The sequence below is a fragment of the Desulfurococcus sp. genome, assembly GCF_038881575.1.
Taxonomy (GTDB): domain Archaea; phylum Thermoproteota; class Thermoprotei_A; order Sulfolobales; family Desulfurococcaceae; genus Desulfurococcus.
In genome coordinates, this window is sequence record NZ_JAVZPN010000006.1 from 57,672 (window position 1) to 115,342 (window position 57,671).

Genomic DNA, 57,671 nt, shown 5'->3' on the forward strand with positions numbered 1-57,671 from the left:
CCTGGTGAAGACTATGTAAAAGTCAGGGTTGGCGGGGAAACATGGATTCTAGCCAAGCAGAGACTTGAAGCAGTGATGCGTGAAGCCGGTGTAAAGGAATACCAGGTCGTAGAGGAGGTGAAGGGGTATCAGTTGGTCGGGTTAAGATATAGTCACCCACTCACCGATATTGTGCCTCTACAGGAGAAGCTGAGGGAACACCATGTAGTATTGCCGGCCCCGGAGTTCGTGACAATGTATGAGGGTACAGGGTTAGTGCATGCTGCGCCAGGTCATGGTTTCGAGGACTTCATTGTAGCTAGGAGGAATAATATTGAGTTTGTTGCAAGTCCGATCGATGATGAGGGCAGGTTTACTAGTGAGGCGGGTAAATATACGGGTCTCCATGCTAGGGAAGCTAATAGCGTGATAATAGAGGATCTAAGGGCTAGAAACGCGCTTGTAAACGCGTCAACCATAGTGCACAAGTATCCTGTGTGCTGGAGGTGTAAGACACCGGTTGTCATGAGGGCTACGAGGCAATGGGTGATTAAAGTATCCAAGCTGAAGGAGAAGTTGAGAGATGAAGTGAATGGTGTTAAATGGATCCCTGAGTGGGCTCGGAGCAGGATAGAATCCATGATTGATAACCTGCAGGACTGGTTGGTTTCAAGGCAGAGGTATTGGGGTACCCCGCTACCTATATGGGAATGCCCGAACAAGCATAGGATAGTTATCGGGAGCCTCAGGGAGCTGTTAGAGTATGGTGGTGAGAAGCCAAAGGAGCTCCATAGACCATGGATTGATAAAGTAGTTTTAAAGTGTCCCTACTGCGGCTCAGAGATGCATCGCGTCCCAGACGTTATCGATGTGTGGCTTGATAGTGGTGTAGCATTTTACGCTGCTAAAGGTCATCCAGGAAACTTGAGTCTTGAAGATATGATATTAGACTTTATAGTAGAGGGGCATGATCAGACCAGGGGATGGTTTTTCTCCCTGTTAAGAGCCGGTGTTTTAGGCTTTAACAAGTCTCCATATAAGATAGTGCTGGTTCACGGCTTCATGTTGGATGAGAAAGGTAGGGAGATGCATAAGAGCCTGGGGAACTATGTTGGCACGGATGAGGCAATCGCCAGGGTTGGGAGGGACCCGCTTAGACTATGGCTGGTTAGTAACACGATATGGGAGGATGCAAGGTTCTCGTGGAAGAGCCTGGAGGACGCCTTAAAGGATCTCTCAATACTGTGGAATGTAGCGGTATTTGCATACACCTACATGAGCTTGGATAGGTTTAACCCAGAAGAATACAGCCTAGAGAAAGTTGCCGGGTACTTGAGAATAGAGGATAAGTGGATACTTAGCAGGATAAATACGCTTATTAAGAAAGTCACGGAGCTGATGGATTCATATGAGTTATACACAGCCGTAAGGCTGATCAGAGAGTTCTTTATAGAGGATCTTAGCCACTGGTATATAAGGTTGATTAGGCCGCGTGTATGGGTTGAGGAAAACACCGGTGATAAACTGGCAGCTTACGCGGTGTTATACTATGTGTTAGATAGAGTTGTAAGGCTATTAGCGCCGTTCACCCCATTCATATCCGAGTATATTTATCAGGCGTTAATGAAGCCTGTTTACAGGAAGCAATCAGTACATCTTCTTGAATTCCCGGAGACAGATTCAAGCTTAATAGATGAAGGGTTAGAGAAGGAGATGAATATATTGAGGAAAATATATGAGACAGCTGCAGCAGCCAGGATGAAGCAGGGTATAAAGCTCCGTCAGCCAGTTAAGAGGCTCATAGTGTATACAGACCGAGAGGAAATAGTTGAAGCCGTATCTAGAAACATAGAGCTTGTAAAAGCCATCACGAATTCTAAGGAAGTATTAGTCGAACCCCTCAGGCTCATGGGTGAAATAGTTAGGTATAAGGTTGAGCCAGTATACAAGAGTATCGGTCCAAGGTATAAGTCTCTCACTAAACAAGTATTGAGATACATTGAGGAGAACCAAGAGAGAATCGCCTCTGACATACTTAACAATGGTAAGCATGAGGCAGATGTAAACGGGTTGAGAATAGTTTTAACAAAGGATGATGTAGTGATAACGCCCTACTACATCGAGGGGTATAGTGTAGAGGATGCCGAGTGGGGCAGTGTTGCAATTGACACAGTGTTGAGTGAGGGGGAGATAGCGGAGGGAATAGCCAGAGATCTCGTCAGGAGGATACAGGTGATGAGGAAAATGCTTAACCTACAACTTGATGCAAGAATCAAGACAACCATAATGACCCCGCCTGACAAAATGCAACTTGTTGAGAAAATGAGTAGTTATATCATGAATGAAACTAGGAGCATAGAATTGAAGATCATGCCAGGCTATAATGGAAGAGACTCATTGAGGGGCTTCACTCAGTCATGGGATATAAATGATGAAGAATACATTATAGGGATTGAGGTAGTATGAGTGTTGATATAAATATAGAGGGTTTAATTAATAAGGCAAAGCTACTCCTCAGCAATAGCTATGCACCCTATAGTAATATCCATGTTGCTTCAGCCGTCTTAACAGACAAAGGCAACATATATACCGGGGTAAACGTTGAGAATGCAAGCTATGGTTTAACAATATGTGCTGAGCGTTCAGCCATCTCAGCAATGGTTGCAGCTGGTGAAAGGAAACCCGTTGCTGTAGCTATTGTAACAGATATGGATAACCCAATACCGCCATGCGGAGCATGCAGGCAGGTTATAGCAGAGTTTAATCCGAAGGCATTAATCATAATGTATAGCGTTAAATCAGGAAAGACAATTGTGAAAAACCTTGAAGAACTCTTCCCGCAACCATTCATCCTTGAAAAGTAGCTTGTTTTTCAGCCACTACGAGGATATTCCTTGTTAAACTAGGCTTACCCGGGTTCTCTACGAAATACCTGTGCTCCAATATCGTAAAGCCTGCTTCACCTACATCTCTTAACAGCTCGTCAAGAGTGTAGAAGTAGTAGAAACGCTTTCCATTCCTTGATGAAAGCATGAACCCGTCGCCCCACTTCTCAAGAGGCATCTTGAACTCGAGGGGGGACCAAACCGTTAGCACGAGGATTCCGCCTGATCTCAGCAACTTAGCAACATTCCTAAGCACTAGAAGCCTACATTCTCTATAAGGTATATGATGTAGTGATGCAAGCATTAGAACAGTGTCAAAGGATGAAGCCTTTAAGGGAGGTGAAAGCATGTCTCCTTTAACAATTATTGTCTCTTCATCCAGCTCTGGTTTAAACCACTCGGCATCGTATATTAGGTCCAGTAAAACCACACCATCCACTCTTCCATAGGCTTTGAGATCCCATAGGTAAAAACCAGGGCCAGCACCGAGATCCAGTACTCTGCCTCTTACAGCCTTCAGTATCCACTTATTCCTCCATCCAGTACTCCTGTATCTCCCTATATTCCTGAAGAATTCCGTTGTCTCCTCTATTATTTCACGGGTTTTTTCACCACACTCCTGTTCCATGTTTTTCACTACTGCTTAGATTTATCACGGAAGTCAAACAAGCTTTTTCTCTTGGCTTGCTGAAGAGTTCCAGCTCCCAATCTTACTTCCGGCTTGAAGCCTGCTGGCTCCACCTCTATCTTCTCCATTTTCACGGCATCTACCTGTAGTGAGCCGCATAAGAGGCCTTCGACCAGCTTCTTAAATTTATCGAACTCCTCTATATCACACTCCTGTTCCCGTACCTTAGAGACATGTTTTATGGGATCGCGTTCTAGCATTATCTTGCAATCTCCTATTTCTTTCAATAATTCATCATGTGTTACGACTATTACTTGTCCTTCTAGATCCCCTATTTTACGTAGTACCTCACTAAGCCTTTTAACGAGCTCCTGGCTAAAGCCTGTTGTTGGCTCATCTAATATCAGGACGGTTTTCCTCAGGAATGGCGAGTATGTTCTTACTGTAGCGTTTAAGGCGAGCCTGTATGCTAGGCTGATGGCTATGTTTTGTCCACCGCTGAGTGATGATATAGTGTAGATTCTACCATCTATCCTTATTTTCGGCTCTATTGTGAAGTCGTCTCTTATGCCTACTTCTACTGGTTGCCCCTGTAATAATGTATTTAGTATCATATAGAAGATCCTTCGGAATTCCGAGACCATCTCTAGTGAGATTCTTTTTTTAACCTCGTCGACTAATTTATCTAGTATATCCATCGTCGTATCCATCCATTCATGGAATTTCTCTTCATCCTCGAGTTGTCTCAGTTTACTCTCTTCTTCCTCAATGTCTCGTATCTCTGATTCAATGTACTTAATTGAGTTCTCAGCCTTAGCTTTTTCAGCAATTAATCCATCCCAATCTTTCTTGACTTTACGCTGCTTGTCTTCGAGTTCATGTATTTCGCTTTCAGTTTTTTCTTTCTCACTATTGATCCCGGCTAATTCCTCTTCCAATCCTCTGGCCTTGGAGATCTCCTCTTCTATTTTTGAAGCCTCATTTACCAGGCTTTTTATTTTTTCAGCAGTACTCTTAAGACTTGATAATTCCTGTAAAAGTCTTGTTGAATCTTCTCTTACCTTGTCCAGTTTTTCATCTATTTTCTCCAGTTTTTCCTTGAGATCATGGATCTTCCCATTGATTTCCTTTAACTCATTATTGCAACTAGCTTCTTTTTCATTCAGCTCCATCATATTTTTCCTTACTTTCTCTAATTCCCCCTTAACTTCATCAATTAGTTTAACGCCGTGTTCATGGGGTATCGGCTGGCGGCATAGGGGGCACATCCCCTTGTCTAAGAGATCCCTGTAATTTTTGAGTTGCTCATTTAACTCTTGTTCTCGTCTTGTAAGGCTTTCCCTCTCGGCTTGAAGCCTCCCAATCTTCATCATCATGTCTTCTTTTTTTCTCCTAGCCTCGTTTAATTCTTTCTCAATTTCCTTACGCTCATCTTTTAGCTTAGATTCTATGTCATCTAGCTCCCTTACTTTCTCATCTATTTCTCTTTCTCTCCTCTCTAATTCTTCTAGTAGCTCTGTATAACTAGTTGAAACATTCTTGCCTAGATCAAGTGCTATTTTAGCTAGTTCATTTCTCACATCTCTCAGCCTAGCCTCTTGTTTCCTAGCTTGCTCTATCCTGCTCTGTAACTCGCCTATCCTTCGCTCTATTTCTCCAAGGCGGTTCCTATACTCCTTTATTTTTTTATCTAGCTCGTCATACTCTTTTTGCTTCTCCTCGAGTGTTTTTTCAAGCTCTTTTAACCGGTTTTCTAATCTCTGCTTCTCCTCGAGCAGTTTCTCCTTGTTTTTGTCTTTAAGCTTTTTCTTCAGCTCTTTGATTTTATCGGTTAATTCACCTATTTTACCATTAATTATGTCTCTTACTGCATCGCTATTCTTCTTGTACTCCTTGTACTTGTATAGTCCCAGGGATCTCTCTATGATCTCGCCTCTCTCCCCGCTATCTAGACTGAGAATTTCATGTATGTTGAATTGGGGGGCGTAGAGTACGCTTGTGAATAGGAGTGGTTTCTCCCTGGCCCCTTCTTTGATCCCGAGGATCTCCCGGATTCTCTTGTTCAGTTCTTCTGTTCCGAGAACCAGGCTGTTTACTTTGATCAACTTATCTTCCTTTATGATGTATTCTTCGAGCCTATTCCGGTCAACATTAACCACGTTGTTACTACTTCTCTTGAATTCTCTTTCAACAAGGTATACCCTGCCTTCATGCTCAAATAAGAGTCGTATTCTACCCCTTGATGCATTAGCCCTCAATAGATCTTTACCTGTCGGATATGCAAACGCCCTAAATGGATCCTTGCCCTCTCTTTGGAGTCCAAATAATGCTGCACTTATAGACATGAGTATGCTTGTTTTACCACTTCCTGTCTCACCATGTATAACGGTTACCCCTTTCTTCGGGAACACTATGCATTCGTTCTCAAAGCTCCGTATATTTTCAAGCATTAATCCATAAATTCTCATCGGAGACCCCTAATCACAGGAGAATACTTTTTAGATCCTCCTTGCTGGGTTTACCCTTATCCGGTTCACTGGGTTTCTCCTCTATTCTCCTTATATCGTCTTCATGCTCAAACCACGCTGGTATATATACTGGTAATGGTTCTTTAATGGGGAGATCCGGTGTATAGAGATATCCCTCTCTATCATCGAGGAATGGGAGGGTTTCCGATGGTACTCCTATATCCTTTAGTAATTCGATATCGCTTCTACTCTTGGTCCTCAATACTATTAGGGTGTTGAAGTTGCCTAGTATCTGCTTCTCGATCATGCTGGCAAGTTGTGTTATAGCTATAAGGCCAATGTTGAACTTACGGCCTTCCCTGGCTATCCTGGCGAAGGGGTTGAATGGGTTTTCAACCTTATCGGGGCTTAGATAGAGCGGGGCTTCCTCAGAGACTATGGCTACAACAGGTTTTCTTGCCGACTCTTCAACACCAGCCATCAACCTGTTCTCGAAGATCTTCCTTGATATGGTTAGAGCAATTAAGTCTGCTTGTTCATTACTAAGTTGCGAGACATCCAGGATGACTATGTTCCCGTTTTCGATGGTGTTAATGATTTCATCTATGTTTATCCCTGGTTCACTAGTAAACACTACCCCAGGTTCACCAACACTACCGGGTTTGACATCATGTATGGATACAATGCTTTTCCAGGGATAATTCAAGGCTCCTGGTTCACCGAGTTTTCCAAGGAATTTCTCAAGTACTACTGCAAGCGATACGGGGTCTTTCAATAACTGGTTAACTTTTATAATACTATTGGAATCATCTACCACGTCTATATAGGTGCTCCTCTTGCTTATGGTGCTTGTATCAATGATCTTTTCTCGCCTGGTCTTCCATCCCATTATATTCAGGATGTTTCTTCTAATGATCCTGATGTGATGGGTATATATGCCTCTATCGACAAGTATTTTAAAGAGACCTCGTTTTTCATCAATTTTTCTCTGGGCTTCCCTCTCATATACCACTATGTTAGAGTAGAGTAGTGGTATGAGAGCGATTAAGTTTCCATTTGGCTCGTTGTCTGTATTTAAGAATACACTACTTATTTTCCTCTCTATTTCATTACTGCTTTTTCCTAATTCATAGAAGACATTAGATACTATGTCGGCGAACTCCTCGAGCATCCCAGTTATTTCTATCCCGGCACGTCTCTCGAGCAGAGCTATGAATTCTTTAAGCCCTATACTGCTGGCGTTTAATGACGATTCAACAAAGCTGAATGTTTCATGGTGATAGCTTTTATCTTTATTGGTGTCTATGCTGGTTGATAATCGAATCGCCTTGATTTCCACGTTGGAAAGCCATTTATTGCTGTGCAAAGCCGTATTCATATACCATATGAAGCCTTTTCCACTATTATATCCCTCAGTATATTCTCCATGTCTATCTATTATAAGCCATCCTACTTTCTCCTGGGACTCCAATGCGTATCTAAGAAGTAATCCTTTCAGGCCGGAGGTTTTACCTGAACCGGTTTGACCGATTATGATAACGTGTTTTCTTAGCATATTCTTCAGGCTTACCTTGAACCCGGCTTCCCTAACATACTTTGATCCACCATACCAGGTGGCGCCAGCCCTTAGGTATGCTATAGTTGATGCATCGTCTTTTTTCTCGCTTGTAAGCTCGCTGAGGGTCCTCAGTATCTCAAGGGCTTCGGAGTCGCTGGGATCCAAGAGAAATACGGGTTGCATTAATCTAGGTGGTCTCCTCGGCTTTAGTAGAGTCGGCTTATTGTTGATACTGGATATCTCAAGGAATAGTGATGCGAGAACCCCCATTTCCTTGGATATATTGGTTAAAACGTTTTGATTTGAAGCCTGTATACTTATAGGGGTTATAGGTATCCTTCCCTCGTAGCTTATTGTTTGAAGTATGATTGTCTTCTCTCCTTCTTTAACATATAATAGGTCGCCTAGTCCTGGAATATAGTCTCGAGATGTAAGGGCTATCCTGATAATATTGCCCTCCCATTCATATATAAATCCTACCTGAATGGGCATGTGGATCACCTGTAACCATACCTCATCTTCAAGGTAGACTCGAAAACCTGTATTAAGGGATGGTCTTCCCTACCGGTGATGTCGTGAAGCTTTACCAGGAATGATTGATATATGATCTTGGCTTTATGCTTATCTATTCTGACCTCTCTATCAACCTCCATGAATCCGTAGGGTGGTAATCCCAGGATATTACTCCTCATGGCGAATACTTGTGGAAGAGTATAGTGTATTTTCTCAGCTAAGTGCTCTGCTAGTTTTTCATCGACTTTTACAGTGGGCTTGCTACCTTCATGAATTATATTTAACACAGGCTCCCTAGTATAGTATTCTGCGTGAAATATCTGCTTGAAATCGCCTGATACCGGTATTCTAAAGCTCCATATGCCTCTATCTTGGAATACTATTCTATTAAAAATTCTACTGGCCTCTTCAGCTACATTGACATCGAGCTTGGCGATAATATTCATTAATACATTAGCCGCCGCCCTAGCTGACTCGGAATCAACGTAGCCGTATGCACCATTCTCCCGTTTCTCATACTTGTTGAATAAGTTGAAGGCTCTTGCAAGAGTTGTAAACTTCGACGTCTTAGAAATCCCAATAATGGAATCTAAGTGTGCTTCAAGTACAGCTTCATCTAACCCGGAGAGTGTTGAGAATATTCTATATCCATTTATCCGTGCACCTTTAACACTCAACCACCTGATCAATGTACCATCTACGACGCCTATACAACCAGGTTTCCTACCGATTATCCTTGCAAGGTACCCTATCTCGATTAGTTGCGTGATATAGCTGTGGATACGTTTCAGTATACGGGTTTTCCTAGCGGTATTCATCCTTGAGCTTGCTAGATCCCTGTTTATTTTCTCCGAGAGTTCACTAGATATTTTATAGGGATCTCTTCCATCGAAAAACAGAGAATACCCTATGGGTTCCATGGTGATCTTGAATGATAAATCCATGTCTTCCCTTTCCTCGGCACCGATGTTCGAGTAAACAATGATCGTCTCCGCTAATGGAGCCTCGGGATTACCTAGGTAATCACCTGGAAGAATTAGCTCTCCTTCTTTATTACGTATTAATGCACCAACGTTAACTATCGTAAGCGAGGAGACATCGGTCTCTAAATCCAGTCTCCCCGAGTCGACGAATACCACGGGTCTTTCCTGGGATACTAATGGTATATATGCCACCTTATAGAATTTTTCATATAACCTGTTTCTCTCCCTGACAATTATGTTCTCACGTGATCTTAGGTAATCGCTGTACATCTGCTTTGCATATTTCTCCAGGATCTCCGAGAAGACATCCAAGTGTTCTCAGCCCCCCTTATAGGATTCCTTGAGAATATTCTTGATTTTCTCGTAGAGTTCCTTGTAGTAATAGTATTTACCCCTTTCACCTTTTTCCTCGTAGAGTAGCCTTAGGATCTCCTTGATTTTCTCAATGGGGATCTTTAAGCCTAGTTTTCCAGCGTACTCGTTGAGGATTTTCTCTTCAATCTCCTCTATTGATAAACTACTTGTATCCACTTGATGGAGGTCGTAGCCTGCGAAAACATTTTCAACGCCGCTGACTTCAGGGAGCCTTAAGTATACCAGCTTATTATAACTCCGCTGGATCTCCTGAATAAAGGAACGTAGCCCGTTTACCTGTTCATCCTTTAATCCTTCAACCTTGGCCTCGAATATGAATCCATGGTAATCTGTTCCGTCTTTAACAGTACTTGATATGTGCTTCCTTAATTCATCAATACTGATATACGAGGCCTTCTCATACATTATCTTCGGGGATGATTCCAGCTCTACGGCTTCTACTAAGGGGAGATCACCTTCTAAATCTACCATGAGGAATCTTCTTCTAATTCCTTTCCTCTCAAGTAGTGCTGTTTCCCTTAAGTCCTCAATATTCATGCCTATTGGTGTCCCGGGGTAAGCTATGTTAGATTTAAATTTTCTCTCCTGGGGTATCGGGATATGTATGTGACCTAGTGCAACATATTTTGTCCCAGAAGGCATTATCCTCCACAGTTCATTCTCAACGACATCTATCATGCCGTATTGCCTGTTGTAATCACTCGGCCTAAAACCAGCAAACTCAACGCTTACGTGTGCTAAGATGATTACATCATTATTCTTATTATCATTCTTAACGAATTTCACCCGGTTTTCCTTAATATACTTTGACTCGGCCTGATTCCTGAAACCCGGTACACCGTAGAAGACATAGTCATTTATTCTCAAAGGATAAAGCAATAGGTGTCCCCCTATTTCCTCGTACCTGGTTAACTTGATTAACCCAGCTTCATTAAACAAGTCGAGCACGCCTCTACCGCTTCTAGCATTATCGTGGTTTCCCGGTACAACAACCACCTCTATATTATTATCGCGTAATTGCCTGAGATACCTGGCTACCTCTATCATTAACGAGTAGCTTACATCATAATGGTCGAAGAAGTCGCCCGAGATAAGCACAACAGCTTTTTCACGAATGGCTTTCTCTACTAGCTCCTTTAGAACATCTATGTAGAATCTGGCAAGGGAGCTTTCCCTGGAAAGCGAGCACCCTAAGTGTAGGTCTCCCGTATGAATAATCATCATTGATGGCACACTCAAGGCAATAATATTTAGGATAGGGAGTAAAAACCTTACCAATTAAGGCTAGACTAAAACACCATAGAATTCGCGGGCAGCTTTTCTGAATTCCTCAACACTTGGGTTTATTAATGGGGGTTCCCCGGCTGTTTTCCTAACTACATCAGGATCCTTTAGGCCGTGTCCTGTGACTAGTACTACGATTACTTCATCCCTATCCACCTGTTTCTCCTCAATAGCCTTTATTAGGCCGGCTACACCGGCTGCACCGCTTGGCTCAGCGAATACGCCTTCAAGACTAGCCAGCATCTTCATTGAATCCAGTATTTCCTTATCGCTTACAACTACGCCGTAACCATTGGTGGTATATAAGGCCTTTAATCCAGCATCACCATCCCATGGATAAGTGTCTTCTAGCCCGGTAGCTATTGTATCCGGCGGCTTCTCCCAGGGACGTATATTCATCGGGTCAGCCCTTTCTCTCCAAGCCCTTACGAAGGGGTGGTTTCCCTCGGGTTGTACAGCTACTAGCTTAGGATACCGGTTTATCCATCCTACCATATTGAAGTCCCTGAACCCGTTGAAGACCCCGGTTAATAGGCTGGCTGCACCGGTTGGTACGAAAACTTGATCCGGCACCATCCATTTCAGTTGCTCTACTATTTCCATAGAGATGGTCTTGGGCCCCTCCACCTGGTATGGGTTGAAGACGCCGAAGCTGGGACTCGGGTAGAAGCCGTGTTTCTCGTAGAGGATGCGCATCATTTTAACCGTGGGATCCTCTGCTTCACTCCATCTAACCTTAAATACTTTGGCTCCATAGTAGAGTAACTGGGCTATTTTACCGTAGCCAGCGAAATCGGGGACAAACGCGTAGACTTCTATACCGGCTCTAGCCCCGTAGGCTGCTAGAGAGGCGGCTGCATTACCACTGCTAGCGATCACTGCCTTCTTGAAGCCGAAGTATACGGCCATAGACACAGACACACTCATTGCCCTATCCTTAAAGCTCCCAGTGGGGTTCCTTGTTTCATCCTTAAGATACAGATTTCTCAGGCCCAACTTCTCGCCAAGTCTCCTTGCCTTTAGTAAGGGGGTACCCCCTTCACCAAGTGAGACGATGTAGTCTCTGTTTGGTACTGGGAGGAATTCCATGTATCTCCACATGTTGAATGATCTTCGTGAGAGATTATCTCTATTAATGCTCTTAGCTATCGCTTCATAGTCGTACACTATATCGAGCCTACCCAGATCCTTGCCGGGGCATGTCAATGGTTTCTCGCTTAGAAGTAGTCTTCTACCACACCTACTACACTTCAATTCTCTTACATACAATATTTTTACACCCCGGGTTCTTGAACTAAGATATTGGAGGGTTCTCTATATTAAGCATTACAACTGAAAGCCTCATCCTTTTAGGGCGGTGATGGAGTGTTGATGGGTATTACAGTCAAGCCCTTAGATGGAGTGAGCCCTGGCTCTCCTGACTGCCCTGCAGATGACGGATATAGCCCCGAATAGATGCGGGGAACCAGTCAACCACTCCTTCAAGGCGGGGAAGAAGGTTGGTTAATGGACATGTTAATAGGAAAACTAATCTGGTTCCCATGTTATCGGTAGCTTAAAAACAATAGTAGTGTTAACCTTGCTCTCTCTCCCATATGAACTCCACTACTTCATCATGCGGGGGGACTTGGTGTGATCCCAGTTTTTTTATCTTCAATGCTGCTACAGCGTTACCGTATTGAACGGCTTTTCTTAACGTGTATCCACGTAGTATTCCTGTTATGAAGCCAGAAGCGAAAGCATCGCCTGCCCCGGTGGTGTCTATAACGTTTTCCACGAGGTAAGCAGGTATTTCACCGGTGTATTCTTTTGAGAGGACGTATACTCCTTTACTTCCCCTCTTCAACAATATTACTGCATTAGTTTCATTAGCTATTACCTTAACAGCTTCTCTATAGTCGTCTATTCCCGTCATTAATCTCGCCTCCTTCTCGTTAAGCATGACGTAGTCTACATTAGCCACTATATCCTTTAAGTTGCTGAGTCCCTGTGAAGCGAGTACCCTGCCAGGATCCCATGAAATTGTTAAACCATGTTTCCTAGCTAGCTCGATAGCCCTTATGGTAGTATCCAGCCTAAGGCTAGCTATATGCATCCATCTAGCCCTTGATATAGCGTACTCGCTGATGTCGTCTGGCACTAGCTCTTCCGCTGCCCCCTTATACCCGTACATCATGATTTCTCCTCTATTATTTATTGCAACTATAGTAAAGCCTGTTTGCGTGAAACCTATTCTAAGCCCACTTATGTCGACACCCTCCCTAAGTAATTCATCGACGATTATTCTACCGAAGCTGTCGAAGCCTACTCTAGCTATCAGCGAGGACTTCATGCCCAGCCTTCTCACACCTATAGCCACATTTACCGCCGAGCCTCCGGAACCCCATGACTGATTCAACACCTTGCTCTCCAAGTCTATCGTGGGGAACTCGTTTACAACTATCCGTATGTCGACCAGTGCGTGTCCCACTGTCACTACATCAATGCTTTTATTCACCATGAACCACCATGTTTCCACTTACTCCCTTACTCAGCGTATTTGATAGCTTCCTCGGGCGGAATTTCCTCGTGTACAACCTTCATTATCGCTTTTATGGCGCCGCCTGGGTTCTTATGCCTGAAAACATTTCTTCCAACCACTACCCCTCTACCACCGGCTCTTATAACGTTTTCAACATCTCTGAGAAAGTCTATGAATCTCTCCCTGACAGCGCCGCCACTCATTAATACTGGTATACCTGATGCAGCCTCAACTACTTCTCTAAATGACTCTAAGCTACCCGTGTAATACGTCTTGATTAAGTCTGCCCCACTCTCGATAGCAGCTCTCACACCGTATTTAACTACTTCGACATCATACATGTTCTTTATCGCTGGCCCCCTTGGATAAGACAGCTGGAGACTGGGGTAGCCGTATTTCTCGGCAAGCCTCTTTACTTCGAACCACTGTCTCAGCATGGCGTCCTCGTATTGGCTGCCCCAGTACACTGTGGCGGCAACTGCTTCAGCTCCTAGTGCCACGGCGTCCTCCACGTATCCGAAAATACTTTGAAGTAGTCTCTCGTTCTCCGGTCTTAGGTTGGTTTTACTGGTTATCTTGACTATTAGACTGGTTTTCCCAATCCATAGATCCCTGGTCATGAACGCTGTTGCCGGTAGCATCATTACAGCATCAACGCCTGCATCAGTGATTTTACCTATTATCGTCCTTGGATTGATGTATTCACGGGGAAAGTCGCTGGGCCCATGTTCAACACCGTGGTCGAATGCGAATACTACTCCTCTTCCACTAGGCAGCAATCTCTTAAGCCTGAGCTCCTTCCCAGCTATACTATAACTCATCATTGTTCACCTCCCTATCTAACTAGATTATTTAAAGGGAGTTAATAATACTGATTCCCTATTTGCGCATATGATTTATATAGTTATTTAAAGCATGAAGACCCGCTTTAATAATTCAATCCCTAGATAGGCAGCTGTAAAGACTATCACCGAGGCCACTAGGACACCGGTGTTAATAGCTATTATGGATCGCCTTCTATCAAGTCCAAGTATATATGCCACTAAACTACCTGTCCAAGCACCTGTTGCAGGAAGCGGTATAGCAACGAAAACCATTAGCGCAATATAAGAGCTCCTCTTAATGCTGAGTGCTTTCCTTTCCCCGAGTTTCCTCAGATACCCATATGCTCTTTTAACAAATAAGGGTATCCATGGTTTTTTAACCAGGTTATCGAGTAGTTCGAGCAATGGAAATGCTATGAATGGAACACACATGTTTGATAAAGTAGCTATTAGAAAACCATATATTAGCGAGTAGGCATCTCCCTTGGAAGCCACCAAGAAAAACGGTATGGCGCCGCGTACCTCGCTCACAGGGGCTAGGCCTAGTATTATTGTCCAGAATACTATGGCTGGATTCATTGAAGCATGCCCCGCGTACTATGGTGGAATTAATTAATTGGATCAGCTTATTAGCTTATTTATTAATTTTCACATAAACAACCCTTCAAGGTGGGAGAATTTATTACATAAATTTTATATAATAGAAATTTTTATATACTAGTATCTACCAGAAATATATGTATAAGGTAAGGGGATAGTATGAAGACAAGCATCCTAGTCGCAGTCTTCGTAATCCTAGTAATAATAGCTGGTGCAGCAGGATTCTTCATAGGGCAATCCATGGCTCCAGCGCAGGTTCAGAAACAATATACACCACCGGAGAGGATAAAGGCTGCATGGATCTATGTAGGACCGGTTGGGGATGCTGGATGGTCCTACATGCATGACATAGGCAGGAAATATGTAGAGACATTATACAAGGATTGGCTTGAGACAACGTATGTTGAATCCGTTTCAGAGGATCAGCTGCTTGGAACAATAGATAGATTAGTTGCCAACGGGTATACGGTGATCTTCACGACATCCTTTGAATTCATGGATAAAACCATTGAAGCCGCTAAGAAGTATCCGAATGTAATGTTCTTCCACTGCTCTGGATATAAGAGGGCTCCCAATGTAGGTACCTACTTCGCGGATCTGTACCAAGTCTACTACTTAAATGGATTAATGGCAGGCGCTCTCACTAGAACAGGCCAGGTAGGCTATGTTGCAGCGTATTTGATACCTGAGGTTGTAAGACACCTAAACGCATTCGCTATAGGTGCCAAGGAAGTAGGTGATGCACTGGGTAAGAATATCACAGTGCATGTGATAGAGATAGGTGCATGGTATGATCCTACGAAGGCTAGGCAGGCTGCGGATACGTTGAAGACGCAGTACAATGTAGATGCACTTGCATTCACAGAGGACTCCACGGCTGTTGTGGAGTACGGTGAGGCAAATGGTGTATACGTCTTCAGTCACTACGGCCCAATGCTGAAGTACGGCTCCAACTATGTTGTAAGCGGTCAGATCGTTAGGTGGGAGATAATATATGCTGATATACTAGCCAAGATAAAGGCTGGGATATATAGGCCGGATAACTTAGACAAGGTTGACTACTGGTATCTGTTAAGCTCTGGCGCGGTGGATCTAGGCGCCGACATCGCTCCTGATGGTAGTATAGTAATGATAAATCCGAAGTACATCGATATCTTAAAGAGCATACAGGTGACGGATAAGTTAACCGGTGAAAAACTCAGTGTATACGATCTAGTTATGAGGAGATACTGGCAGATGAAAGGCGCCTTCACAGTAGTGCCGTTAGAGGAAACAGCCTTAACGCATGTATATGAAAACCTATCCTCTATAAACATTGACTGGGGCGGTAAGATAGGTACTAGACCATACCCGATAGCACCGGTATTCGACCCGTTCACAGGGCCGTTTACAGCGTACTGCCTATACACACCCGATAAGGCCACGTCTACGTATTGTAAAGGTATGTCACAGGGTGCACAGATATCATTCCCGCAGGGATATGTTGCCGGGCACGATGATTTATGGAACATGGACTACCTAGTATCATGGGTCGTTAAACACTAACCGGATTAATTATATATTATATTTGAGCCCAGCATGTTTTTTAATCCCCTTCCCTCTTATCATTTATACCAATAAGACGAGTAAATAATAGGGTGTCCTATAAAGTGGGCGAAAACAAACCACTAGTATCTGTGAGAAATATATCGAAGTCCTTCCCTGGTGGGATAGTAGCGTTGGATGATGTGAGCTTCGACATCTACAGGGGTGAAATAGTAGCATTGTTAGGGGAGAACGGTGCGGGGAAATCGACGATGGTGAAGATACTATATGGGGTATACTTCCCTGATGAAGGCGAGATCTTTATTGAGGGTGGAAAAACCGTGTTCTATAATCCAGTAGACGCTATAAAACAAGGTATTGTAATGGTTTCGCAGATACCGCAGCTCATAGATAGGTTAAGTATAAGGGAGAACCTCGTAATAGGATTAAGCATCTTTGGCTTCAGTAAACTAGCCAGGACTTCCAGGGTGGATAAAGTAATCAGGGAGATAAGTGGGAAACTTGGGATGAAAATAGACCCAGATACCATGGTGTGGAAGCTAACGTATACGCAGAAGCAAATGATTGAAATACTGAGAGCTTTTCTTTTAAACGCTAAACTAATAATCCTGGATGAAGCCTTGACATACCTGCCCTTGGAAGAGAGGCGGAGATTCTACATGGTTCTAGACACGTTTAAGAAGAATGGGGGTTCTAGCCTAATTATAACGCATAAGATCACGGAAGCCATGGAGATAGCTGATAGAATAATAGTGTTGAGGCGTGGCAAGCTCTCAGGCATCCTGAGACGTGAAGATGCGAGTATAGAGAAAATCCGCGAGCTAATGTTCGGGGAGGACGCTGGGAAAATAACATATGAAAGATTAACATCGGCTACGCCACTTAATGAAAACTGTATAAGCATAGAGGACCTCGTAGTAGTAGACGAGTATGGTAGGAAAATCGTAGATAATGCGAGAATACTTGTTAGGAAAGGAGAGGTAGTAGGCATCGCCGGTGTAGCGGGTAGTGGTCAAAAAGAACTACTGCAGGCAGTCATGGGATTAATCAGGGTCAATAAAGGAAGAATAACTATTATCGGCAATGATGTAACTAATAAGGGCGTAGGTCTAGTTAGACAGCTTGGAGTCGGATACATACCAGATATACCGCTACGTCATGGTGTCTCCTCAGACAACACTATCCTTGAAAACATTGCCGTATTATTTCAGAAAGATAGAGCTGTAATTAGATGGGATGAGGCAAGGGAGATAGCGGTTAGAGTAATGAGGAAATACCAGGTTCTAGCGAGGAATGAGGAAACACCTGTCAAGATACTCTCTGGAGGCAATATAATGAAGGTGATTGTGGGGCGGGAACTAGAATACAGTAAGACCGCGTTGGTAGCATATAATCCTACAAGAGCCCTCGACGAAGTTACAGCTGTAATGGTGCGCAGAATCATTAAGGATAAGGCGGTGAATGGGAAAATAGGGGTGTTGCTCGCTAGCGAAGACCTCGATGAGATCTTTCAGTTAAGTGATACCATATATGTGATGAACTCTGGGAAAGTCTACGGTCCATTTAATGCTGAAACAGCTAAAAGAAGCGAGATAGAGCACTTAATGGTGATGTAGCATGCGGATACTTATAGTGAGGCGGAAGACATCTCTGAAATATGGAACCATACTAATAATACTGCTCTCACTGACGATAGGTGCGGCGTTATTCACAGCTATTTTGACTATACAGGGAAGGAGTCCTGTTGAAGTATTAGGCACGTTACTGGTCTCGTTTGTGTCGCCATCGATCGTGAAAGATTTCATTATCCTAACAATGCTTGGATATGCATTACTCGTGTCATTTAAGGGTGCACTATGGAATATTGGAGCGGAGGGGCAGCTCTTCATATCAACGATACCGGTAATAGTACTGACACTATATGTAATGCCTAATCCATCCTCGCGACTACACGCCGCCGCAATAATATTGCTCATAATTATTGCTTCAACGATCACTGGCGCAGCCTGGGCGTCAATAGCTGGCTTCATTAGGGCATACCTTGAAATAGACGAGGTACCGGTGACCCTGATACTGAATTATATTGCATACTACGTAGTAAACATCCTGGTGATAGGCCCCCTCAAAGGCACGCATGTATATGGTTATAATAGGACTGATGAAATACCCGGTATATACAGGTTATATGTTACCGGTTTAGAGAGAACGTTCACAGGTAATCCTGTAATGGATACATTCCTGGGGTTCATTTACGAGGTGATATATTATCTTCCATGGCTGGTAGCAATGATAGTTATAATGTTTACTGTATGGTACCTATTAAACAAGACTCAGATAGGGCTTAGAATAAGGATACTCGGCTCAAACCCGGACTACTTAAGAAGCGTGGGGGTGAATACACGTCTTACACTAGTCTTAGCTTTAACTATATCAGGCGCTATAGTTGGCTTCACCTCGGCATTCTATACACTGAGCGATCTACTGAGGCTATCGTACCCTATAGAGGGGCAAACAGCTGGATACGGTTATTTAGCAATACTGGTTGCATGGTTATCCATGCTTGATTATAAATTAATACCTGTCTCAGCATACATTGTCGCCTCACTTAGGACAGCCGGCATAAATCTCCAGGTCGGTGGATTAGGTGGACTAGAGCAAACCCTGTTACTGATAGGCCTGATTCTCGCCGTGTATACGATAGTTAGATTCCTCCGTGACTACGAGGTAAGGGTGGTCTAGATGGATGGATCAGTTATAGAAGCGCTAGCTCCTTTAATAGCAGCCTTCTCAACAATGTATCTAGTTGCTGTGGGACACAGTATAGTTGAGAAATCCGGGATACTTAACCTGGCTATCGATGGAGTCTTCTTCTTCTCAACCGGCGTCAGCGTCTATCTCGCTGTAACACTATATAATGGATTAGCGTTCCTCGGTATAACTTATCCAGCTACAACGATACTCGCAATACTTTTAACCGGTGTATTCACAGCTATGCTTGGCGCGTTCATGGCATGGGTCCTAACATCTCTACCCATCAGTCACGGCGCCCTAGGGCTCTCACTACAATTTGTTGGATACGGATTAGGTATAATGATGGGTTATCCTATACGCCAGAGTGTCGGAAGCATTGAGCCCTATGCATTACCATACAACGCAGTAACCTATACCACCCTGCTCATCGCATCTATTATAGCCGGGGTTCTCGTATATGTCTTCTTGGAGAAAACACCACTAGGTGCATCGATAAAGGCCTGCGGTGAAAACCCTCATGCAGCCTCGGCACTCGGGGTCAACGTATTAAAGACAAGGCTGGTAGCGGGTATCCTAGGATTCTACATAATTGGTGTTGGAGCTGCATTAAATCCACTGGCATGGCAGAGATACTGGGATATAAAGTCATATATCCTTGGATATGGGTGGTTCGCGTTTACAATAGCCTTAGCCGGTGGAAGAAACCCCATATACCTAATACCTCTCTCATTCGCTTTCGGCGGACTCCTAGAATACAGTATAGAAATAATGGTTATACTCAAAGTATCAGCTGACGTTGCAAAACTAATACCGTTTATAGGGGCCCTCGGCGTAATGGTGATATATGGTGCTACTGAGCTGAGGAGAATATTTGCATCGCCCTCGAGCCTGGGTAAGGTATACTATAAGGAGGAAAAGACGGTATAACATATAGCTTTTATCAAAAGCTTTTTCTTCTTTCCCTTCCTCTTAGTATTCACTTAAATTTTGAAATCCAGGTTTAAGCTTGGTTCTCACTTAGTGTATTTAAATACTTCGAGATACCTGAGCGCTTGCTCCCTACCCATTAGAGCGAGCAATGGGGCAGCTCTAGGTCCACTTGGTTTTCCAATATACAGCATGTAGAAGTATTTATAGAAGTCGTTAACCATGTTTTTCTCTAGTGAGCCCGTTATATTAACCATTGTATTCTTAATTGATTCCTCATTCCACTCGCTTAATGCTGAGAGCCCCTCATATAATTGTATGAATAGCCCCCTATATTCTCCTGGTACTTCCCGAGCCTTCTTGCTGGCCTCCTCAATAGTATTCAATGTGAATACGTTTGCTTCGCCACCATATTTAACTGCCCATATATACGCTCTTGGAATAGTTTCAAGGACTCTTTGAACCCCATAGCGACTTGGCTCAGCTGGGAGTAACCCAATGTTCTTCAATCTCTTTAAGCCCTCTTCAACCCATTTATCCCTCGGTATTATCTGGGCTAGAACAGCGAGGTGTGTATAGGGTATTTGCTCGGGAGGCTCTCTTGGTGGGGCCCCCTTTGGATAGCTCAGCTCATAGCTCCTCTTTAATATGATTTCCTCCTCTTCATCCTTTGCTTTCTCCAGCCCGTAATATATTCTCTCGGCCCTGTAGTACTGGCTATAATACTGGGGGACCTCGTGTAATCCGACAGCATATTTCTTCATCGGCGGTGTCTTCAACACGATGAACCTATATATATGTGGATGTGCTACCTCCACCCAGTCTCTTGGCGTGAATCCTAGAAAATCACTGCTTCCCATATCTGCTATTTGCCCTGTGGGTGTCCTCCACTCCACCCACTCGTATGGCAACCCCTCCGGGGGTTTTATCCCATAGACGTTTACCGCTAGGTCTACACAGCTATCCCTGCTTCCGCCAGGCATTGCATGATCCTTGCCGTAGGGTTCGAAGTCTACTCCAAGCGTCCACCATACGCCAACCCATTCTATCCTCCACATTAGTTTTCCATTACTTATCTCTGTAACCCCTTTGTAACCACAGTGCTCGCAGACATATTCAACGTGGTCTTCATCGATTAGCCTTATAGCCTCCGTTGTATCTATTCTCCCGCATTTCTCGCATACTGGCTCGATTGGTATCCATCCCTCGGGATATGGCTTTCTACCCCTGTACTTGTTGATTGTTTTCCTGACCTCCTCTTGCTTCTCAAGTGTCAGCTTTACGAATTGCTTCATCCTGCCCTTATACATATCTGTTGTTGTAACTACCTCGATATTGCCATCTGTGAACTCGTTGATGAATGGCCCAAAGTCGCTCCAATAGTGTTCAACCCAGTTGCCATGGCATCCCTTTGGATCAGGTACTCTAATTAATGGATTACCCTTGTATCTTGCTGCCTCACCTGGATCGGGGAATTGTTTCAATTGCTGCTCCTTTCCCTTCCAGGCATCTTGCGTGTAGAGGGTGAGGTATTGTTTTATCTTGAGTCCCCGCTCACTGAGTATCCTTCTGAGCGTCTCAGCTATTATTATTTCACCACGTAGTCTCCCAACATGCTGTAGCCCTGAGACTGAGAGTCCACCATTGAATACATATACCTCTTTACCCCTCTTCGCCAGTGCGTTGTAGAGGTTATCAGCCAACTCATCGATCCAGTGTCTCACCATCTCAAATACACCATGCCATAAATGGATAGTGGTGTTGATGGCTTATTAATATATTTTCAGCTCCATTAATACATTGCAGCGGTTATAAAATGATGTTGGGTGGCAGTGATGAGAAAGGCGATCGTGGTATTCGTACTCCTAGGACTTGTATCGCTTTTCGCTGACATGACCTATGAGGGGGCGTTATCCATACGTGGAAGCTACCTGGAGATCCTTGGTGCCCCCATCATAGTGGCAGGCTTAATTAATATAGGTTGGCTTGTCAGCTATGGATCAAGGTTCCTTAGCGGGGTTTTAAGCGATTACCTTAGAAAGCCAATCATACTCTGGGTGCTCACTGTAACAGGGTATTTGATCAACGTTATCGTTGTACCGCTTCTAGCGTTTACCAATAGGTGGGAATTGGTGCTGGTACTTATCGTGTTAGAGCGGTTTGGGAAAGGCCTAAGGGCCCCTGCGAGAGACGTTATACTAGCTGAGGTAAGCGAGGGAATAGGTAAGGGGCTTGGATTCGGGATTCATGAAGCTATGGATCAAGCAGGGGCTGTGTTAGGGCCATTACTGGCATCACTGATCCTCGTGGCGAGTAATCAGGATTATCCAAGAGTGTTTCTAATGCTTGGTGTTCCTGGAGCCATAGCTGTAGTGTTAGCTATTATTGCCTGGTCTACGTATCCACAGCCTAGTTCGCTTGCAACGAGAAAAAGTATGCTAGGCTTCAAGGGTTTAACGCGTAGCTACTACATGTATACGGTTGGATTCTTCCTTTTCAGCCTAGGCTTTATATCGTGGGATATAATCAGCTACCATGCTAAAAATATAGGATTAAGGGGAGACTACATAGCGCTGCTCTATAGTATAGCTATGCTGGTAGACGGCTTACTAGCCGTGCCCTCGGGGCTCCTCTACGATAGAGTAGGAGTGAAAAGCACTATCCTAGCCCCACTGGCATCCATGGCTGCAGGGATAGCGTTCACGGTGTTTATCGATGGAAACCCATTAATAATGGCGTTTACATGGGGTCTTGCCATGGGAGTTTTCGAGACGAATATCAGAGTGGCTGTCTCAGACCTGGTACCAGCTGAAAAAAGGGCGTTTGCGTATGGGTTCTACGGCCTAGTGGAGGGGTTAGCAATGCTTGTTGGAGGTGTGATTCAGAGTATTCTAATAGCTGAGAACACGGTATTGCTCGTAATATACATAGTTATCACAGAGCTCTCCAGCCTCATAATATTCTCCAGGATCTCCAGGATATTGGACTAGGAAGAGTTAACATGATGCATAGAGTTTTAAACAAACCATATACTCTATTTCTAGAATAGACTTGGAACGGTGTCTAGGATTGAATGAAAGGGAGTTTCTAGAGTGGTTGAGGAGTATAGAGGCTAAATGGCAGGCTAGGTGGAGGGAGAACAGGATTTTCGAGGCAAACCCGGAACCAGGGAAGCCTAAGTACTTTATAACCGTACCCTACCCCTACAGCAACGCGCCTTTGCACATAGGACATGGGAGAACATATACTATTGGAGATATTGTCGCAAGGTATAAGAGACTGAAGGGATATAATGTCCTCTATCCCATGGCTTTTCATATAACGGGTACACCAGTACTAGCTGTTTCAGAGATGATATCGCGTGGTGATGAACGCGTTGTCAACATGTATAAGTCGTATATAAGATACTATGTCGGTGATGAGGGAAAGGTTAACGAGATACTTGAATCATTTAAGAACCCATTGAATCTAGCCGTGTTCTTCGCTGAGAGGATACAATCAGACTTTGATGCCCTTGGATACAGTATCGACTGGAGGAGGAAATTCCATACCGGTGAACCCATATACAACAAGTTTGTCACGTGGCAATACTATAAACTGAATGAGAAGGGATTGATCACGATGGGTGATCACATCGTAACATACTGCCTCCTCCATAATCAACCAGAAGGAGAGGACGACATACAGGATGCTGATGTGAACCCGGTTGAGATACTCGAGTACACAGCCGTGAAATTCCTTGAACCAGAATGGAAGGTGTACCTGGTAGCAGCGACGCTGAGACCTGAGACGATTTACGGTGTCACGAATCTATGGGTTAACCCTAATGTAAAATACCTTGAGATATCCTTTGGAGACGAGGTATTAATTGTATCGGAGAAAGCATATGTAAAACTGGTTCACCAGCATCCTGAGAAGGAGATAAGGGTTCTCAGAGAGATACCAGGTAAGGGATTAGTTGGTAGAAGAGTGGTCTCGCCGCTCGGTAAGGAAGTGATTGTTCTACCAGCTGAATTCGTTGATCCAGATAACGCCACGGGGGTAGTCTATAGTGAGCCGAGTGATGCACCATACGACTACGTGGCTCTCCAGGAGTTAAAAGCCAAGAAAGACGTGCTTAGAGAATACGGCTTAAACCCTGAGATAATTGACTCGATCACGCCTATCAAGATAATCGATGTACCGGGGCTAAGTGATCACCATGCAAAAATAATAGTTGAGAAAATAGGTATTAGGAGCCAGATAGATGAGCGCTTGGAGGAGGTTAGCAGGGAGGTATATAGGGAGCAGTATTACAATGGAGTAATGATCGTTGATGACCCATTGGTAAAGGGTCTCACAGTTAAAGAAGCCAGGGAGGTTATTAGGAAGAGGCTGATCGACTCTAACCAGGCATTCATATTCTATGAGTTGAATAGGAAGGCAAAGTGTAGGTCGGGCGGTGAAATCATAGTAGCCAAGATAAAGGGACAGTGGTTCCTCAACTATGGTGTGAAGGCCGTTAAGGAGAGGGTGAAGAAGTATATAGAGGAAGAGTTAGTAGTGATCCCTGAGAAATACAGGAAGGCTTTCCTGGACACGGTAGACTGGCTGGATAAAAGACCCTGTGCTAGGAAGAGGGGTATTGGCACGCCTTTACCATGGTCGCCTGACTGGATTATTGAGAGCCTAAGCGATTCAACAATATACATGGCGTTCTATACTATAGTGCATAAGATCCGTGAATACGGTATTAAACCAGAGTCGCTGACGCCGGAGTTATTTGACTACGTGTTCCTTGGAATAGGGGATCCCGTGGATGTCTCTAGTAAAACAAGCGTGCCATTGAAGGCACTTGAGGAGATGCGGTCTGAATTCATGTATTGGTACCCAGTTGATCACAGGCATACATCTATACCGCATATAAGCAATCATCTCTCCTTCTACATATTCCACCATATAGTTATATTCCCGCGTGAGCACTGGCCCAGGATGATAACCCTGAACGAGACAGTGATACGTGAAGGAGCCAAAATGTCGAAGAGTAAGGGTAATGTAATACCCTTAAGGGATATCGCTAGACTCTACTCAGCCGATTTATTCCGTCTTTACATATCATGGGCAGCCGGATTGGATAGCGTGCTGGATTGGAGAGAGAAGGAGGTGGCCATCGTAGTAGATTCATTGAAGAGGTTTGTAGAGCTCGCTGAAAACGCTGTTAGGGCTGAGTGCAGGGATAACGTGGTTGATGATGTTGTCTCAAGATGGTTTATGGATAAATTCTATCAGTTGGTCAGTGATGCGAGCAATAATATTGAACACATGGAGATACGTGAATATGTGCAGAATGCATTCTTCAACGTATTATCTCTGATTGATAAGTACCGTGATATAGTGGGTGATAGCTATCTCTGTAGTATTAAACAAGTATTAAGGGATTGGATCACAGTGTTGAATCCTGTGATACCTCATGTAACAGAGGAGATAAATGAATTAATGGGTGGCAAGGGCTTCTTGTCTAAAGGCTCGTGGCCAACCTCTCGTGAAGCAAGGTATCCTGAGATAACTATGGCCATTGATAACGCGTTAGCCCTTCAGGAAGATATAAGGGAGATACTTGGATTAGTCAAGGGGGTGCCAGGGAAGATATACATTATAGTTGCGCCAGAGTGGAAGAGAGAGATAGCTGTTAAAACCCTGGATGGCATTCAGCTAAGAGAGATAATGGATTATATGAGAAGTAGATACGGGTTGAAGGGTAGGGAAGTCGAGATAGCCGAGGTTTACAACTACTTCAAGAAGCAGCCAAATGAGAAGGTAAAGCTGATATCGAGCTCCACGGAATTCAATACCTATATGTATATGGTGCAATACTACTCTAGGAAGTTCAATGTGGATGTAGAGGTACTATGGGAGGATGATGCAAGGGTTAAAAGAATACCTAAATCAGAGAAGGCGCTACCCCTTAAGCCCTCAATATATGTTGAATTAATTCATCACCGCTGAGTAACCAGTCCTCTATTTTCTTTAAGGAGGTCCTCTGCCGTAAAGTAGGATGAAAATGTTTAAGCCCGTGTTTTATAGCCGGGTGGTTGACTACTTGGTCTCAGTATTTAAATAGTTTTACAATCAGGATAAAACAATTAGAAAGCTAGGTGGTGTTTAACTGTTGACGCTACTTGTTAAGAATGCCGGCATCCCTTTACCATCGGGGGATATAGTGATTGGCAACATATATGTTGAAAACGGTGTTATCACTTATATTGGTAGGAAAGAGATAGAGGCTGACAGAGTCATTGATGCTGAAGAGAGGTTAACTATACCTGGGGGCATAGACATACATGCCCACGTATATGATCCGGCTTACACTAGTAATGAAGACTGGGAGACAGGTAGTCTAGCGGCCGCATTTGGTGGTTTAACAACAATAGTTGACATGCCTCTCAGAACAATTGTTGATAACAGGAAAATCCTTGAAGAGAAGCTGAGTGAGGCTAGGAAGAACTCATATATAAACTATGGTGTGACAGGCGGCTTCATTAATGAGAAGAACTATAATTCTATACCCGAGTTAGCACGATATGGTGTTAAAACGTTCAAGTTCTTCACATGTAGACCATTCAAAATAAGCGATGAAACGTTACCCGACGCCTTTGAACAAGTGACTGTTGCTAATGGAGTCGCAATAGTGCACGCTGAAGACGAGTCATTGATAGGATACTGGGAGAAGAAGCTGTTGTCACAGAACAGTATCACAGCATTTCACTCAAGTAGGACCGGTGCCACAGAGGCTTCAGCGATATATAGAGTCGGCTATATAAGCCTAGATGTAGGTGCTAGAGTGCATATTGCCCATCTCTCTAGCAGGGAGGGGATTGAAGCCGTTGCAGACCTTAGGAAGAAGATTAATTTAACGAGTGAAGTAACACCTCATCACTTATTCTTCACAAGGGATGAGACATCGAGGTTTGGGGCATACCTTAAAGTAGCCCCCACAATTAAAACAAGAGAGGATAGGGATGCATTGTGGAGAGCTCTCGATGAAGGCATTATAGATGCATATGTAAGTGATAACGCTCCAGCCCCGAGAAGCATGAAGGAGGCTAATGTATGGGAGGCATGGGCCGGTATCCCTAATCTGGAGATAATGATTCCATTCTTATTTACATATGGTGTTCTCCAAAGACGTATCTCGCTAGCTAGATTCATAGATGTTACATCAAGGAACCCGGCTAAAATACTTGGCATCTACCCCTTAAAGGGTGAGTTATCGATTGGTAGTCACGCTGACCTAGTGATTCTTGAGACAGGGAAGTCTAAGAGAATAACTGCTTCAACTCATCATCATAAAGTTGATTGGACTCCATGGGAAGGCATGGAATTGTATGGTTATCCATATTACCTAATAGTAAATGGAGAAGTAATCATAGAAAAGTATGAGCTCATAGGTAAAAAAGGCTTTGGAACATATATTGGTGAGTTAAAGCCGAGGAAGAGGTAGTGTATTATGGATTACTTGATTATACTGCTAAGTTACTTCACACAGTTGATAGCTATAATGAATCCCTTCTCGGCTATACCTACATTTATGTCTCTTACCGAGGGATTAGAACGCCGTAGGAGGCTTGAGATAGTTAAGAAAGCGTATTTCGCGGGATTAATACTGGTAATACTTTTTACCCTGGTAGGCCGCTACATCCTTGAAGCATTCAACATCTCAATAGCCAGCCTCCGGGTTGGAGGAGGCATAATATTGATGACTATAGCGCTAGACATGCTTGGTGATGAGGTTAGAACTAAGCGTATGCATCCAGGCGATATAGCGGTCGTACCAATAGCAACACCCCTTATCATTGGGCCGGGTACCATAACAACTATACTCTTGCTGACATCGTCTCTCCAGGAGACAACTGGTATAATAGTGGTTTTAATTGCTGGAGTTATAGCTTGTAGTGTTACATTCCTCATACTAGCTCTAAGCGATATATTGACAAGGCTCTTAAGCATGTCCACTGTACGCGCTATAGGTAGATTCATGGCATTGATTATTTCCGGTGTAGCAGTTGAGATGATTATCCAGGGGTTGCATAGCTATTATGTTGAGTTATTTAAGGGCTAGACACCTCTATACATACATCCACGCCGTTCTCACTGAGTTTTTTCTTTAAATTCTTCAAATTTTCATACCTGGTGCTTCCAGGACTTAGTACAATGTCCCCGTGATACTTACCGGGCACTATTGTTCTAAGCCTTATGGATTTGACCAAGAAACCCTCAGACTCAGCTATTCCCACTACTTTCTCGTAGATGCTTAGTGGTGGGGCCTCATCAGCCATGAACGATGCTAGATTACGCCCCTCCTCATATATCTCGTAGAAAATATAGGAGGTGAGTAATACGGCGCCTCCATAATCTACTAGGTAGCTGTATAGCGCGCCGCCGAGGCTGGCTATAATACTAACTACGCCTTCTAGAACCTCACTTATAGTGAATGCGCCGTAAGCCCTAATAGATGGGGGAGCACTCCTCGATAAGAATATAGCAATAGAGTATACCAGGATGGCTGCAACTGCTAAGTAGAATGCATCAAGTTCCACACTGTATTCTCTCACATAATATAAACGGGTAATGCTGATGCCTGCTACAAAACCATAGGTTACAATCATTACGAGTATACCAATATACTCGAAGCGTTCGTGCCCGAAGTGATGATCCAAGTCTGGCGGTATAGTGGTCACCCTTCTTGACCATATCACCACGAGCAGTGCTATCATGTTTGCAATGCTTGTTAAGGCGTCAACGAACAATGTGTTACTACCGTAGAGTATGCCTCCAAGTATTTTCAACATACTTCCAGTGGTTCCAGCGATAAAGATCGCGATTACCTTGTTCAAAGAGTTCACCCTAGCCATGTCTAGCACTATGTGCTGTGGGTCTTTTAAGGTTTTTGTAGATTGTAATGCTCTTCTTGCTTTACTTGTTTAAATTTATAAGCGCCGGATCCTTTAAGTCTATCGGTGACCCATGGTCTCCGAGATCCATGGTCGACCGTGGGGAGGGGTCAGGGGAAACCGTGGACGGGAAACGGTTGAAACAGCAACATACCCTTATCCCCGTATGGCTCGATATTTTTATAACCTATGATGGATTATTATATTGGTGGTGCTAGGCTATGTATAGAGTGAGAATTGAACCAAGGGAAAACTGTATATCTGACATGGTATGTGTCTCAATATGTCCCGATGTCTTCGAGATGAATCCTGAAGACAATAAGTCACAGATAGTTGAGAAATACAGAGAGAAAGGTAATATAGCCGTGGGCTTGATCCCAGATGACCTAGCTCAATGTGCGCAGGATGCAGCTAATGCCTGTCCTGTTCAAATAATACATGTTGAAAAAGCCTAGTTTTTTAAAAACCCATAATTCAACCCTATCTTTAGGGGGTGCTCCTTGACTATTTCTCAAATACATGAGACAGCTAAAAAGATACTTGTGGACAGTATCAAGTTCCCCACTGTGCTTGGAGAAGCCTATGAGGATATGGTTGACTATTACCGGGAGCAGTTATCGGAATACGGTATTCATGTGACAATACACAGGGTTCCCGATGAATTCCCTAGGAAGACCCTTCCCAAGGAGTTCAACCCTGAGAAACCCAGGTTCATATTACTGGCTAGAATAGGTAGCGGTGAAAAGGTACTCCAATTCAATGGACACTATGATGTAGTGTCGCCGGGAGAGGGCTGGGAGACGCCGCCCTTCGAGCCCGTTGTCAGGGATGATCTAGTATATGGGCGTGGCGCAACGGATATGAAGGGTGGGATAGCGTCTATACTTACAGCCCTCATATCTCTTGCACAGGAGAGGAGAGAGCCAGGTGTGATTATCGAGGTTGCTCTTGTGCCAGATGAAGAAATAGGTGGTAGGACTGGCACGGGCTACCTGGTTAACGAGCTCGGCAGTAGGCCTGACTATGTCATCATAGCTGAACCCTCCGGCTTAGATAACATCTATATCGGTCATAGAGGGAATGTATGGGGTATCATAAGGGTGCATGGTAAGCAGGCTCACGGCTCAGCACCGTGGCTTGGAGACAATGCATTCGAAAAGATGCTTATATTCGCACAGGAATTCCTTAAGAGGTATAGGGAGCGGGTTTCCTCCAGGAAGAGTAACTACCTATACGAGGATGAAAGAGCAGCCTATCCCACAATTACACCAGGTGGGCTCTTGATCGCGCCTGGATCGATAAATATAGTGCCTGGAACAGTGGGTTTCAGCATAGATAGGAGATTGATAGTTGAGGAGAGTGTTGAGGATGTGATCGGGGAAATTCAGGGATTACTTGATCAGGTCAGCAGGGAGCTCAATATAGATTCAACATTTACACTCGTGGAGTCCTCGCCACCAGCGTTCACCCCACCTGATAACAAGTATACTCAAATACTTGGTGAAACCATAAGGGAGAACACTGGTAGAGAACCCAGGAAAACCATATGTATCGGCGGATTGGATCTAAGATACTATACAATTAAAGGAATACCAGCCGTATCATATGGACCAGGCGAGGTAGGGTTGGCTCATAAACCTAATGAATACATTAGGATAAGTGATGTGGTAAGGGTTAGCAGGATATATGTTGACTTTGCTAAGAGATTTGAGAAAGCCCAGATGAATACCTAGAATTGAGTAGCGGGAGATAATCGGGCTGGCCCGTTCTAAAGGGCGTGGGTTTCTTCAGGGTGATTCACTGGTTCCCCGTGTCTTTTTTTTTTTGATACATCTTTAACTCGTTTTTCGGGATTGTTTTTATTAAGTACGTGAGAATATTGTAGGTTAAGATAAGGAGGTCAGTGATGCCTAGGAGAATACTCATTGCTAATAGGGGAGAGGTAGCTGTAAGGATAGCCCGTACCCTTATTGAAAAAGGATATCACCCCTTAGGGGTATATGTCGGCAATGACGAGTCAAGCCCTCATAGAAGATATATGGTTGAAGAGGTAAAGATATCTAGCTACACGAATGCAAAGGAGATTATTGAGGCTGCAATAGAACTTGGTGCAGAAGCCATACACCCAGGGTATGGCTTGCTCGAGAGCGAACCGGAGTTCTCCCAGGAGGTTGTACGTAGGGGATTAATATTCATTGGTCCACCGCCTGGTCAAATAGAGTTTGCACGTGATAAACTAGCTGTCAAGACGTTGGCCGAGAAGCTTGAAATACCGACCCTTCCATGGAGCCTTGTGAAAAACGAAGAGGATCTCGAGGAGTTCGCGAGGACGTATGGCTATCCATTAATACTTAAACCTGTGAAAGGCAACTGGGGTAGGGGGCTTAGGATACTGTGGAGTGAGAAGGATCGAGACCAATTGAAGACCCTTATCAGGGAAGCTGAGAAAATATACAGGGATCCAAGGATATATGTCGAGCCATATATTACAAGCGTTAAACACATAGAGGTACAATTAATTGGTGACGGGGAAAAAGTAATCCATTTATATGAGAGGGAATGCAGTATCCAGGACAGCTACATGAAAACCATTGTGGAGGCTCCCTCTACACTCCAGGTTAATGGTTTACGGGAAAAAATACTCAATTACGCCTTGGCAATCGGGGAAGCTGTGAGGCTGAGAAATATCGCCACAATAGAATTTCTGTATGATACAAGGAGCCGCAGTGTCTTCCTTAATGAGGTAAACATAGGTCTATCCCCTGAGCACGTTGTCACCGAGGCGGTCACCAGGATTGACCTAGTCGAGAAACAGGTTGAGGTGGCATTATATTCTACAATAGGGTTAAAGCAGGAAAACGTCTCATTGAACGGGTGGGCTTTCCAGGCCAAGATATTTAATAAAAACATATTCAGGGATGAGCCTTCAAGCGGCTTAGTTAAGACTTATAACGAGCCAAACGGCTTAGGAATAGCATGTGACACCGGGATAGCTCCCGGGGTTAAGGTAAGAGATGAGTACACACTCCTAGTTAAAGTGCTTGCCTGGGGAAATAGTAGGCTTATAGCTTTAAATAGGCTGAAGCGTGCTTTAAGTGATATATATATCGATGGGGTGCACACCAATATACCAATGTTAAGGGAGATCCTTGATTCAAAGGATGTTGAAAACGGGATCTACAACACCAGGTTCCTCGTGGAGAAGAGGGATGAAATTATCTCTAAGCTCAGAGAAAGAATGCTGCTCCATGCCATCGTATCTATCTCCCTGATCGAGTACGGTAGTAAAGAGGCAAGGAAAATACTTGGGGAAGGTAAGCTGAGTGCTGAGAAGATAATGGAGGAAGCTTCAAGAACAAAGAGGACGGCATGGTTCTACTATGCCAGGCTAAGGGAGAGGATGAGGAGAAAATAAGGTGGGAGAGGCATTCTACCGATATACGTGTTTTAACACTGTCTTAGATACCGGTGGTTTCCTATGTATCACTGACTATATACTATTAATAGATGTATATAGGAAAGCTTTTTATCCCTCATAGGTATTCTTGAAGACGAGCGAAAAGGTGGTTAAATGAGTAAGGAGAATAAGTTCGTTCTATGGCTTGAAGAAGTTAGAAAAGAAGATGTCCCATTAGTTGGAGGTAAGAATGCAAACCTTGGAGAAATGATTAATGCAGGGATCCCAGTACCCCCTGGATTCGCTGTTACAGCATACGCCTTTAAGTACTTCCTTGAGAAGACGGGGCTTGGCGAGAAAATATATGGCATGCTGAGGAAGCTCGATGTAAACAATACTAAGGAACTTGAAGAGACAACCGCGAAAATAAGAGAAATGATAATGAACCAGCCTATGCCTCCAGAAGTGGAGGAGGAGATAAAGAAATACTATATCGAGTTGGCAAAGAAGCTAGGTATGGATCCAAACAAGCTTAGAGTAGCTGTTAGAAGTAGTGCTACAGCAGAGGACCTGCCGGAGGCAAGTTTCGCTGGACAACAGGACACCTATCTAAACGTGTATGGAGCCGACAGCGTAGTATACCATGTTAAGAGATGCTGGGCAAGCCTCTTCACTGCAAGAGCAACATTCTACCGTGTTGCGCAGGGCATTCCACATGAGAGAACATTCATGAGTGTAACAGTTCAGAAGATGGTTAACAGCAAGAGTGCAGGCGTAATGTTCACGCTTCACCCTGTAACAGGAGATGAGAATGTCGTAGTAATAGAGGGTAGCTGGGGTCTCGGCGAGTCCGTTGTTGGCGGTAAGGTCACCCCTGACGAGTTCGTTGTGGATAAGAAGACACTTGGCATAGTGGAAAAGCATATCAATAGAAAGATATTCATGATAACATTCGATCCAGCTCTAGGTAAAAATGTTCACTTGAAATGGGATGATCAGAAGGGTAAATGGGTTGCTGAGGAAGGCGAGAACATTAATCCGCCTCTAGCCCAGATAGCCAACCCAGATAAGCAGGCCTTATCAGAGGAGGAGGTTAAGAAGCTGGCTGAGCTGGCGCTATTGATTCAGAAGCACTATGGTAAGCACATGGATATTGAGTGGGCGATTGACTCCGACCTACAGTTCCCAGCCAACGTATTTATTGTGCAGGCAAGACCAGAGACAGTTTGGAGCACTAGGAAGGCTAAGGAAGCCGAAAGGAAACCCGAGGAGGTAAAGGGTAAAACCGTGAAGCTAGGTGAAGCAAAAGTACTAATTAGGGGTCTACCGGCTTCACCAGGTATTGGTGCGGGTGTTGCTAAAGTCATATTCGACCCGAAGAGCAAGGAGGCCATGGAGTTCAAGGAGGGTGACATACTGGTAACAAAGATGACCGATCCTGATTGGGTACCATTAATGAAGAAAGCTAAAGCAATAGTAACCGATGAGGGAGGTATGACCAGTCATGCTGCAATAGTTAGCCGTGAGCTGGGTATTCCAGCAGTCGTTGGAACAGGTAACGCTACGCAGGTCATTAAATCTGGTACAGAGGTAACCGTTGATGGTGGCAGGGGAGTAATATACGAGGGTATAGTTGAGGAACTAGTAAAACCGAAGGCTGAGGCAAAGGCTGAGGGAGTAGTTGCAGCAGTAGGCATCAGCCCTGAGCAACTACTGCCATTATACCCTGTCACAGCTACAAGGATATACATGAACCTCGGTGAGCCAGACGCTATTGAGAAATACAAGGATCTACCCTTCGATGGCATAGGCTTAATGAGGATAGAGTTCATATTCACTGACTGGGTGCAGTATCACCCATTATACCTGATCGAGATAGGTAAGCCAGAAATAGTTGTTAACAAGCTGGCTGAGGGCATAGCTAAAGTTGCGCAGGCAATATATCCAAGACCGGTGGTAGTTAGATTCAGTGACTTCAAGACAAATGAGTATCGTGGACTGAAGGGCGGTGAGAAATATGAGCCTGATGAGAGGAACCCAATGATTGGCTGGAGAGGAGTCAGCCGGTACATTCACCCGAAGTACGAGCCAGGCTTCAGGCTAGAGGTTAGAGCCATTAGGAAAGTAAGAGAAGAGATGGGATTAACCAACGTATGGGTAATGTTCCCATTCGTCAGGACAACATGGGAGCTTGAGAGAGCCATTAAGATAATGGAGGAGGAGGGATTAAAGAGGAGTAAGGACTTCAAAGTCTGGGCTATGGCTGAAGTGCCAAGCATAGCGCTACTAGCTGACAAGTTTGCTGAGTACGTCGACGGCTTCAGCATTGGCAGCAACGATCTCACACAACTGGTGCTTGGTGCAGACAGAGACAGTAATATACTCGCTGAAATGGGCTACTTTGATGAGAGAGACCCAGCTGTACTAGAAGCGATTAGAATGATAATTGAGAAGGCTCATAGCAAGGGAGCCACTGTAAGCATTTGCGGGCAAGCTCCAAGTGTATACCCAGAGATAGTGGAGTTCCTGGTAAGGCTAGGAATAGACAGTATAAGTGTCAATCCCGATGCAGTGGTATCAACCAGGAGGCTAGTGGCGAGTATTGAGAGAAAGATCATGTTAGAGAGGTTGAACAAGATAATTGAGAAGCTGAAGGACTTTGAGTAATTTTTTCCTAAAAATTATTTAATCCCTAACTCAGGCCAGCCGGTAATCAATACTAATAATTAATCTAAATATGTTTTCTAAATGTTTATATAGCATATACTATCTCTATATTATTTCCTGGTGGAACCATGGTCAGGAAGGTAGTTATACTGGGGGCTAGTGGAAGAGACTTCCACAACTTCAACGTGTTCTATAGGGATAACCCTAACTATAGGGTCGTAGCATTCCTCCAGACCCAGATACCAGGTATCTCGGGTAGGCGCTATCCGCCATCGCTAGCTGGGTCATTATATCCTGATGGTATTCCAATTCTAAGTATGGATTACCTGGAGGAGATAGTTAAGACGTATGGGGTGGAAGAAGCTGTACTAGCGTACAGTGATTTAACTTATAGTGAACTAGGCTCAATCCTCTCCCGTGTTACATCCCTAGGGTTAACCTTCAAGATCCTGGGTCCCATGGACACCATGCTTGAGAGTATAAAGCCTCTCATAGCTGTTACAGGTGTTAAAACAGGTGCTGGTAAAAGCATGGTTTCAAGGGAAATAGCCCTTGAATTGAAGAGACGGGGATTAAGGGTTGGAGTGGTCAGGCATCCCATGCCGTACGGGGATCTAGAGAAATCAGTTGTCCAGAGTTTTCACAGCTTTGAGGACCTGGATAGGTATAATGCAACAATAGAGGAGAGGGAGGAATACGAGCACTACCTGAGGCTAGGGTTCCCGGTTTACGCCGGAGTTGACTATGGCAGGATACTTAGGGTACTCGAATCCGAGAATGACGTAATATTATGGGATGGAGGCAATAATGACTGGCCATTCTATAAGCCAGACTTCATGGTGACTGTTGCAGACGCTATGAGGCCCGGTATAGAGGTTTCATCGTTCCCAGGCGAGATAAACCTTAGGATGTGTGACGCAGTAATAATCAACAAGGTTGATCAAGCCAGGCCAGGGGCTGTTGAGAAAATAAAGGAGAACATAAAGAACAGGAACCCTAATGCATATATAAGCCTGGGAGAAAGCGTTGTCACAGTAGATAACCCCAAGCTGATCGAGGGCAAAAAGGTATTAGTTATTGAGGACTCGCCAACTGTAACGCATGGCGGAGCATCATATGCAGCTGGCTACGTAGCAGCATTGAAGCATGGGGCTCAACCAGTTGATCCACGGTCATTCGCAACCAGCTTCTTCCAGAAAATATATGAGGAGTACCCGCATATGGGCCCAGTTCTCCCGAGCACAGGGTATAGACCAGAACAATTAAAGGAGCTTGAGGAAACCATAAGGAGGGCTCCAGTAGATGCTGTTGTACTTGGAACGCCCTCAGATATAACCAGGCTTATAAAACTGGATAAACCAGTTGTAAGAGTAGAGTTTAAGCTGAAGATTGTTGAGGGACCCACGATAAGCGAGTATGTTGACATGTTTATGGAGAAGGCGAGGAAAAAAGTCTTGTAGCTACGTCTTTTTCCTGGTTAAAACATATACTAGTCCAGTCAGGAATACCGTTGCCAACACTATCACTAAGTAGATGTAGCCTTCTCCACTGCTACTAATTCTCTCCGTAAACGTCTCGGTTATTGTTATGGTGTTGGTCACCGTGGTTGTCCATGTTGTCTTTTGCGTCTCTACAATAGATATCGTTGTATATATTGTAGTGGGCTGGGTCACGGTGGTTGTCTCAATTATTGTTGTCGGCTTAGTCACTGTTCTAGTGATGTATGCGATAGTGGTTGATGTCACTGTTTCAGTTTTCACTACCTGGCTAGGTGTCTCTACAGAGATTTCTCCACCTTGAATAAACTGTGATAAGTCTAGTCCTCCAGGTATACCATTGATAACTATTGGTTGACCACTAGTTCCCTGCATAATATACACATAGTAATCCAGGTTTTGAGAGATATTTAGCCTATGTGCAACGGGATCTATTGAAAATACCACGCTGGCCGACGCCGGTATCTTGGCTACAATGTTTATCAGTGTCTTCCCTGCTGTAAAGCGTAGCCTCACAGGATATTCGACTGGTTCCCCATATATGTTTTTCTTCGAGTTAACCACCGAATAAGCTGTTGCATTCAATGGTATCACTTTTAGTGTCCCGCTGCCCTCACCCAGTGCTATTGGGGTATACGTGTATGTTCCATTAGGATAAAGGATTAATACTAGGTAGTGGTATACACTGCTGCATTCGGCGCCAGATGTTACTACATCGCTACAGGAATATAATGGGGCGCCAGCACTACCCACTATGAGGAATCCTGTATTATTGTAACTATATTCAACCCATGCATGGAAGTGTGCTTGTAGCACTAGGGCTGGCCATCCATAGTTATTCATGTAATTCAATAACACGGTATCATATCCTGGTTTCAGGTTATGGTTTACATTTGGATAAAGGGGTCTATGGAATCCAAGTATTAGGTGATTACCCTTGGTGTAATTATATGCGGCCTTAACCTGGTTATCCCACGTAGTTATATCTGCCTCGGAATCAATGAGGGCTATTCTCCACCCGGGTATATCGTCAATAGTGATATTGTCCGGTCCTATATACTGTCTCCATAGATCGATGCCTGTGCCATTTAATCCACTGTAGGTTACGTCATGGTTTCCAGGTATCATCCAGATGTTTTCTAAACGGGTCTTATTAAGGATTCCATATAATTTATTATACTGTTCAGGTGTACCTAATCCCACGTGATCTCCAAGTCCTATCACGGCTAGTGGGAGAGCATTCTCTGCCTCGTTTACAGCCTGGTAGAATACCTCTGGTGGATCCACGGCGTTCACATCCGAGGGCCTATTGTCACCAATCACTATTAGTGGATACCATGGTAGGTTGCCCGGGATCACGACACGGGTTTTCACGTATAATGACACCATGGTTGATGCATCAGCATTTAAAAGAGGTGTTGTAGCTGGCAGGATAAGTAGTGATACCAGAATAATCAGAATGCACATAGTCCATTTATTCAATGTATCACGCTCCTTAACCGAGTTATAATCCTTTATAGAGAGGCAGGTATATAAGTTAATTAAATCTATTCTTGGAATATGATGGAAGTAGGTAAGCGGGTTTAACACCGGTGTAAAAAGTGGCTCTGAGAATTGCTGGTGAAACCATATATGTACCAGATCTAACGGCTCTTACACAGGGAGCCGTATCCAGGTTGATTGATGAGGGAAGTGTTGGCGGTAGAATAGTTATCCATAGAGCTATACTCCAACTGTTAGAGTACAGTGCCTCGAAAGGCAGGGTTGTAGGTTACGCAGGGCTCGAGGAACTCCGCAGGTTGCGGCAATACAGTGATACAGGGATAATTAAACTCGAGTTCACTGGTGAAAGGCTTAGGGGGTTCATTGAAGACGAGGAGCAATTGATTGGCGAGGTAAACTCCCTTATAAGGGAGTATGCTTACTCTGCTAACGGTGTATTAATAACGGGTAATGAGCTACAGTACCAAGTTGCTAAGTCCATGGGCATACAGGTTGTGTTGGTCAAGGATAGGGAGCGTGGAAGACTAGGTTTCGAGAAATACTTTTCCGAGAACACTATGAGCGTGCACTTAAAGGAAGGGGTGGTACCAGTAGCCAAGATTGGTAAGCCGGGCGAGTGGAAATTCGTGAAGCTAAGTGACACCCCGTTAACCAGGCAGGAGATCGAGCAGATGGCTAATGAGATAATAGAGGCTACTAGGAGTAGAAGTGATGCCTTCATAGAGATAGATCGAGCCGGCTCCACTATAGTCCAGCTGGGAGCCTACAGGATAGTTATAACGAGGCCCCCTTTAAGCGATGGATGGGAGATCACGGCTGTGAGGCCCTTGAAGAAGCTGAGGCTGGAGGACTATAATCTCCCCTCAGAGCTGGTTAAAAGGCTCAATGAAAGGGCTGAGGGCATACTCATAGCCGGTGCACCAGGGATGGGTAAGACGACCTTTGCTCAAGCCCTGGCAGAGTATTACATGAGGATGAATAAGGTTGTGAAGACTATTGAGTCGCCTAGGGACATGATACTTCCACCAGATATAACCCAGTATAGCAAGCACTACGCTGACACAGGGGAATTACATGACATCTTATTGTTATCGAGGCCTGATTACACAGTCTTTGATGAGATGAGGAATGATGAAGACTTCAAGCTATTCGCTGATCTAAGACTAGCTGGGATAGGAATGATTGGGGTTGTACACGCCACGACACCTATAGACGCTATCCAGAGGTTCATTGGAAGGGTTGAACTCGGAATGATTCCCTCAATAATAGATACTGTGATCTTCATTAAGAATGGACAGGTAGACAAGGTATACGAGGTCAAGATGACTGTGAAACTGCCAACTGGATTACGCGAGGCAGAGTTATCGAGGCCGGTGATAGAGGTGAAGGACTTCCTCACCGGTGAGCTAGAGTATGAAATATACACTTTCGGTGAGCAGACGATAGTGGTACCAGTTAAAAAGCTACGTGGTAAGCAGGGTATCCATGAGAAGATTATTGAGGAGATCGGTAAGATCATGCCTGAGGCAGATGTGAGAATGGAAAATGGTGACATAGTGATCACTTTATCAAGACAGGACTTAAAGAAGTATAATAGAAGGATTAAGAGGCTTAGGAAGCTTGAGGAAAAGTATAATATACCTGTGAGAGTTAAGGTGGAGGAGTAAACTCACTGCATAGTATAATCCAGTATACTCTTATCCCCCTTAATCATTGAGATTAATGCTTTGAGCCTGAGACTGTTTTTCACGGTTTCAACTGGGATCTTGAAGGCACTTCCCTCTGACTCGGCTAGTTTCTCGAGGGGTATGAGGAACCATTCCCCGCTTCCAACGAATTTAACAGCTATGAAGGGTGTCGCGCCAGCCCTTCTTGAGAACTCCTGTAGCTTCTCCACCTGCTCCCTTCTAACATAGATTGTTCTCTCCTCTTTAACAGTCTTAACCTCCATGGCTACTATTTTACCATGGTAAATAGCCACTATATCAGGGTATTTGACATACCTAGCTCTACTACCACTTGCAGGAGCCCTAATAACTGCGAAACCCTGATCCCACAGCCTCCTAACTAAATCCCTTTCATGAGAAAAACCCCTAGTCCTATTACTCATACTGCTCCCTCAGATCGATTAAAATTTATTATTTGAGATAGTTAAAATGATATCTCGGTAAGGTGATGTGTATTGGAGACGCGATATTACCTGCATTATCTATTGTTATTTCTCGTAATACTTGGTTCAACAGTGTACTTGAATACCTATATTGCAGTTGCTGAGACAACCCCAGCTATACCCTCTATAACGAGTAATATGACCGAGATCATCACTTCTAACATGGGACCAGTTGTTCCAGTTATAGTGTCACCCGGGGAATCATTCATCATAGAGCTTAGGCCAGAGTATTCTTCCCTCAGTATCTCCTCAGCGTACATATGGACTGTTAAACCAGTTGACAACCAGCTTGTAGTCTACAATTATACTTTAAGTATAAGCAGTATGGGTCCAGGCATATATCAGGCTACTATATCAGCAGGAGTCGAGGATGGATTATATGACTTGTCTCTTCTAGCAGGCTCAACAGTATACAATGTACCTAGATCAGTATGGGTAGTGAAGTCCTGGCCTTCAGTGATTAGATTCGTAGAGAACACTGATATACACTTCATAGCAGGCCAGCCAAATCCATTTACAGGTGATATCAATCGTATAGCTGGATTCACTATAGATAACCTGCTATCACCCTTCTTCATTCTATGGCTCGGCGATATAACCGATAACGCTGCTTCATCAGAATATATGATGGCTCTTGCGTACAGGTATGCCTACCTATATAACATACCTGTGTTAAGTATACCCGGGAATCACGATTATGCCTCCGGGGGCACTTATTACACGAATTATCTCGGACCCACGAAGTGGTTTAGGGTAATAGCGGGTAAGCTACTTATAATAGGCATATGGTCACCCGAGCAAGGATATCCATCATGGGAAGACCTAGTGTTCGCTCAACAGGTGCTTCAGAATTATAGTAGTATACCCTACAAAATGATATTAGTCCATCACCCACCATTCTACTATCAGGGCGAGCTATACACTAGGTATGATGATGAAACTGTGTTGAAACCATATGTTCCAGGCGGTCCCTCCACGCCCTTGAGTAGCTATTGGTCAAATAACATGACAGCGTTCAGATACTTCTTGAAACTCGTGGAGGACTATAATGTAACAATGGTTCTATCTGGTCACACGCATAGGGACTTCTTCACGAAGTATGTAAGCACTAGGACTGGTACGACAACACTATTCCTCACATTTACAACGTTGGCGCATGGCTCAGCATCTTATGATGGATTAAGCCTCATGGAGTTCGACTTGAATACTGGTCGATTAGACTTCCCGTTAAAGCCGTCCACATTCATTGGTTTCCAGAACTCTACAAGGGCCCTGGCTTTAAACAGTATACCAATAGGAATATACCCGGTTCAAAATAACCTTGGATGGAGTAATCTAACGTTTACATATATGAATGTTGTCTACTCTGATGCAGGTTACACGTTTAGATTTGAGAATAATAATTTATCATGGATAAACTTTTCTGGCACCATACTATGGAGCCTGCCATGGGCTGGAAACAATATAAACTATCGAATTGTCAACGCCTTGAATAATGCATCCATAAAGATCATTGATTACAAGATCATCGGGGGCAGGCTCTTCCTATTATTCGAGTTAAACCTGCCTTTCCAGAGCGGGTTAACATTAAGGCTGTACACAGATCCCGACCCCAAACCACCCGTGGTATTCCTGAGAAGAATAGTGCCACAAACGCCCTCCGTTAATAGGGATGTAACAATATATATTGAGATATCTGATGAGGGGTTAGGGATAGATCCGAGTAGTATAGTGGTTAGACTGGGTGACAATGTAATTAACTATAGTAGTATGCCTCAAAGAAACGCCTATACAATGACTCCAAGCACCTATACGGAGAAATTCAACACGATAACCCTTCTCATAACAGTATATGTCATCTCTAATACTACGGTGATGCAGCCACTGTTAATCCAGGTAGCGGATAATGCTGGAAACACAGCCAGCACCCAATTCAACATTACATTCGTGGGTCCCACGTTAACAACCACTACAACTACCACTCCTACGACCACCCCAACTACGATGACAACCACCACTACTACAACAACTACTACAGTGACAACCACTCCTACGACCACTGCATCAACGACTCCTACTACTACCACTACGACCACTACGGCCATCACCACAACTACATCTACTACAACCACTACAACGACTACTACAGCAACTACTACGGCTCAGACAACCACTACTACGCCTTCCGGAGAAGCACCTTCATCTTATCTTATCATGCTGGGAATAGTGGTTGTTGTAGTGGTCATTATATTATTAGTGTCATTGATAAGGAGGAGTAGTGGAAAATAGTCTCTCCTATATTTGAAGCTGGTCAATACTAAACATTTTTTAACTATTCATTAGAATATAATTTATGAGGTGGAGTAAATGCGTAGACTACTTGTTATCTCACTATTAATACTCTCACTACTAATAGTTCCAGCCATCCTACAGGTGACACGGGCTGAACCGCAGCCATCCCTGAGGACAGTCACAGTGGCTGTTGACCTAGCCCATGGCGAGAGCGATAAGTATTTAAATTATATAATGGGGAATCTGACGTTCGTCAACTGGAAGACTATACCTAAAGGAACAACCATAACAAACGATACATTAAACGGCGTCGACATACTGTTAATAGGTCAGCCAACGGTCGCATTTGCCCCGAGCGAATTAGATGCCATATACAACTGGATTAACACCGGTCACAAGGTATTATATATAGCTGGAGACAGCGACTACGGCACCGGTCCCACTACTATAGATAACGTTAACAAGGTACTCGAATACATTGGAGCCAAATTAAGGCTTGAACAGGCTTCGGCATACTCTGATCCCTCAATGAACTATACATATAAGGGGACAACATATCCAACTTGTGCACAGGCATACTATAGAATGCTTGCATTCGTTGAACCGGATAACGTACCCAACCTCTACACCTGGATGCTGGATCAAAACATTGAAAAACCCATATTAATGCATGGGCCAGGCGTAGTGATATGGGTTGATGAGCAAGGAAACTATCATGACCCCGTTAAAGAGACCTTCCCAGGACTTATCAGGATAGCCTGGTTCCATAAAGCCTACATAGGTGATAATAATAAACCAGAGCCATACGTATACAACCCAATACTCTACGGACAGGGAGCAGGATGGTTCGATTTCATCGGCTACGCAGCCGAGTACTGGGCTGATAAAAACGTTGTTATAACTGTGGCGTCGGAATCCCTCTACGGTGATTACGAGCCTGCATGGGCTTCCTCATATTATGGTGTACCACTGGATGGGCCTAGATTCGTTGAAAACCTGTTGAAGTGGTGGATAAAAGTCGCTATACAGCCGAGCTACATGGCTGAGAAGGTTCTCGAGGTAAGTGATCCAACTGGTGATGACAAGGGTCAGGGAACCCTTCTATACCCAACCAACACTGTGTTTAAACCCGGCGTATTCGACCTAGTTAACTTCAAGGTGTTGCAGGACAACGACTTCATTTATCTACAGGTAGAGGTCAGGGATCTTGGAGGCAATCCATGGGGCGGGCCGAACGGCTTCAGCCTGCAACACGTCCAGATTTACGTTGAGACAACAGATAAATCACTACCAGTCAATACTTCTACATTTGGCCTACACGTGGATCTCGCGCCAGGCTGGAACTACGCGATAATAGCGGTACCTGGTTGGGGCGATACACCATATCCTGATGGAGAAGTATCAGCCCTATATAGGGCTGATAACAAGCTTATAGCTGATGAATACAGTAACACTACATTATTCGATGTCTATGCCTATACAGACCTCAATATAATCGAGGTTAAAATAGCAAAGAGCCTCTTAAGTGATGTAGGTAACATCGGGAGCTGGATATGGTACGTCTTCCTAACTAGTTATGATGGATACGGTGAAATGAAGATAAGGGGAGTTAACCCCGGTGATCCACAGGAGTGGGCTCTTGGAGGAGCAGACAACCTAGCCGTATTAGCAGGCGTGCAGCCGAAAATAGTAGACTTACTAGCCCCAACTGACCAGGATCAATACAATATGTTGAAGAGCTATGATGCGGGTGCCAAAAAGCTCGCTGTAGTTTACGGTATAAAGGGCGGTGCGATATACTATCCCCCTGTAACGGTAACTGTTACTACGACCGCCACTACTACGGTAACTAATACAGTGACATCAACTGTTTCTACAACCATAACAACTACACAAACCGTTACAAGTACGACTACGCAACCCACGACCATTACCCAGACAGATATGACTATTACGGGAATAGCTGCTGTGGTAGCTCTAATAGTGGGTTTAGCCATTGGAATGCTATTAAAGAGGAAATAGGTAGGAGCATTTTTTAAACACCCTTCATTAAATAGTCTTACTTTTCACTGGCCTCCTCCTCGCCCTAAAGAGCGAGGCTTTCAGTTGTAAAGGCCCTAAGGAGGAGCTGGTTGAGGATTTGATAACAATAATTTCTCACTTCGCTGGAAAGCTCTACGGCATGAGGAGCCACAAGTACGAGAAGGTGGTGGAGAATGCAAGAAGATTCATTGAAGACCCTTTCCATTGTTTTAGAGCTACCATATAAAAATTTATAATTATATGTAGTGTATATATTCTATTTTAACAGGGGAGTATATATATGGCTCGCGCCCTTACTAGGCTTCAAGCACTATTTATTTTAGTGGTTGTCATAATAGCGGTAATAGGGGTATTCCTTGGTGCACGAACTCTAACCCCACCGGTGACATCTACTACAACTACAACAGGTAAGCCTACATACCCTGAGTATCCATGGCTAGATCAATTAAAGCAGTTGACCACCGAGAGGAATATAGAGTTAATAGTGATAACAAGGCATGAACAATCCATCCTGAGTGAGACTACAAAAGAGTTTCTGAATTCCCCGGTAGCGAAGGAGCTGGGTATAGTCAATATACGGTTTTTATCTGTGTCAGCTGAATTATGGTCTAGCTATATCGATAACGCTGCCAAGGCGGGTAAGCCAATAGACGTGGCATGGGGTGGTGGTCCTACATTATTTAACACTATGGATTCCATGGGATATCTCCTACCCATCGACCTTAGTAAACCTGAGTTCCAGGCAATAAAATATGAGATGGATAAGATACCAAGGGTTATAGGTGGGGCTGAGACATATAAGGTTGATCAGAATGGATTGGTACGGTGGATCGGGGCTAGTGTAAGTAGCTTCGGTTTCACGGTGAACCTCGTACGCTTAAACCAGTATGGATTACCAACACCACAGAAATGGGAGGATCTAGCAAGCCCTGTTTACGCAAAGTACCTGCCCGACATACCACAGATATCTACAGCTGATCCAACCATGAGTACAAGCAACACTAGGATCTTTGAGATAATTTTACAGGCTAAAGGATGGGATGAGGGGTGGAGGATTCTTACACTACTGGCTGCAAATGCTATAATATATTCTGGAAGCAGTGATGCCCGCGACGCAGTGATAAGGGGGGATGTAGCTATAGGTACGACAATAGATTTCTACGGTTACATGGCTCAGCAGGTTAACCCTAATTGCAAGTATATAGCGCCTCAGGGGGAGACTATAATTAATAGTGATCCAATAGCGATCTTAAACACCACGAGGCACCTGATCCATGCTGTAGCGTTTGTTGCATGGGTACTCAACGAGTATGGTGGGCAACAGGTCTGGCTCAACCCTGATATCAATAGGCTACCCGTGAACCCATATGTCTTCAATACAACACAGGGTCAAAGCAGGCAAGACTTGAAGCAGGCCCTTCAGGATGCATTGAATGCACAGAGTATATTATTCAATGAGACTCTTTCAGCAAACTGGGTATACTCGGTTATATACTACTTCAAGGCTACATTGGTGAATCCACATGACGATCTACAAGCTGCATGGGCAAGAATAGCCCAAGCCTATTTGAATGGTAAGATAAGTAAGGAATGGTTCGACTACTTATCCATGTATATATCAAAACCACTCACCTTCACGGATCCTGTAACGGGTAAGCAAACCAGTTTCACATTAGATTACGCAGTGTTCATTAATCAGAGACTTCAAAAGGATACAGCAGTATACCAGTCATTAATGAGTCAATGGGAGCAGCTGGCAAGGCAGAGATATCTTAATGCATTAAATCTGTTAAATGATGCACTAGCTGGAAAACCAGTTCCTTCCAGCTGAATAATTTATTCCAGAGCCGTATTTTTAAACCCCTTCCTCCTCATGTATAAAACAAAACATGGTGTGGGGATCACCATTGAGTAGGCCCAATATACTGCTGCTACTTATCAGTGTGTTATTTCTAACGTTATCAGTTATTATCAACAATATTTTAACGGTAGATGCTTCAAAACAAGTGAATCAAGTATTAATCCTAGCAGGCTTAATAGCTGGGTGTATAATGGTTTTAAAGAATGTCTATAGCTATGAGTACATTAAATATAGCTTCTCCATGAGTTTCATCGTAATAGCATCCCTCATATACTTGTTCATAATACTATTAATTGATGCCTATGGGTACCCCTTATCGCTCGCAGGGTTCCTAGCACCACTTATAGGTGTAGGAGTATCTGGATACATAGTGGATAAGATCAGTGAGTCAAAGAAGAGAACGACTCTTATTGGTAAGGGAAGAATCAAGCTGGCACGTAGGATACGGAACACTATCAACCAGCTTGATGCAACAATGTGGTTCTTCATGGTTTTCGGACTAGTTTACCTGGTATTATTCATGATTGTGCCGATATTCTTAGTGCTAATACATTCTTTTACCCCACCAGCTGGAGGTGAATGGTGGAGCAACTTCTACAATGTGTTAAGGACGCGTAGCTATGTCAACCTTGATCCAATAGATAAAAGTTGGTGGAAACTGATAGAGATGCCTGGTGGCGAGAAGTTACTGGTTTTGAAGAGTATTGACTACGGCCCAGTGGTTAATAGCCTGATTGTTGCATCTATTGTAACGATTTTCGCCACAATCCTAGGGGTAATAGTAGCATACATACTTGCCCGGTACAAGTTTCCAGGGCACATGTTACTCCGTATCCTGGCATTAATACCGTTATTCAACACTCCCTTCATCAATGCATATGTGGTTAAATTAATATGGGGGCCGGACGGACCTGTTTCAACCTTGATCAATGCATTGTTCGGGTACAAGTTAATGATCCAGGGATTAGCAGGGGTTATTGTAGCTCAAATAGTGACTTTCTTCCCAATAGTATATCTCAACGCGTATAATAGCTTCATAAACATTGATCCTTCAACAGAGGAGCAGGCCGAAAATCTCGGTGCTAAAGGATTCAGATTATTCAGGACGGTGACTCTACCCCTTGCTTTGCCAGGTATTGCGGCTGGTTCAATACTAGTGTTTGTATTCAGCCTCGAGGATCTAGGGGCACCAATAGTTTTCAATGCTCAGAGTCTCATGAGCTACAAGATATTCATGGGTATACGCTCGGCCACAGGGCTTATTGCACCTGAAATAGCCGCGCTCGGCATTATATTACTACTGATAACCCTTGTCTCATTCCTAGCCATTAGAAACTATGTCAGCGTAAGGAGTTATGCGATGATCAGTAGGGGAGGTAGATTTAATCCTAGGATAAGACGTCCTGGAGTATTGGGCTTAATAGCAGTATACCTCGCAATATTCCCTATAGTATTATTTGCCATGCTCCCCCAGGTAGGTGTAGTGCTGATATCGCTTGGAATACTTAAGCCTTATCCAGGTGCCACTGGCATCGAGTTATCCATACCTGATAACATCTTTATGTATATTAGTAAAGTATTATCTGATCCCTCCATATATCGTTACCTGGTCAATACCCTGGTATACGCTGGCATCTCAGTGATACTAGCGGTATTCCTGGCTACGGCTGTAGGCTACAGCGTTAGCAGGTTGAAGATAAAGTGGCTTGCAAACATTCTAGATGCATTATCTACCTCTCCTCTAGCGATACCGGGATTAGTATTGGCTCTTGGCTACTACTACTTCTTCTACATACTTGCAGAGGCTTTATCCCCGATTATACCAGGGGTCCTAACACACCTGATGCCTGGTAGTCCATCTTTTGCTGTCTGGTTCGTGTTCATTATAGCTTTCAGTGTTAGAAGACTTCCATATGTGGTGAGATCAGTGTTTGCGGGCTTCCAACAGGTCCACGAGAACCTTGAGGAGGCCGCGATGAATCTCGGCGCATCCAGGTTCAAGGTGGTCTTTGGAGTTATACTACCATTCATAGTTGGATACATATTAAGCGGTGCGCTCCTGGGCTTCATATACATGGCTACAGAGGTGTCAACTAGTGTAACCTTCGGCGGGATGAATAGTGATCAGGCACCATTAACATACTATATGGCTCAAAACATTGCAGGTGCAGCTGGCCAGGGACCAATGCTTGTAGCCGCCATGGGTACAATACTTATATTGATCCAGTTGATTGTGGTTATAATAGTGGTATATGTATTTAAACAGAGGTACGCTTTTATAGGTGTATAAGAAAGGGTGGGGGATTTGACACGGGTTAAACTAGAAGGTGTTTCAAAATACTATGGTAACGTGGTAGCAGTTGAAGATGTCAACATTGAAATACAGAGCGGCGAATTCTTCGCGATCCTAGGGCCCAGCGGGTGTGGTAAAACCACTACTCTTAGAATAATAGCCGGCTTTGAAACACCTGATAAGGGGAGGGTATATTTTGACGATGAAGACATCACCTTTGTAAAGCCATATAAAAGAAATACCTCAATGGTTTTCCAAAACTACGCCTTATGGCCCCATATGACGGTATTCGAGAATGTGGCTTACGGATTAAAGCTTAGGAGGAAGGAGCTTGGATTAACTGATGAAGATATAAGGAAGATGGTTAAGGAGGCCCTTGAACTAGTAAAGCTCTCAGGAATGGAGAATAGATACCCACTACAACTCTCGGGTGGGCAGCAGCAGAGGGTGGCGCTTGCAAGAGCCCTAGTCGTTAAACCCAGGGTACTCCTCCTAGATGAGCCCTTGAGTAACCTAGATGCAAAACTCAGGATCGAGATGAGGGAGGAATTAAAGAGGTTACAGAGGAGCTTGAATTTAACCACTATATATGTCACACATGATCAAGTGGAGGCGATGAGCCTCAGTGATAGGATGGCTGTAATGAATAGGGGAAGAGTGATACAAGTTGGCTCACCGCAGGAGTTGTACTTTAGGCCTCGCAGCCTCTTTATAGCTGATTTCCTAGGTAGGAGCAGTATTTATCCAGGCGAGTTGGTGGCACAGAGCAAGGACTATGTGGAAGTAAGGCTTGAGGATGCAGACATAGTTGTTCGAGGTGTTTCACCGTTTGAGAAGCTGCCGAGCAAGGTATCCATTGTAATACGTCCAGAAGTGATTCGTTTAGGTAGCAGTGGGTCAAGCGGCGACACCGTGGTTAAGGGCGTTGTTGACTTTGCAATGTTCCTCGGTGAGAAGATAGAGGCCAGGGTTAAGATAGGGAAACTGCCCCTGCTAGTGTATCTGCCCAATACTGTTGAGGTAAGTACTGGTAGCGAGATAGAGCTGGTTTTACCGTGGAGAAACATTATTGTTCTTCCACCCGAGTAATATTCCATCCCATATCACTCCACTTAGCCATGTATTTTTCGATAACTAAACTACCTCCTTCTAATATATGTAACTCTATATATAGATTGAGGCCTTCGGCCTCGAGAATAATGTATGATGGCTTAAAGGAACCTCCTCCACCGCCCCATACACCGGTTAAAGAACCTGGATTCAGGAGAAGTATGTTTCTCTTTACACCGGTCTTAATGAATGGCGAGTGCGTGTGACCTGAAACCAATATGTCTACACCAAGCTCTATTGAGATCCTGGTTAAACCCATTGTATCACCGCGTGGATGAACCTCATCCCCGTGAATTAACCCGGTTTTCCAGGTATCTATATCCACTATACGGTTTCTCGGTAGAGGGAGGTAATCCATATTACCTCTTACAATAAGTACTCTTCCACTTAGTTTATTAAGCCAGTCTATGACTTCTCTTGAAGTTAAATCACCGGTGAATAACAAGTAGTCGAAGGGGGACTTGTACTCTAATTGTTTTTTAATAGAGGGATGGATTCTTTCAGCCCTATCGGGTATATGTGTATCTCCAGCCAAGAGTATCCTCGTCTCTCCTCCCCCTCACTATCTAACGGTTCTTTTTATTCATCTAGCATGTTTCTCCCTGAAAAACATGTTGTTCAAAGTCTTCACAGTAGCGGTGTTTAATGGGAAGGGTATTAACAGGTATAGTAATATCTTTACATCCTCGCTCAGCATAACGCTGGATAGTGTTTCCATTGGAATACATGTAGAACCCAGGTATCCCTTGATAAATCCTTGGAGTCTATCCATGTATGTATTTTGGTTTAATACGCAGTTAGTATAACAGCTTATGGCTAGTGTTGAAACTAAGACGATTAAATCCCATATAAAGTGTTCTACATTCCTGGTTTCAATTGCTTGCTCGGCATCGATGATGTATATTTCTCCACCACTATGTATAAAGTTAGATATCTTTGTATCCCCAATAGCCCAGTTACTACAGTGTAGTCGCCCTAGGAGTCCCCCTAGTAGCCTGTATACCTCTACCGGCATTGTATAGGTTAACTTCTCTCCCTCTACATAGCTCCTGATTATCCTCTTACCTATATAATCTACTATGTATAAACTGGGCTTACTAAAGCCTGGTGTACTTGTTTTCAGAAAAGCTACCTCCCTCTCCATACGGTTCCTTGGATTCAGGGCAAATGGATACATTTTTATTGAGAGTGAGGATAGGTTGACCATGAACCACTTGATTAATCCAACCTCCCTTCCATATTCTTTGACAACTAATTTTTTCGAGTCAACCGTTATAACTGATGTCTGTCTCGAGAGGTTATCCAGTGCTTCAAGGATATTTATATTCAAGACTACTCACTTTAACAGGTACTCAGGAGGCTCTATTATCTTTTCCCCTGCAACTACCTGGTCGATGCTATGTATTACACCGCCTCCCCTCTCTATGATTTTCCTCACGTCATCATAGTCTATGTTAATGCCTTCTACTATAACCAATATGTTCTGTGTATCTACATCTACTTCTTTAACGGTAATACTAACCGAGTTAATACCATTTATCTCTATAATAGATTTAGCCAAGTCGATTATCGATACACCTCTAACCGGGTATAATACATCCAGCACTATTCTCTTCAACAACTTCTTCACCGGGCTTGAACCCTATAACCTAGATAATTAAGTAGCTTACTAGACTTTTAAACATGTGAAAAGCCCAGGGGAGTCGTCCCTGTTCATCCCTACCCCGATACGGGGGCGTTACAGGGATCATTGTAAATAAAACGGTTAGGGTGATATAATCATTGAGTTTTCATGGGACTTTTTGTATTTAGTAACAATAATGTTTGTTTTACTTAAATATTTTAATGACAATGAGTCGATAAACCCTAGGATCTATTTATTAATTTAGAATTCAAAAATGATCTTGTGGTGCGTAATAAATGGTACTAGCCAAGATACGCGGTAACACCAGTGAAAACGCTGTGATTATTGATGGAAATGTAATAGAGATATCATTGAAGCCTAGGAAGAGAATGATCTCGCTGAGAGTGAACGAGGAGGATTTAGAGATTATCGATAAATTCGTTGCGAGACAGGGCTCAATATCCAGGACACTATTATTGACACGTGTAATGGAAGCTCTTGCAGAGGGGTTGAGGAGGAGTAATGGGGAGATAACCTCTATAACATTGTCGTTTAAGACTAAGTCCATGGAGACTATCTCGATACAGCTTAATTTAAATTAACTCGTTAGGCATTGCCCATACCCTAGGTTGACGGGGGTGCCTTGCCCGCTTTTATTAGCTCCACTATGAATTTCACTATGTCGGCTGGGAGACTTATTTGATGGGCTAGTTGCTCTACTATAATATTTTCCCCGTATTTGCGTAGGGCTTCCTGTACTGCTTGGACGGGCTCTATATAATATACCCTCCTTCCCTCCTTAACCTTCGCAATTATACCTATCTTGTTCAGCCTGGAGAGATATCTAGACTCGATTGTCCTAGCTCTGCCAGTATACTTGGAGACGTCTTCAGCAGTCACCTTCTTTAATGTTATTACGGCTTCAAGTGTTTTCAGTAATGGGGGTGTTAGTACTATTCCGCGTTTAATTAGGAAACGTATATCGTATATGCTGTCATATCCGATATTACTCATAAAATCACCATGTTCACTAAGTAATTCGTATTAAAAACTTATAAATTTTACAAATGAAAGCTCGCGCTTCAGAGCGGGATGAGGCCAGGTGGAGAGCATACCGTGTCTAAGATACCACTAAGTACCAGGTAAGCAAGATAACTGAGTCAATGAACATGGGAAATCACCCGTTAAGCTAGCTGGTTAAACCTAGTGATAGGGTACCAAGGTTGAGGCGGCTTAAGGAGAGCCATAGGATTTTAAGGGAGGAATAGTTAAATGTTATAAATAATGACCGGTGGATACCATATGAGCTTACCTAGAGGACGCTACTTCGAGGCCATACTTTCAAGCGTTATAGAGCATGCCAAGATAGTTAACAAGGGTATATCAAAATTAGTAGAGCTGGTCTCTAATATATCTAGTGGGGTCGGCGCGGTCTCAACGCTATATAATGAATTAAATAGTATTGAGGAAAAAGGCGATGAGTTAAAGAAAGAAATGATTAAAGAGTTAAAGGCAGCATACCTGCATCCGGAAGACAGGGAAAATATTCTGAGATTCGTTTTATCCCTTGATGAAGCTCTTGGTTTCGCGAAAGCTGCTGGTAAGAGAATACTTCTTGTGATAGAGTCAGGTGTGCCAATACAAGGGGAGATCCAGGTATTGATGAAGGAGATCGCGGATAAGAGTCTTGAGGCATCATTTAAGATCCTGGAGCTATTTGAGGCGATCAATAAGGATCCTAGGAAAGCGCTTGAATTAACCCATGAGATAGAATTTCTGGAGAAGAAAATAGATGAGCTAAGACTTGAAGCAGTGGGGAAGATATACCTGTATTGTAGCAAGGAGGTTAAACCAGAGTGTATAGTGATCCCACCCATAATAGAGGACCTAGAAGGAATAAGCGATGTATTCGAGAACATAGCTGACATCTACCGATTGTTCACTATATCGAGATAGATATGGTTTACCACGAACAGGATAGGTGATTTTTTGATAGCCTGCATAATTCCTGCAGCAGGGCTAAGTACAAGGTTTCCATGGAATAAACTACTCTACTTATTCGATGGGGAACCAGTTATTATACGTACAGTTAAGAATATATCCAGCTCCAGGTACGTATCCAGGATCATAATTGTAACAGGCCATGAGTCAGACAAGGTGTCTGAGACTGTTAAGGAGTTCATGGGTGGCTCAGAGAAAAGAATCAGGATAATATATAACTCGGAGTATGCAAGAGGGATGAGTACAAGTATTAAGAAGGGTGTGGAGTCTTTACAGGGCGAGCTTCACTTGTTTAGGGGGATAATGGTGAATCCAGGTGATGTAGCCTGGGTTCACCCAGGCATATACGACTATGTATCTATGAGGTTCCTGGAGTCAGGTAAGAAAATAGCCGTAGCTTCATACAGGGGTAGAAGAGGTCACCCGATAGTTTTCTCAAGTGATTTATTCATTGATTTAACTGGTATAAGTGAGGAATCAAGGGGTCTTAAAGCCGTGGTGGAGAAGTATATTAGTGAAACACTGGTTGTTGAAACAGGCTATCCAGGCGTCCTGTTAGATCTAGATACCGTGCTTGATTTAAACAGGGTTAAGGAATATTCGTGGAGATAGGTGTTTAACAATGTATAGAAGCAGAGATATAGCCATACAGTTATCAGAAAGGATCAAAGAGCTCTCAAAAAAGATACTCGTAGAAACAGGGAGGGATGAATTAAATATAATGAATTTCTGTGGAACACATGAATGGACTATAACGCATTACGGCTTAAGATCCCTAATGCCCTCATCAATAAACCTGGTAGCTGGGCCGGGCTGCCCAGTATGCATCACCCCGGGATATTACATTGATATATTAATCGATGCGAGTTTTGAAAGAAACACTGTTGTCCTCACGTATGGGGATGCATTCAAGCTACCTGGCTCCAGGAATAAGCATCCGAGAAGCCTTTTCCACGCTAAGGCCAATGGGGGAAATGTGAAGGTAGTATATAGTTTTCAGGATGCTGTTAAAGAAGCTGTGAGGGAGCCGGGTAAAAGACATGTGTTCCTGGCTGTTGGATTTGAGACTACGATGCCTGCTACAGCTATCCCGCTTGTAAGCGGGAAGATACCTAGAAACCTGTATATTCTATCAGCATATAGGCTTACACCACCAATAATGAGATTCCTCCTTGAGAAACACCCTGAGATAAGGCTTGATGGAATAATAGCTCCTGGCCATGTCTCAGCTGTGATCGGGGCCAACTCATGGAGATTTGTAGCTGAAGAGTATGGTATACCAATAGTTGTCTCGGGTTTTGAACCACTCGATGTGGTTTTATCCATTTATATGATATTGAAGAGTATTGAGGAAGGTAGACCTAGGTTAATGAATGAGTACACCAGGGTAGTCAACCCGGATGGAAACACATACGCGTTAAAAGCTATTAGTGAAGCATATACTGTGAAGGACAGTTATTGGCGGGGTATAGGATCAGTTCCATTAAGTGGCGCAGTGCATAGCCCCAAGTATAGCAACTATGATTACCTAGAATCAATGGGGTTTAAGGAGACAATAACCGATGATAAGCATCCTGGTTGCATATGTGATAAGGTGGTTCTAGGACTCGCTAAGCCAACACAATGTCCCCTCTTCATGAAGGCTTGTACCCCGAATAACCCATATGGACCATGCATGGTTAGCTCTGAGGGTACTTGTAGAATATGGGCTGAGAACATGCCTGTGCTACATGGAACGGTGTTGCAGTAATGATAAATAAAATAGTAATCCTGGATGGATACACTGACGAGCCGGCGGGCCTTGGAGTACCCCCATACATAAACACTTATCCGAGGCTCGTTGCAGGTGCAGCATGGAATAGGGTGAAGGATGTCGATATAAAATACTGGACAATAGATGATGCAAGAAGGAACTTTGGTTCATTTATAAAACAGGTAAGGGAAAGCCAGCTCCTAGTCGTCATAGGGGGAGCGGAAGTACCTGGCAAATACCTTGGAGGCAAGCCACTAAGTATACAGGAGCTTGAAACAATACTGCTCTTAACTAGGGATGTAAACAAGATCCTCATAGGTCCAGCGGCCACTCATGGATTCGGGACTGGAGGAGGAAATATAGCTGTAGAAACGGGGAAGTTGAGGAATTTGTTCACGGAGATAGTGAGAGGCGATCCAGAGATATATATTGACGAGTTGATGCAATACGGCTTCGAGAAGGCCCGCCCATGGTTACTCAGAGAGGATTATGAATTAGCAGATAAGGCGTTTAGGCTTGGGGCTAAAATAGTCCTTCAACATCCTAACTACGGTAGAAATCTCGTTGTTGAGATAGAGACGTATAGGGGCTGTAGTAGGTGGATAACAGGGGGTTGTTCATTCTGTATTGAACCAAGGCATGGAAGACCGTTAATGAGGAGCTTGAAGGGTATTATTGAGGAGGTGGAAGCGTTATATAGGCTAGGAGTTAGGCATATCAGGCTGGGAAAGCAGCCTGATATACTGGCATACATGGCTAGGGACATCGGTAAACAGGAGTTTCCACGCCCGGATCCCGAGGTTATTGAAAGACTTTTCCAAGGAATAAGAAACGTTGCACCCGGATTGATCACGTTACATATAGATAATGTAAACCCAGGTACAATAGTGCATTACCCTGAGGAATCAATTAGAATACTTAAGACAATAGTGAAGTATCATACACCCGGAGACGTTGCAGCTCTAGGAATAGAGAGCTTCGATGAAAAAGTGGTTAATACAAATAACTTAAAGGTGTACCCTGATGAAGCGTTGGAGGCTATACGCTTAATAAACAGGGTTGGGAGGGAAAGAGGATGGAATGGTATGCCTCATCTACTACCTGGGATAAACCTCATTTATGGTTTGCCAGGTGAATCGAGGAATACTTACCACATGAATCTAGAGTATTTAACCAAGATAATTAGAGAAGGGTTGATGGTAAGAAGGCTGAACATACGTAGAGTAGCTGTTCTAGAGAACACGCCTTTATGGTTGAGGAGAGATGAGGTTGAATACTTGCTTAAGAAGTACAGGGATCTCTATAGGTTCCACCGGATAAGAGTAATGCAGTTATTTGATAAGATAATGTTAAAGAGGATACTTCCCCCGGGTACAATACTCTATTATCTCATAGCCGAGAAAAAATCATCAAGCCATACAATAGCCAGGTTCCCGGGTAGTTACCCTATCGCGGTCAAGGTTAAGGGGGAGATACCTTTATGGAGTATCCTAGCTGTAAGGGTGAAGGGATACTCAGCTAAAAGCGTGTCTGGTGAACCTATATCTCTTAGAAACCTCTGAGCGCTAGAGGTACTTACCGTTTTTCTCAATGATTTTTACCTCTACCTCCCCGTTTTTCTCATCTAGTATTATCTCGGGAGCGCCATAGATGAGGTTGTGTTTCATAGCGAGGGGGTCTTGGTATGCACCTGTGTCTAGTATTGCGATATAATAATTCTCGCCCTTTATTGGCAAGTGTAATGGGACTCCTCCAAGCTTGAGTCTTCTACCAGGGATCAGCATGAGTCTTAGATCCATTTTAGTGAACCAGCTGGATGCCTCGAGGGGTGTCCTTACATGGCTTATATACTCGTTGATCTCCCCCATGCTGTCACAGGTTAGATCCCCTAGTACCGCTAATACATCGGGTTTCTCGTTTAGTCTCTGCGCTGGCACAGCCTGGAAGTACTGGTTTACCAGGACCGAGTCAGGGATATCGGCGAATATCGAGAAGTTCAGGATGTATCTTTTAGAAGGCGAGGTGACCAGCTTGTATAGGAGGGGATCATTTATCACGGACTCTATCTGGGACGGCTTATTTCTAACCAGCTCGTATATTTTAGCTAGTAACTCATCCCTCACCTTAGATATCACATCCTCAGCCAATTCTCTCTCCTCCAACGTGTATTGATGCACCTGCTTACTCTTGTGAACATACTTCTTGTATTCATTCACCAGTTTCTTTAGGTCATCTATAGATCTCACATTGCTCAGGAAATCCTCTACTTGGACACTCCCTAAGGATCGCGCCTGCTCCGTTGAATAGGGGCGGACGTCGACGACTTTCGCGACAAGTATTCTATGAGCTGATACAATGTATCTTCCCCCCTCATATACCAGTGTTGGGTGTTTCTCAAGCCTGCTGAAGACTTTAAGGATGTGGTTGAAGTATTCTATTAAACCATAATCCGGCGACTCAATTGTTCCATCCCTGGTATCTAGGTATGGGTAGGCTAGCCCACCGCCTAGGTCTACTATTTCTATACTGGCGAATCCATGTGTCTGCAGCTGTGTGAATATATTGTAAGCCTCGTTAATGAACGCCTCTATATCACTCCATTTATAGATTTGTGATCCTGGGTGTACGTGAAGGAGGCGACTTCTCTCCTCTATCCACTTATATTCCTCTTTGAGTTTTACGAGGGCGTT

At 43.8% G+C, this 57,671-nt stretch carries 44 protein-coding genes (2 of these 44 cut by a window edge); 26 read left to right on the forward strand and 18 right to left on the reverse strand.

Annotation, left to right across the window (positions count from 1 at the left end; translation table 11 throughout):
- Both ileS and QXV08_RS06835 read left to right on the forward strand, forming a co-directional pair.
- Positions 1–2,445, forward strand: the 3' portion of a protein-coding gene (gene ileS, locus QXV08_RS06830) for an isoleucine--tRNA ligase (protein WP_342786233.1). 732 nt of this gene lie to the left of the window's left edge; 2,445 of the gene's 3,177 nt are visible here — the last part of the coding sequence; the start codon falls outside the window, past its left edge; the stop codon is at positions 2,443–2,445.
- Positions 2,442–2,843 carry a cytidine deaminase gene (locus QXV08_RS06835; protein ID WP_342786234.1) on the forward strand — a complete coding sequence of 134 codons (402 nt, stop codon included), beginning with the start codon at positions 2,442–2,444 and terminating at the stop codon, positions 2,841–2,843. The genes ileS and QXV08_RS06835 overlap by 4 nt, the downstream gene beginning before the upstream one ends.
- Here QXV08_RS06835 and QXV08_RS06840 read toward each other — a convergent pair.
- The 9 genes from QXV08_RS06840 to QXV08_RS06880 form a co-directional block, all read right to left on the reverse strand.
- A complete protein-coding gene (locus tag QXV08_RS06840) occupies positions 2,827–3,492 on the reverse strand; it encodes a class I SAM-dependent methyltransferase (protein ID WP_342786235.1) in 666 nt (221 codons plus the stop codon). The genes QXV08_RS06835 and QXV08_RS06840 overlap by 17 nt on opposite strands.
- A gap of 8 nt (positions 3,493–3,500) precedes the next feature.
- Positions 3,501–5,960 carry an SMC family ATPase gene (locus QXV08_RS06845; RefSeq protein ID WP_342786236.1) on the reverse strand — a complete coding sequence of 820 codons (2,460 nt, stop codon included), beginning with the start codon at positions 5,958–5,960 and terminating at the stop codon, positions 3,501–3,503.
- Between the two features lie 13 nt (positions 5,961–5,973).
- A complete protein-coding gene (locus QXV08_RS06850; RefSeq protein WP_342786237.1) occupies positions 5,974–8,010 on the reverse strand; it encodes a helicase HerA domain-containing protein in 2,037 nt (678 codons plus the stop codon).
- 5 nt (positions 8,011–8,015) lie between these two features.
- Complete coding sequence (locus tag QXV08_RS06855; protein WP_342788148.1) at positions 8,016–9,326, reverse strand: hypothetical protein; 1,311 nt, start codon at positions 9,324–9,326, stop codon at positions 8,016–8,018.
- A 6-nt stretch (positions 9,327–9,332) separates the two neighbouring features.
- Positions 9,333–10,622 (reverse strand): metallophosphoesterase, encoded by a 1,290-nt coding sequence (locus tag QXV08_RS06860; protein WP_342788159.1) that lies wholly within the window; start codon positions 10,620–10,622, stop codon positions 9,333–9,335.
- 51 nt (positions 10,623–10,673) lie between these two features.
- Positions 10,674–11,942, reverse strand: a complete 1,269-nt coding sequence (locus QXV08_RS06865; RefSeq protein ID WP_342786240.1) for a threonine synthase — start codon at positions 11,940–11,942, stop codon at positions 10,674–10,676.
- Positions 11,943–12,246: 304 nt separating this feature from the next.
- On the reverse strand, positions 12,247–13,173 hold the full coding sequence (locus QXV08_RS06870; RefSeq protein WP_342786256.1) for a carbohydrate kinase family protein: 927 nt from the start codon (positions 13,171–13,173) through the stop codon (positions 12,247–12,249).
- A 26-nt stretch (positions 13,174–13,199) separates the two neighbouring features.
- Positions 13,200–14,018, reverse strand: coding sequence for a class I fructose-bisphosphate aldolase (fba, locus tag QXV08_RS06875; protein WP_342786241.1), 819 nt, complete (start codon positions 14,016–14,018; stop codon positions 13,200–13,202).
- Positions 14,019–14,102: 84 nt separating this feature from the next.
- Entirely contained in the window at positions 14,103–14,597 is a 495-nt protein-coding gene (locus QXV08_RS06880; RefSeq protein WP_342786242.1) for a small multi-drug export protein, read from the reverse strand.
- Between the two features lie 180 nt (positions 14,598–14,777).
- Between QXV08_RS06880 and QXV08_RS06885 the strand changes: the two genes are divergently transcribed.
- From QXV08_RS06885 to QXV08_RS06900, 4 genes are all read left to right on the forward strand, one after another.
- Positions 14,778–16,163, forward strand: coding sequence for a BMP family ABC transporter substrate-binding protein (locus tag QXV08_RS06885; RefSeq protein WP_342786243.1), 1,386 nt, complete (start codon positions 14,778–14,780; stop codon positions 16,161–16,163).
- A gap of 104 nt (positions 16,164–16,267) precedes the next feature.
- Positions 16,268–17,779, forward strand: a complete 1,512-nt coding sequence (locus QXV08_RS06890; protein ID WP_342786244.1) for an ATP-binding cassette domain-containing protein — start codon at positions 16,268–16,270, stop codon at positions 17,777–17,779.
- Position 17,780: 1 nt separating this feature from the next.
- Positions 17,781–18,902, forward strand: a complete 1,122-nt coding sequence (locus QXV08_RS06895) for an ABC transporter permease subunit (protein ID WP_342786245.1) — start codon at positions 17,781–17,783, stop codon at positions 18,900–18,902.
- On the forward strand, positions 18,903–19,841 hold the full coding sequence (locus tag QXV08_RS06900; protein ID WP_342786246.1) for an ABC transporter permease subunit: 939 nt from the start codon (positions 18,903–18,905) through the stop codon (positions 19,839–19,841).
- An 86-nt stretch (positions 19,842–19,927) separates the two neighbouring features.
- Here QXV08_RS06900 and lysS read toward each other — a convergent pair whose 3' ends face one another.
- Positions 19,928–21,568 carry a lysine--tRNA ligase gene (gene lysS, locus QXV08_RS06905; RefSeq protein ID WP_342786247.1) on the reverse strand — a complete coding sequence of 547 codons (1,641 nt, stop codon included), beginning with the start codon at positions 21,566–21,568 and terminating at the stop codon, positions 19,928–19,930.
- Positions 21,569–21,676: 108 nt separating this feature from the next.
- Between lysS and QXV08_RS06910 the strand changes: the two genes are divergently transcribed.
- The 4 genes from QXV08_RS06910 to QXV08_RS06925 all read left to right on the forward strand — a co-directional run bounded on the left by QXV08_RS06910 (position 21,677) and on the right by QXV08_RS06925 (position 27,939).
- Positions 21,677–22,831: an MFS transporter gene (locus tag QXV08_RS06910; protein WP_342786248.1), complete on the forward strand. Its 1,155-nt coding sequence runs from the start codon at positions 21,677–21,679 to the stop codon at positions 22,829–22,831.
- A gap of 79 nt (positions 22,832–22,910) precedes the next feature.
- Positions 22,911–25,826, forward strand: coding sequence for a leucine--tRNA ligase (gene leuS, locus QXV08_RS06915; protein ID WP_342788402.1), 2,916 nt, complete (start codon positions 22,911–22,913; stop codon positions 25,824–25,826).
- 163 nt (positions 25,827–25,989) lie between these two features.
- Entirely contained in the window at positions 25,990–27,321 is a 1,332-nt protein-coding gene (locus QXV08_RS06920) for a dihydroorotase family protein (RefSeq protein ID WP_342821431.1), read from the forward strand.
- Between the two features lie 6 nt (positions 27,322–27,327).
- The gene (locus QXV08_RS06925; RefSeq protein ID WP_342786251.1) at positions 27,328–27,939 is read left to right on the forward strand and encodes a MarC family protein; all 612 of its coding nucleotides are present in this window, start codon (positions 27,328–27,330) and stop codon (positions 27,937–27,939) included.
- On the opposite strand, the gene QXV08_RS06930 is transcribed toward QXV08_RS06925, so the two are convergent.
- Entirely contained in the window at positions 27,929–28,723 is a 795-nt protein-coding gene (locus tag QXV08_RS06930) for a cation transporter (RefSeq protein WP_404991078.1), read from the reverse strand. The genes QXV08_RS06925 and QXV08_RS06930 overlap by 11 nt on opposite strands.
- A 269-nt stretch (positions 28,724–28,992) precedes the next feature.
- On the opposite strand from QXV08_RS06930, the gene QXV08_RS06935 reads away from it, so the two are divergent.
- The 5 genes from QXV08_RS06935 (at position 28,993) to QXV08_RS06955 (ending at position 36,295) form a co-directional block, all read left to right on the forward strand.
- Positions 28,993–29,226: a ferredoxin gene (locus QXV08_RS06935; RefSeq protein WP_012608295.1), complete on the forward strand. Its 234-nt coding sequence runs from the start codon at positions 28,993–28,995 to the stop codon at positions 29,224–29,226.
- 45 nt (positions 29,227–29,271) lie between these two features.
- Positions 29,272–30,504 carry a M20 family metallopeptidase gene (locus QXV08_RS06940; RefSeq protein ID WP_342821433.1) on the forward strand — a complete coding sequence of 411 codons (1,233 nt, stop codon included), beginning with the start codon at positions 29,272–29,274 and terminating at the stop codon, positions 30,502–30,504.
- Positions 30,505–30,677: 173 nt separating this feature from the next.
- A complete protein-coding gene (locus QXV08_RS06945) occupies positions 30,678–32,186 on the forward strand; it encodes an acetyl-CoA carboxylase biotin carboxylase subunit family protein (protein WP_342785386.1) in 1,509 nt (502 codons plus the stop codon).
- Positions 32,187–32,342: 156 nt separating this feature from the next.
- On the forward strand, positions 32,343–34,835 hold the full coding sequence (gene ppsA, locus QXV08_RS06950) for a phosphoenolpyruvate synthase (protein ID WP_342821434.1): 2,493 nt from the start codon (positions 32,343–32,345) through the stop codon (positions 34,833–34,835).
- Between the two features lie 128 nt (positions 34,836–34,963).
- Complete coding sequence (locus QXV08_RS06955; protein WP_342821435.1) at positions 34,964–36,295, forward strand: cyclic 2,3-diphosphoglycerate synthase; 1,332 nt, start codon at positions 34,964–34,966, stop codon at positions 36,293–36,295.
- On the opposite strand, the gene QXV08_RS06960 is transcribed toward QXV08_RS06955, so the two are convergent.
- Positions 36,296–37,813 (reverse strand): metallophosphoesterase family protein, encoded by a 1,518-nt coding sequence (locus QXV08_RS06960; RefSeq protein WP_342821436.1) that lies wholly within the window; start codon positions 37,811–37,813, stop codon positions 36,296–36,298.
- Between the two features lie 119 nt (positions 37,814–37,932).
- Here QXV08_RS06960 and QXV08_RS06965 point away from each other — a divergent pair, with 119 nt between their 5' ends.
- Entirely contained in the window at positions 37,933–39,501 is a 1,569-nt protein-coding gene (locus QXV08_RS06965) for a PINc/VapC family ATPase (protein WP_342785394.1), read from the forward strand.
- A 2-nt stretch (positions 39,502–39,503) separates the two neighbouring features.
- Here QXV08_RS06965 and hjc read toward each other — a convergent pair whose 3' ends face one another.
- A complete protein-coding gene (gene hjc, locus QXV08_RS06970) occupies positions 39,504–39,944 on the reverse strand; it encodes a Holliday junction resolvase Hjc (RefSeq protein WP_342785396.1) in 441 nt (146 codons plus the stop codon).
- A 72-nt stretch (positions 39,945–40,016) separates the two neighbouring features.
- Between hjc and QXV08_RS06975 the strand changes: the two genes are divergently transcribed.
- The 5 genes from QXV08_RS06975 (at position 40,017) to QXV08_RS06995 (ending at position 49,582) form a co-directional block, all read left to right on the forward strand.
- Positions 40,017–42,293, forward strand: coding sequence for a metallophosphoesterase (locus QXV08_RS06975; RefSeq protein WP_342785398.1), 2,277 nt, complete (start codon positions 40,017–40,019; stop codon positions 42,291–42,293).
- Between the two features lie 78 nt (positions 42,294–42,371).
- A complete protein-coding gene (locus QXV08_RS06980; RefSeq protein WP_342785400.1) occupies positions 42,372–44,318 on the forward strand; it encodes a glucodextranase DOMON-like domain-containing protein in 1,947 nt (648 codons plus the stop codon).
- Positions 44,319–44,619: 301 nt separating this feature from the next.
- Positions 44,620–46,170: an ABC transporter substrate-binding protein gene (locus QXV08_RS06985; RefSeq protein ID WP_342791505.1), complete on the forward strand. Its 1,551-nt coding sequence runs from the start codon at positions 44,620–44,622 to the stop codon at positions 46,168–46,170.
- A 76-nt stretch (positions 46,171–46,246) separates the two neighbouring features.
- Entirely contained in the window at positions 46,247–48,490 is a 2,244-nt protein-coding gene (locus QXV08_RS06990) for an iron ABC transporter permease (RefSeq protein WP_342821437.1), read from the forward strand.
- A 15-nt stretch (positions 48,491–48,505) separates the two neighbouring features.
- Positions 48,506–49,582: an ABC transporter ATP-binding protein gene (locus QXV08_RS06995; protein WP_342785406.1), complete on the forward strand. Its 1,077-nt coding sequence runs from the start codon at positions 48,506–48,508 to the stop codon at positions 49,580–49,582.
- Here QXV08_RS06995 and QXV08_RS07000 read toward each other — a convergent pair.
- From QXV08_RS07000 to QXV08_RS07010, 3 genes are read right to left on the reverse strand one after another with little or no spacing between them, the layout of a single operon-like run.
- Positions 49,560–50,138, reverse strand: coding sequence for a YfcE family phosphodiesterase (locus tag QXV08_RS07000; RefSeq protein WP_342785408.1), 579 nt, complete (start codon positions 50,136–50,138; stop codon positions 49,560–49,562). The genes QXV08_RS06995 and QXV08_RS07000 overlap by 23 nt on opposite strands.
- A 48-nt stretch (positions 50,139–50,186) precedes the next feature.
- Positions 50,187–50,933, reverse strand: coding sequence for a serine/threonine protein kinase (locus tag QXV08_RS07005; RefSeq protein ID WP_342785410.1), 747 nt, complete (start codon positions 50,931–50,933; stop codon positions 50,187–50,189).
- 6 nt (positions 50,934–50,939) lie between these two features.
- Positions 50,940–51,233 carry a DUF211 domain-containing protein gene (locus QXV08_RS07010; protein WP_342785411.1) on the reverse strand — a complete coding sequence of 98 codons (294 nt, stop codon included), beginning with the start codon at positions 51,231–51,233 and terminating at the stop codon, positions 50,940–50,942.
- A 290-nt stretch (positions 51,234–51,523) separates the two neighbouring features.
- Between QXV08_RS07010 and QXV08_RS07015 the strand changes: the two genes are divergently transcribed.
- Positions 51,524–51,829, forward strand: a complete 306-nt coding sequence (locus QXV08_RS07015) for a hypothetical protein (protein WP_342785413.1) — start codon at positions 51,524–51,526, stop codon at positions 51,827–51,829.
- Between the two features lie 22 nt (positions 51,830–51,851).
- Here QXV08_RS07015 and QXV08_RS07020 read toward each other — a convergent pair whose 3' ends face one another.
- The gene (locus QXV08_RS07020; protein ID WP_342785415.1) at positions 51,852–52,241 is read right to left on the reverse strand and encodes a transcriptional regulator; all 390 of its coding nucleotides are present in this window, start codon (positions 52,239–52,241) and stop codon (positions 51,852–51,854) included.
- Between the two features lie 288 nt (positions 52,242–52,529).
- Between QXV08_RS07020 and QXV08_RS07025 the strand changes: the two genes are divergently transcribed.
- Genes QXV08_RS07025 through QXV08_RS07040 form a run of 4 tightly spaced genes read left to right on the forward strand, consistent with a single transcriptional unit; the run spans position 52,530 to position 56,543 of the window.
- On the forward strand, positions 52,530–53,183 hold the full coding sequence (locus QXV08_RS07025; RefSeq protein ID WP_342785417.1) for a DUF47 family protein: 654 nt from the start codon (positions 52,530–52,532) through the stop codon (positions 53,181–53,183).
- 33 nt (positions 53,184–53,216) lie between these two features.
- Positions 53,217–53,840, forward strand: coding sequence for a nucleotidyltransferase family protein (locus tag QXV08_RS07030; protein ID WP_342785419.1), 624 nt, complete (start codon positions 53,217–53,219; stop codon positions 53,838–53,840).
- Positions 53,841–53,850: 10 nt separating this feature from the next.
- A complete protein-coding gene (hypD, locus tag QXV08_RS07035; protein WP_342785421.1) occupies positions 53,851–54,978 on the forward strand; it encodes a hydrogenase formation protein HypD in 1,128 nt (375 codons plus the stop codon).
- Positions 54,978–56,543, forward strand: coding sequence for a radical SAM protein (locus QXV08_RS07040; protein WP_342785423.1), 1,566 nt, complete (start codon positions 54,978–54,980; stop codon positions 56,541–56,543). Before hypD ends, QXV08_RS07040 begins: the two co-directional genes overlap by 1 nt.
- 3 nt (positions 56,544–56,546) lie before the next feature.
- Here the strand turns inward: QXV08_RS07040 and QXV08_RS07045 are convergent, their stop codons facing one another.
- A protein-coding gene (locus QXV08_RS07045) for a decarboxylase (protein ID WP_342821438.1) crosses the window boundary here: on the reverse strand, positions 56,547–57,671 show its 3' portion. Its footprint extends 639 nt past the window's final position; 1,125 of the gene's 1,764 nt are visible here — the last part of the coding sequence; the start codon falls outside the window, past its right edge; its stop codon occupies positions 56,547–56,549.

What these genes read in the sequence shown, in the direction of transcription:
- QXV08_RS06835 (WP_342786234.1), top strand. Translation starts at nt 2,442, where the DNA reads ATGAGTGTTGATATAAATATAGAGGGTTTAATTAATAAGGCAAAGCTA.
- QXV08_RS06840 (WP_342786235.1), bottom strand. Translation starts at nt 3,492, where the DNA reads ATGGAACAGGAGTGTGGTGAAAAAACCCGTGAAATAATAGAGGAGACA.
- QXV08_RS06845 (WP_342786236.1), bottom strand. Translation starts at nt 5,960, where the DNA reads ATGAGAATTTATGGATTAATGCTTGAAAATATACGGAGCTTTGAGAAC.
- QXV08_RS06850 (WP_342786237.1), bottom strand. Translation starts at nt 8,010, where the DNA reads ATGCCCATTCAGGTAGGATTTATATATGAATGGGAGGGCAATATTATC.
- QXV08_RS06870 (WP_342786256.1), bottom strand. Translation starts at nt 13,173, where the DNA reads ATGGTGAATAAAAGCATTGATGTAGTGACAGTGGGACACGCACTGGTC.
- fba (WP_342786241.1), bottom strand. Translation starts at nt 14,018, where the DNA reads ATGATGAGTTATAGTATAGCTGGGAAGGAGCTCAGGCTTAAGAGATTG.
- QXV08_RS06880 (WP_342786242.1), bottom strand. Translation starts at nt 14,597, where the DNA reads ATGAATCCAGCCATAGTATTCTGGACAATAATACTAGGCCTAGCCCCT.
- QXV08_RS06885 (WP_342786243.1), top strand. Translation starts at nt 14,778, where the DNA reads ATGAAGACAAGCATCCTAGTCGCAGTCTTCGTAATCCTAGTAATAATA.
- QXV08_RS06895 (WP_342786245.1), top strand. Translation starts at nt 17,781, where the DNA reads ATGCGGATACTTATAGTGAGGCGGAAGACATCTCTGAAATATGGAACC.
- QXV08_RS06900 (WP_342786246.1), top strand. Translation starts at nt 18,903, where the DNA reads ATGGATGGATCAGTTATAGAAGCGCTAGCTCCTTTAATAGCAGCCTTC.
- lysS (WP_342786247.1), bottom strand. Translation starts at nt 21,568, where the DNA reads ATGGTGAGACACTGGATCGATGAGTTGGCTGATAACCTCTACAACGCA.
- QXV08_RS06910 (WP_342786248.1), top strand. Translation starts at nt 21,677, where the DNA reads ATGAGAAAGGCGATCGTGGTATTCGTACTCCTAGGACTTGTATCGCTT.
- QXV08_RS06925 (WP_342786251.1), top strand. Translation starts at nt 27,328, where the DNA reads ATGGATTACTTGATTATACTGCTAAGTTACTTCACACAGTTGATAGCT.
- QXV08_RS06935 (WP_012608295.1), top strand. Translation starts at nt 28,993, where the DNA reads ATGTATAGAGTGAGAATTGAACCAAGGGAAAACTGTATATCTGACATG.
- QXV08_RS06945 (WP_342785386.1), top strand. Translation starts at nt 30,678, where the DNA reads ATGCCTAGGAGAATACTCATTGCTAATAGGGGAGAGGTAGCTGTAAGG.
- ppsA (WP_342821434.1), top strand. Translation starts at nt 32,343, where the DNA reads ATGAGTAAGGAGAATAAGTTCGTTCTATGGCTTGAAGAAGTTAGAAAA.
- QXV08_RS06955 (WP_342821435.1), top strand. Translation starts at nt 34,964, where the DNA reads ATGGTCAGGAAGGTAGTTATACTGGGGGCTAGTGGAAGAGACTTCCAC.
- hjc (WP_342785396.1), bottom strand. Translation starts at nt 39,944, where the DNA reads ATGAGTAATAGGACTAGGGGTTTTTCTCATGAAAGGGATTTAGTTAGG.
- QXV08_RS06980 (WP_342785400.1), top strand. Translation starts at nt 42,372, where the DNA reads ATGCGTAGACTACTTGTTATCTCACTATTAATACTCTCACTACTAATA.
- QXV08_RS06985 (WP_342791505.1), top strand. Translation starts at nt 44,620, where the DNA reads ATGGCTCGCGCCCTTACTAGGCTTCAAGCACTATTTATTTTAGTGGTT.
- QXV08_RS07015 (WP_342785413.1), top strand. Translation starts at nt 51,524, where the DNA reads ATGGTACTAGCCAAGATACGCGGTAACACCAGTGAAAACGCTGTGATT.
- QXV08_RS07020 (WP_342785415.1), bottom strand. Translation starts at nt 52,241, where the DNA reads ATGAGTAATATCGGATATGACAGCATATACGATATACGTTTCCTAATT.
- QXV08_RS07025 (WP_342785417.1), top strand. Translation starts at nt 52,530, where the DNA reads ATGAGCTTACCTAGAGGACGCTACTTCGAGGCCATACTTTCAAGCGTT.
- hypD (WP_342785421.1), top strand. Translation starts at nt 53,851, where the DNA reads ATGTATAGAAGCAGAGATATAGCCATACAGTTATCAGAAAGGATCAAA.
- QXV08_RS07040 (WP_342785423.1), top strand. Translation starts at nt 54,978, where the DNA reads ATGATAAATAAAATAGTAATCCTGGATGGATACACTGACGAGCCGGCG.